Origin of the sequence: Ancylobacter defluvii (assembly GCF_018390605.1) — a bacterium.
Classification (GTDB): domain Bacteria; phylum Pseudomonadota; class Alphaproteobacteria; order Rhizobiales; family Xanthobacteraceae; genus Ancylobacter; species Ancylobacter defluvii.
The window spans coordinates 1-47,658 of record NZ_JAHBGD010000022.1 but is presented as its reverse complement, the minus strand read 5'-3'; the positions used below and the strand labels follow the sequence as shown (position 1 = coordinate 47,658).

Below are 47,658 nucleotides of genomic sequence, written 5' to 3'. Positions count from 1 at the left end.
GCATGAAGGACAGTAAGGTCATCGTCGCCATCAACAAGGACGAGGAGGCACCGATCTTCCAGGTTGCCGACTATGGGCTCGTCGGCGACCTGTTCCAGATCGTCCCGGAACTCACGGCGGAAATTGCCAAGGTAAAGTCAAACAGCTGAGGCAAAAGGCCGGGAGCGGGATATAGTGGGTATCCCGCCCCACATGGGCTGACGGCGGCAACGGGCTAGGGTGATGGGTTTCGAGATCAAGCGCATCGGCATCATCGGTGCCGGACAGATGGGTAACGGCATCGCGCATGTGTGCGCGCTCGCCGGCTATGAGGTCATCATCAACGATCTGGAAGCCGACCGCATCAAGTCGAGTCTCGCCACCATCAACGGCAACATGACCCGGCAGGTGTCGAAGGGCCTCTACTCCGACGCCGAGAAGCAGGCGGCGCTCGGCCGCATCGGCGGCTCCGACAATGTCGGCGACCTCGCCGATGCCGATCTCGTCATCGAGGCGGCGGTGGAGAAGGAGGAGATCAAGCGCAAGATCTTCGCCACGGTCTGCCCCTATCTGAAGCCGGAGGCGATCCTCGCCACCAACACCTCGTCGATCTCGATCACAAGGCTGGCCGCCACCACCGACCGGCCGGAGCGCTTCATCGGCATCCACTTCATGAACCCGGTGCCGATCATGCAGCTCGTCGAGCTGGTGCGCGGCATCGCCACCGAGGACGAGACCTTCGAGTTGTCGAAGGGCTTCGTCACCCGGCTGAACAAGACCTATGCGGTGTCGGAGGATTTCCCGGCCTTCATGGTCAACCGCATCCTGCTGCCGATGATCAACGAGGCGATCTACACCCTCTATGAGGGCGTGGGTTCGGTCGATGCCATCGATACCGCGATGCGGCTTGGCGCCAACCATCCGATGGGGCCGCTGCAGCTGGCCGATTTCATCGGCCTCGATACCTGCCTGTCGATCATGCAGGTGCTGCATGAGGGCCTCGCCGATTCGAAGTATCGGCCCTGCCCGTTGCTGGTGAAATATGTCGAGGCCGGCTGGCTCGGCCGCAAGACCCAGCGCGGCTTCTACGATTATCGCGGCGAGAAGCCGGTCCCGACGCGCTGAAGCCGTTGCCGCGCGGCGGCTGCGCCGAGGCGGCCGCGTCCTGCCGGCGGGGCCGCGCCGGCCTGCTTTCCGCAACCGGCCTGCATATGTTTTCAAGCCCGCCACATGCCGGATCGTCGGCCGGCTGACGATCCGCAGGCTGCCGCCGGCTGGCGTCCGGGGGAATTGCGTTCGGACGCGCGGAAGAAAAAGCATCCGCCGCGTCCGACGCCGGTTCTTTCACGAACACCGGCAGGCTTTCCGAGGCGCCCTTGAGCTTGGCGGTGCCGTCGCAGGACGCTGCCTTGTCGGCGCGGCCCTCGGCGATGAAAAACCCCTAGCGGGCATCGAAGGCGCTCCGTATCGCCGCCCTGCGCTCGTCATTCCGCGCGGCGGAGAGGGTCTTCCCGGCTCGGACGGCCGCTTGTCCGGCGCCTTGCCGATGGCGTCCCTGTCCAGCGACAGCGAATCGCACGCGCGGAGACCGCCGTCTGGTCGGCGAGGCTGGTCAGCTCGACGACGTGCGAGGCGGTGAACAGGCTGCCCTCGGTCTCGCGCCGGTCGTCCCATGCGTCGTCGAGGCGGTCACTATCGCCGGTGGGGCCGCCGCGGGTGCGTGGATTGGACTGGGCGAAGGCCGGGGTGGCGGCCGACAACAGGGAAAGGCCGGGCACGGCGGTCGGGAAAGTGGCGGCCAGGAAAGCGGTGCGTGCGGCCATCATGTCACCTCGATCCATAGACGCGCGAGGTCCAGGATCAGGCGATCACGCCGTTATTGCTGCTGCGCCGGGTCGCAGATCACCCCGCCGGTCGGCGAGAAGGGCCGGCGGCGGAGCATAGGCCAGAACCGACGGCGGCCTGTAAGCGTGCCGATCGCGGTCGGCGCTGCCGGCAAGGACGGCACCCGGCCCAACCCGGCTATGTCGGCGGCGATCATCGTGCCGGTATCATTATGTGCAGGTCTTGGCGTCGTCTGCACCGACAATGCGGCGGCCGGCGCCGCGCCCAAGACAAGGCCGGGACGTGTCCTCGTCATCTGAGAAATCCTTCCGAAGCTCCTTTCGCGCCTGATAGGTACCTCCAGACCGCTCAATGCTCCGTGCCGACGCGAGTGTGGCGCCTGCGCGGCCTCATGGCCCCGGCGTGCGGCGGACCGCCGCCGGCAGGCGGGCTTCCCGGTGGCGTGAGCGGAGTGGGGATAGGCGCTCCCGCCGGCCAGACCAGTCTGGCAGCGCCGCACCTGCTGTTCGGCGTCGCCCTGCCGGCCCCATGCGGCCTCCCAAGGCTGTAGCGGCGGGTGCCGGGCCCGGTCCGCCGTGGCGGCCGGGTCTGTTCCTGCCTGTCCGTCTTCCCGCCCGCCACCGCAGGGCAGCGGCGGGCGGTCCTAGGCGAGGGGCCATTTTCAGGCGGCCGCCAGCTCCACATGGACGCCGCGGCGCAGGGAGTTGCCGACCGTCGAGACGGCAAAAGCCTGGTTGATCAAATCCTCGATATCGACGTCCCTCGGCAGCGCACTCACCTGTGCGGTGAGTCGCGCCCCGGTCGCCATGAGCGGGTCGCCGATGAAATCCACCTCGACGCTCACCGACACCTCGGTGAGGATCACACCCATGGCATGGGCGGTGTAGTGCAGATCGTTGCAGAAACAGCCGCCAATGGCGAGTGCCAGCAGCTGTCCGCCATTGAAGCCGAGGCCCGCACCTCCGGCCACCCCCACCGCCCGGTCTACCGTCACCGTATGGCCGCCGGCCCAGCCGGTCGCTGCCTGGGTGCCCGGCATGCTCCTTAGGTCGACATGTGTTGTCGCCATGGTCGCCTCCCGGTTGGTCGCCTCCGGTCGACCATGCCTGGGGCCGCCGGAAAGCGCGCCATGCTCCTCCGGTCCGGTCGATCCCGCAAGTCCTTCCCCCAGCACCTCCGCGCCGGGCCGGTGCCGGGCTCAGCCGCCCCAGCGTCCGGGCGCGTAGAAGCTCTCGGCGCGGTCGCGCTCGTTGATGGTGAAGTGGTGGTCGGCGGGGGGGTGCGCCCGCTGCTCGCAATCGAGCCGCGGGCAGATGCGGCAGCCGACCCCGATCGGCACCGCCTGGCCGGGATCGGTGAGGTCGATGCCGTCGGAATAGACCAGGCTGCCGGCATGGGCGATATGGCAGCCGAGCCCGATCGACAGATGCCGGCGCGGCGCCTGGTAGCCGTGGCCGCCGCGGGCATAGGAACGGGCGATGCAGAAATAGCGCTGCCCCTCCGGCATCTGGCTGATCTGCACGTTGATCCGCTCCGGGTGGAGAAAGGCGGAATAGACATTCCAGCGCGGGCAGGCGCCGGAATGGCGGGAGATATGGATGCCGGAGAGCGAGAAGCGCTTGGATATGTTGCCGGCTATGTCGGTGCGGATCAGGTGCAGGGGCACCCCCATCTGGCCCGGCCGCTGCAGCGTGGTCATACGCTGGCACACCTGCTCGAAGCTGGCGCGAAACCGGCGCTGTATGCGCTCGATATCGTAGCGCATCTCGCGGCAGGCCTTGAGGAACGGCTCGTAGGGCATGATCAGTGCGCCGGCAAAATAGGAGGCCAGCGCGTTGCGCGCCACCACCGGCGCGTCGGCCGGCAGGTCGCTGTCCTCGATCAGCTTGTCGATCTGCGCCCCGGCGGCGAACAGGCCGATCTGGTGCGCCACCGCGAAGGCGGCCGAGGCCGGCTCCAGCACCTCGGCGGTGAGGATTTCGCGCCGTTCCGGGTCGTAGCGGCGGGCGATGCCGGCCGGCAGGTTGGCGGTGCGCCAGTTCAGCCCGAACACGTTGAACAGGTAGTTGCGCAGGCCGTAATCCAGCGAATCCGGTTCGGCATCGATGTCGGTGCGCACCCGCTCGGCCGCCGCCTCCAGCGTCGGGAAGTGGTTGGCATTGGTCTGGACGAAGTCGGAGACCGCGTCGGTGGCCGGATGCCCGCCCGAGCCCTGCGCGACCGCGGTCGCCGCGCCCGCCAGCGGCCCGGCCGGCTCGGCGGTGCCGCCGGCCCGTGCCCCGCGCAGCGCCCGGTAGCGGTCGTAGAGCCGCACCACCGCCCGGCCGATCGCCGGGTTGGAATTGGCGAGGTCGCGCACATCCTGGTTGGTCAGGGTGTTGTCGGCGAACACCTCGTCGCCGAACAGCTCCATCAGGTCGCCGAGCAGCCGGGTCTCGTCGTTCTCCACCAGTTCGCCCGGCTCGATGCCGAAGAAGCTGGCCAGCTTCAGCAGCAGCGGCACGGTGATGCGCCGGCGGTTGTGCTCGATGAGGTTGAGGTAGCTCGCCGAGATGCCGAGCGCGCTCGCCAGCTCGGCCTGCGAGACGCCGCGCTGGCGCCTCAGCCGCTGTATGCGCCCGCCAACCTGGGGATCGTCCGCCGCCATTCCGCTTTGCTCGCTTTACAATCCGCGCTGAAGAACTTTACAGGCATTTTCAGCTTAACACCATGATTTTCTTATATATCTTGCTTTGCGGTGTCGAGTGGTCAAATCTTTACATCAGCCAACACGGAGCGCGACCATGTCGACCCACCAGCACCGCCACCCCAAGCCGCACGCCGACCGCGACGAGTTCATCACCATCATCGGCCAGGATGCCGACGAAGTGAGCCGCGTCTATGCCAAGGACGGCCTCGCGGCCAAGGGCTTCTCCATCCTGCACCGCATGGGGCGTCACAGCTTCCGCCTGCCGGAAGGCTCGCCGCTCGCGGCGCATATCGGCGAAGAGGCGGGCATGCGGCCGATGGTGGCCGCCACCTATATGCGCCGCGCCGGCAGCTGAGGTGCGGGCGCGAAACGCCGGGCGGTCCGCTTAAACGGCGCCCCGGTGCACCAGCGGAACGGCCGATGTCCGTTCCGCCGCGCCGCCCGGCCTGCCCGCGCCCACACCTTCCGTCCCAACGCCTTCCGCATCGACATCTGTAAAGGCTTTACCGAGGATATCATGCTCGACACCGCCCGCCCGACCCCCGACCGGAATTCGCCCGGCCAGCCCTTCTCCGCGCCGCACTGGGCGCCGGATCGCTGGGCCGGCATCGCCCGCACCTTCACCCCGGCCGATGTGGAAAAGCTCGCCGGCTCGATCCGCGTCGAGCACACGCTGGCCCAGCACGGCGCCCGCCGGCTGTGGGAGCTGCTGAATGAGCGCGATTTCCTGCCCACCTTCGGCGCCTATACCGGCAACCAGGCGGTGCAGCAGGTGAAGGGCGGGCTTGAGGCGATCTATCTCTCCGGCTGGCAGGTCGCCGCCGACGGCAATTCGTCGGGCGACATGTACCCGGACCAGAGCCTCTACCCGGTGGACAGCGTGCCGGCGGTGGTCCGCCGCATCAACAAGGCGCTGATGCGCGCCGACCAGATCCAGACGCTGGAGCGTCACGAGGGTAAGTCGGACGCCAGGACCGATTACCTCGTGCCGATCATCGCCGATGCCGAGGCCGGCTTTGGCGGTCAGCTCAACGCCTATGAGCTGACCAAGGCGCTCATCGAGGCCGGCGCGGCGTCGGTGCATTTCGAGGACCAGCTGGCGTCGGAGAAGAAGTGCGGCCATCTCGGCGGCAAGGTGCTGGTGCCCACCCGCACCTTCATCCGCACCCTGAACGCCGCCCGCCTTGCCGCCGACGTGCTCGGCGTGCCCACCGTGATCATGGCCCGCACCGATGCTGAGGCGGCGCGGCTGATCACCTCGGACATCGACGAGACCGATGCGCCGTTCATCACCGGCGAGCGCACGGCGGAAGGCTTCTACCGGCTGAAGGGCGGCTTCGAGGCCGGCATCGCCCGCGCCGTCGCCTACGCTCCCTATGCCGATCTGCTCTGGTGCGAGACCTCGACCCCGAGCCTCGATGACGCCCGCCGCTTCGCCGAGGGGGTGCACAAGGTCCATCCCGGCAAGATGCTGGCCTATAATTGCTCGCCTTCGTTCAACTGGGCGAAGTACATGGACCGGGCGGCGATGAAGCGCTTCCAGGCCGAACTGGGTGCGATGGGCTACAAATACCAGTTCATCACCCTGGCCGGCTTCCACTCGGTGAGCTTCACCACCTTCGATCTCGCCCGCCGCTACAAGCAGGATGGCATGGCCGCCTATTCGGAGCTGCAGGAGGCGGAATTCGCCGCCGAGGCTGAGGGATTCACCGCCACGCGCCACCAGCGCGAGGTCGGCACCTCCTATTTCGACGCCATCGCCACTGCCTTGACCGCCGGCATGAGCGCCACCACGGCGATGCAGGACTCGACCGAGACGGCGCAGTTCTGAGGCGGTTCTCTTTGGGGGCGGCCGGTTGCGTCGGCCGTCTACTTGCCCTCTCCGGCTGCCCCGCCGGGGAGGGTTTTTCGCGTCGGCCGGGCAGGACCCGCGACCGGCCGGCTCCCTCGCCGCTCGCCATGCTTTCCCGGCCATGCTTCCGGCGGCCGTCCACCTCGCCAATCTCCCGGCACGGTCCTCCGTCCGGGATGACGTCGCTGCCCGTCGCGAGAAGCATCCCCACACCGTTACGCCCTCGGGTGTTCCGATGGCTCCCTCTCCCCGTGGGGGAGAGGGGTGGGGTGAGGGGGGTGGGAGCGAGCGAAAGGTCTTCTACGCGCAGCCGGCCAAGACTCGGCGGGCCGGCCATTATGCTCCTTGCCGCCCCACCACCAGCGCCGCCGCTGCTCTGGCTGGCCGGCCGTCGATGGCGGCGAGCCCGAGCGCGATCAGCGCGAAGCCGATGAGCTCGCGCGGCTCCAGCGCTTCGCCCAGCACCAGGGCCCCGAGCAGCACCGCGCTCACCGGCACCAGGAACGTCACCAGCGAGATGTTGGTGGCGCCGTTCCGCCCGAGAATGCGGAAGAAGATGATGTAGGCGATGCCGGTGGACAGCACGCCGAGCCCGATGAGCGCGCCGATGACATGCGGCGAGGGCAGCGGCAGCCGCCACGGCGCGTCGAGCATCAGCACCGCCGGCAGCAGCAGCAGGCTCGACATGGTGAGCTGCGTCGCCGCCACGCCCAGCGGCGGCAGGCCGCGAAAACGCCTGCCATAGACGGCGCTCAAGCCATAGGACATCGTGGCGCCGATGGCGGCGATCTGCGCCGGCAATTCATGGCCGCCGAGCCGCCCCAGCAGCGCCGGGCCCATCATCACCGCCACGCCGCCAAAGCCGAGCAGCACCCCGACCAGGCGGCCGGCGGTCAGCTTCTCGTCGCGGGTGAAGGCCTGCGCCACCAGCACGGTGAACAGCGGCGTCGCGGCGTTGAGGATGGCGGAGAGCCCGCTCGGTATGTGCTGCTGCGACCAGGCGATGAGCGAGAACGGAATGACGTTGTTGAGCAGCGCCATCACCGCCATGGCGCCGACCAGCGGCAGGCTGAGCGGCATCGAGATGCCGCGCAGCCGGGCGATCAGCCACACCACCGTGGCGCCGATGGCGACGCGGCTCAGCACCATGGTCAGCGGCGGGATCTCGGCGATGGCGATCTTGCCGAAGAAGAACGAGCCGCCCCAGATCATCGAGAGCAGCACCAGCAGGCCCCAGTCGAGCGCTCCCATCGGCACGACTCCGGGCGGCGGGGTTCCGGGGCGGGCGGTCGGGCGGGACATCGGGCTCTCCGGGCGCGCGAAGCGGCGCTGTCGGCACGGGCTGGCGGACGATCGCAGCCATCAGGGCGCCGGAAATATCAGCCGGCCGGTGGCGGCGCCACCCGTTTCCGGTGACGATCGTCACCCGGCGGATCCGGCCGGGGTCACCCGGCGTCTCAGCGCGGCGGCGCCTGCATGAATTTCGCCAGGAAATCCGCCAGCCAGCCCGGCCATTCGGCGCTGGGCGTGCCGGGTCGGCCCATGCCGAAGCCATGGCCGCCGCGCGCCAGCATGTGCAGCTCGGCCGGCACGCCGGCGCGCGCGCACGCCGCGGCCATCAGCGGCGCCTGCCGCGGGTCGCTGATCGGGTCGTCGGCGGCCTGCACCAGCAAGGTCGGCGGGTAGCTCGCCTCGACATAGGTCTCGGCCGACCATGCCGCCGCCAGCTGCGGCGAGGGATCCCGCCCGACCAGCAGGCGCTGCGCCGAAGTGGCGCGAAGCGCGGGACTGAGGCTCAGCACCGGATAGACCAGCGCCGCGACATCCGCCCGCGCCGGCGCGGTGTCCGCCGCGTCGACGGCCGCATAGTCGCCCATCGGTGCGGGGCCGGCGGCGAGCGCCAGCAGATGCGCTCCGGCCGAGAAGCCGAGCACGCCGACCCGGCGGATGTCCGGCAGCACCGCGCCGGCATTGAACAGCCTGAGCGCCCGCCGCGCATCCTGCAGCGGTGCCGCCGGCCCGGCACCCCAGCCCTCGCCGGGCAGCCGATAGTCGAGCACCGCCGCCGCATGGCCGTGCGCGGCCAGCCAGCGTGCCGCCGGCAGTGCCTCCTTGCCGTCCTCGATCCGACGGTAGCCGCCGCCGGAGGCGACCAGCACCGCCGTGTCGGTGGGGCGCTCGGGCAGGAACAGCGTCAGGCTTGGGCGCGCGATGTTGTCGAGCGCGCCGCGGCGGTTGCTCACGGGTGCCCCGCCCCGGCTGTCATCTTGCGGCCCGCCGCCGCCTGGCGGCGCCTCCGGCCATAGCGGCATCATCCGTGGCGCCGGCATCGCCCGCGCCGCCAATCCGCCGCCAGCACTGCCGCCCGCCAAAACCGCCAGCAGGCCGAGGAGGTCGCGCCGGTTCACCGCCGGGCGCCCGGCCGGTCAGGGGTTGGCATAGGCCGCCTTGGCCGCGTCGATCAGCGCCAGCGCCTGCGGGCTCGCCCATTCCGCCGGCCCGGCGATATGGCCGATCTCGCAGCCCTCGGCATCGATGAGCATGGTGGTCGGCAGGCCGAAGCCGCGCCCGACCGCCCGCAGGTCCTGGAAGGCTTTCGCCTTGGGGTCGGTATAGAGCGCGAGATGGCGGATCCCGGTCTCCTCGTAGAACCGCTTCGGCTTGTCGCCGTCGCGGGTGTCGATATTGATGGCGACCACCTCGAAGCCGGCGCCGCCGCGCTCGGCCTGCAACTTGTCGAGCGCCGGCATCTCGGTGCGGCAGGGCACGCACCAGGTCGCCCAGATGTTGACCAGCCGCAGCCCGTCGCCGCCGATAGTAGCCAGCCGTGCCTGGCTACCGTCGGGGGCGATCACCGCGAGGTCGGGAATGCGGGTCGGCTTCAGCGTCGGGGCGAAGGCGGCGAGCTCTCCCGTGGCGAGGTCGGTGAGCTTGCGCGCCGCCTCGCTGGCCCGGCTGCACTGACCGGCCTCGCCGGACGCCGGGCTGGCCTGATCGTACACCTCACCGGCCTGTGCGGCTGGCGGGTTGGCGGGTCCGGTGGCGAGCACCGGCGCGTCGGCGTTGCGCAGCCCCCCTCCGATCCCGTATACGCCTGCGAGCCCGGCGGCGGCGCCCAGAACAACGGCGAGCGCGGCATAAAGGGCAAGCCGTCCGCCCTTCCCGCGACCGGTTCCACGCCCCTTGGTCGAGGGGGCCGGATCGATGGGGTCGGATGGTTCGGTCATGGCCGTCCTCGCGGAGAAAAAGTCAGCATGAGCAACAAGATGTGGGGTGGCCGGTTCGAGACCGGACCGGACGCGATCATGGAGGAGATCAACGCCTCCATCGGGTTCGACCAGCGTCTATACGCGCAGGACATCGCCGGCTCCAAGGCGCATGCCGCCATGCTGGCCGCGCAGGGGATCATCACCGCCTCTGATGCCGAAAAGATCGCCGAGGGTCTAGACACGATCCTGTCAGAGATCGAGGCGGGCAGTTTCACCTTCCAGCGTTCGCTGGAAGACATTCATATGAATGTGGAATCCCGGCTGGCCACCCTGCTCGGCGCCCCCGCCGGCCGCCTGCACACCGCCCGCTCGCGCAACGATCAGGTGGCGACCGACTTCCGGCTCTATGTCCGCGACACCGTCGATACGCTTGATACGCAGATTGCCGATCTGCAACAAGCCCTTAGCGAGAAGGCGCTGGAGCATGCCGGCACGGTGATGCCCGGCTTCACCCATCTGCAGACTGCGCAGCCGGTGACCTTCGGCCATCATCTGCTCGCCTATGTCGAGATGCTCGGGCGCGACCGCGGCCGCCTCCGCGATGCCCGTGCGCGGCTCAATGAATGCCCGCTCGGCGCCGCGGCGCTGGCCGGCACGTCGTTTCCGATCGACCGTTTCGCCACCGCTTTGAGCCTCGGCTTCGACCGGCCGACTGCCAACTCGCTCGATTCGGTTTCCGACCGCGACTTCGTGCTGGAGACGCTGGCGGCGGCGTCGATCTGCGCCATGCATCTCACTCGTTTTGCTGAGGAAATCGTCATCTGGACCTCGCCGCTGGTGGGTCTCCTCAAGCTGTCCGACCGCTTCACCACCGGCTCCTCGATCATGCCGCAGAAGCGCAACCCGGATGCCGCCGAGCTGGTGCGGGCCAAGATCGGCCGCATCGCCGGGGCCTTCTCGGGCCTGCTGATGGTGATGAAGGGCCTGCCGCTCGCCTATGCCAAGGACATGCAGGAAGACAAGGAAGGCGCGTTCGACGCCCTCGGCACCCTGTCGCTTATGGTCGCCGCGACCGCCGGCATGGTGCGTGACATGGTGCCGGACGAGGCGAAGATGAAGGCGGCGGCCGGTTCAGGCTATTCCACCGCCACCGATCTCGCCGACTGGCTGGTGCGGGTGCTCGGCCTGCCGTTCCGCGAGGCGCACCACGTCACCGGCCGCATCGTCGCGCTGGCGAGCGGAAAAGGCGTGGCCTTGCATAAGCTTAGCCTTGAGGAAATGCAGTCGGCCGAGCCGCGCATCACCGCCGAGGTGTTCGGCGTGCTGTCGGTGTCGAAGTCGGTGGCAAGCCGCGTTTCCTATGGCGGCACCGCGCCGAAGAACGTCCGCGCCCAGGCCAAGCGCTGGCTGAAGCGGCTGGCTAAGGGGTGACGGTATTTTCCTCTCCCCGTCGGGGAGAGGTGGCCCGCCCTCGGTCTCGCCTTTGGCGCGCCCAAGGACAGGCTGAGCGGGTCGGTGAGAGGCGACGCGATTGCGGAGCCAAAGAAGACCCCTGACCCCAGCCCTCTCCCCGATGGGGAGAGGGAGCTGCGTCATTTCGATTTTCCTAGCAGCCGCAGCGCGTTGGCCGTCACCAGCACGGTCGCGCCGGTATCGGCGAGGATCGCCGGCCACAGGCCGGTGATGCCGACGATGGTGGTGACGAGGAAAAACGCCTTCAATCCCAAGGCAATGCCGATATTCTGGCGAATATTGGCCATGGTCCGCCGCGACAGCTCGATCATCGCGCCGACATCGGCGACGCGGCCATGCAGCACTGCGGCGTCGGCGGTCTCCAGCGCCACATCGGTGCCGCCGCCCATGGCGATGCCGACATCGGCGGTGGCCAGAGCCGGCGCGTCGTTGATGCCGTCGCCCACCTTGGCGACCGTCAGCCCCTGCGCCTTCAACTCGCCGACGATTCGCTGCTTGTCCGCCGGCATCAGCTGGGCACGCACCTCGATGCCAAGGTCGCGGCCGACCGCCTCGGCCGTGCGGGCATTGTCGCCGGTCAGCATCACCGTGCGAATGCCCTGATCCTTCAATGCCTTGAGTGCCGCTCCCGCATCGGCGCGCGGCTCGTCGCGCATGGCGAGGAAGCCGAGGGCGGCGCCGTCCACCACCAGCACCGCGACGGTTTTTCCTTCGGCGTTCAGCGCCTCGATGGCGGCGAGGCGTTCCGCCGTCAGGGTCGCCCGCTTGCTCGCCGCTGCCGGTGAGCCGAGGAACAGCGAACGGCCATCGACGGTGCCGGTCACGCCCTCGCCGCTGATGGCGCCGGCCTGCTGGGCGGTGGAGAGCGGGATCCCGCGCGCCTCGGCGGCGGCGAGGATCGCCACGGCCAGCGGATGCGTCGAGCCGGCCTCCAAGGCGCCGGCAAGGCGCAGCACCTCGCCTTCGCCATCGGAAAACGCAACCACATCCGTCACTTGCGGCTTGCCTTCGGTGAGGGTGCCGGTCTTGTCGAAAGCGACGGCATTCACCTCGCGCAGCTTCTCCAGCACCGCGCCGCCCTTGATGAGCAGGCCGCGCTTGGCGCCGGCGGCGAGAGCGGCGGCGATGGCGGCCGGGGTGGAGATCACCAGCGCGCAAGGGCAGCCGATCAGCAGGATGGCGAGGCCCTTATAGATCCACTCGTCCCATGCCGCGCCGAACAGCAGCGGCGGCACCAGGGCGACCAGCGCCGCCAGCACCACGACAAAGGGGGTGTACCAGCGCGAGAAGCGGTCGATGAAGCGCTCGGTCGGCGCCTTGCTCTCCTGCGCCTCCTCCACGAGGCGCACCACGCGGGCGATGGTGTTGTCGGCACTGGTGGCGGTAGCGCGCATGGTCAGCGCCGCCTCGCCGTTCACCGTGCCGGCATAGAGCTGATCGCCGGGCGCCTTGGCGACAGGAACGCTTTCGCCGGTTACCGGCGCCTCGTTCACCGTGCTCGCACCTTCCAGTATGGCGCCGTCGGCGGGAATGCGCTCGCCGGGCCGAACCAGGATGGTATCGCCGATGGCGATGCGCTCAGCCGGAATCTCGCGGGTGCTGCCGTTCTCGACCAGGCGGGCGACCTTCGGCACCAGCGCGGTGAGGGCGCGGATGGAATCGCGGGCGCGGCCGGCGGCAACGCCTTCCAGCAACTCGCCGACCAGAAACAGGAACACCACCATTGCCGCCTCTTCCGCGGCGCCGATGATGACCGCGCCGACGGCGGCGATGGTCATCAGCATCTCGATGGAGAACGGCGTGCCCGCCAAGGCCGCCATAACCGCGCGGCGCGCCACCGGGATCAGCCCGACCAGCATGGCGATGGAGAAGATCAGGCGATCATAGTCCGGCCAGAGATGGCCGGCGGCATAGGCGAGGACCAGGGCGGCGCCGCAGGCTAGCGTCAGCCGTGCCTTGGCGCTGCGCCACCAGGAGCCGGCCTCCATCATATGCACATGGCCATCGGCCGCCACCTTGGCGGTGGCGGGTGCCGTCGCGGGTTCGCCGGAATGGCGGTGCTCGTGGTGATGATCATGGTGAGCACCGTCATCGGGATCATGCCGGTGGCCGGCATGATCGTGCCCACCATGGGCGTGGTCGTGCCCGCAGCCGCAAGCATGGTCGTGATCGTCATCATGCGGCCGAGGCGCTGTCGCTGGCTCTACCGGACGGGCCAGCGGCGCGATGCCGTAGCCCAGCCCGCTCACCCGCTTCTCCACCAGAACCAGGTCGGCGCCGCTATGCTCGACGGTCAGAGTGCCGGCGGTGACGGAGACGGCCACTTCCGAGACACCCGGCACCCGGCGCACCGCGGTGTCGATCTTGGACGCGCAGGATGCACAGTCCATGCCCTCGATGCGATAACGTTGCTTGAGCGCCGACATGCACGCCTCCTTGCTCTTCACTGGAGGCAACCACGCCTCCTTGCTCTTCACTGGAGGCAACGCTACATCCTCTAGCGACTAGAGGATCAAGAGGCGATATCGGGGATTTTTGCGATGCCCAGTCTCAGCATCGGTGCCGCGGCGGCGGCAAGCGGGGTCAAGGTTCCGACCATTCGCTACTATGAGAGCATCGATCTTCTGCCCAGCCCGCCGCGCACCGGCAGCAACCGCCGCAGCTATGACGCCGCCGATGTGCGGCGCCTGGCTTTCATCCGCCATGCGCGCGAGCTCGGCTTCGAGGTTGAGGCGATCCGCGCGTTGCTGAAGCTGCAGGACGAGCCGGACCAATCCTGCGCCGCCGCCGACGCGATCGCCCGCGACCGGCTGGCCGAGGTGGAGCATCGCATCGCCAGCCTTGAGGCGCTGCGCGCCGAACTGATTCGCATGGTGGAGGGCTGCTCGCACGGCCATGTCGGCCGCTGCCGGGTAATCGAGATTCTCGCCGATCACGGCGAGTGCCGGCACCATCAGGGCGCCGAGCCGGTCGCACTGGCCGCTCGGACCGGCAGCTGAGAGAATCGGCCGCCGGCTGCTGTGCCGGGCTTCAGCCTTCGCCGTCGGGGATATGGCCGATAAAGGGCAGCTGCCGGTAGGCGTGGGCGACGTCCATGCCATAGCCGACCACGAAATAGTCGGGGCAGGGAAAGCCGACGAAATCGGCCTCGATCTGTACCGCCCGCTTGTGCGATTTCTCCAGCAGCACGCATACCATCACGCGCCGGGCGCCGCGCGCCGCCAGAAGGTCCTTGGCGAAGGCGAGGGTGCGGCCCGATTCGAGGATATCGTCGATCAGGAGCACGTCGCGTCCCTTCACCTCGCTGTCGATGTCGCGCAGCACGGTTACGTAGCCGGCCGAGACCTGCGAATCGCGGTAGCTCGACAGGGTGATGAATTCCACCTCCGGCGCCAGGCCGGCATCATGCATGGCGCGGATCAGGTCGGCGGCAAAGACGAAGCTGCCCTTCAGCACCGCGATCACCACCAGCTTCTCCGGCTTGGCGGCGACGATCTCGTCGGCGAGCGCGCGATTGCGGGCGGCAATGGTCTCGGCGTCGAACAACACCTCGATCTTCGGCGAGGTCGCCCGCGCCCCGGTATCCGCTTCGCTCATGATGCCTCCTGATCGTCGAATTCGCTTGCGGGGTGCAGGATGGACCGGGTGATCCTCCCGCGTCCAGACGGAGATGCCGGTGGCGGGTTCCCGACAAGAATGCACACTCTATGTTAGGACAAGGCCGGCATGGTCGCCGCTGGCGGCACTTGTTCAGGTCCGAGGGATTCGCAGATTGGTTCGCTTCGAAAATGTCGGGCTGCGCTACGGCATGGGGCCCGAGGTGCTGAGGGACGTCACTTTCGGCATTCCTCCGCATTCCTTCCAGTTCCTGACCGGCCCGTCCGGTGCCGGCAAGACCACGCTGCTGCGGCTGATGTTCCTGTCGCTGCGCCCGACGCGCGGCCTCATCAACGTCTTCGGCCGCGATGTCGCCGCACTCGGGCCGGATGACGTGGCGGCGCTGCGCCAGCGCATCGGCATCGTGTTCCAGGATTTTCGCTTGCTCGACCATCTCACCACCTATGAGAACGTCGCGCTGCCGCTGCGCGTGCAGGAGCGCGAGGAGGCGAGCTATCGCGCCGAGGTGACCGAGCTGCTCGGCTGGGTCGGGCTCGGCGAGCGCATGCATGTGCTGCCGCCGGTGCTGTCGGGCGGCGAGAAGCAGCGTGCCGCCATCGCCCGCGCGCTGATCAGCCGGCCGGAGATCCTGCTTGCCGACGAGCCGACCGGCAATGTCGACCCGCGACTGGCGCGCCGGCTGTTGCGCCTCTTCGTCGAGTTGCACAAGACCGGCACCTCGGTGCTAATCGCCACCCATGACATCGCGCTGATGGACCAGTTCGACGCCCGCCGGCTGGTGATCAACCAGGGACGGCTGACCGTCTATGACTGAGGTGCATCAAATTTCCGCCCCCGATTCCGCGGCCCAGAACGGATTGTGGGCGCGGATCCGGGCATTGCTGCCTGGCGGGCGCACCGGCGAGGCCGGGGTCGGCCGGCATTCGCGCACCCCGCACGCCATCGTGCCGTCGGCGACCGTCACCGGCGGGGCGCTGGTCGCCGTCGTGGCGATCATGACCTTTCTTGCCGGCATCACCATCGGCTCGGTGGCGGCGGTTCGGTCGGTGGCATCGGAATGGACCTCCGACATCGCCCGCGAGACCACCATCCAGGTAAAACCCGGCGGAGGCCTCGATGTCGAGGCCGCGCTTGCCAAGGCGGTCAACGTCGCCAAGGCGACCTCGGGGGTTGCGGAAGCTCGCGCGCTCGATGCCAAGGAGACCGCCCGGCTGTTGGAGCCGTGGCTCGGTACGGGTCTCGATGTCTCCAGCCTGCCGGTGCCACGGCTGGTGGCGGTGACGCTGGCGCCGGATGCCGGCCCGGAGACCGCAGAGACGTTGCGCGCCGCGCTGGCGGAACAAGTGCCTTCGGCGAGCTTCGACGATCACCGGCAATGGACACAGCGCCTGTCCACCACCGCCCGCGTGGTGGTGGCGATCGGCCTCGCGGTGCTCGGCCTCGTCGCCGCCGCGACCGTGCTGTGCGTGGTGTTCGCCACCCGTGCGGCGGTGGACGCGGCGCGGCCCATCGTCGAGGTGCTGCACTTCGTCGGCGCCCGCGACGGCTTCATCGCCGCGGAGTTCCAGCATCATTTTCTTGCCGTAGGCCTCAAGGGTGGGGCACTTGGCGGTGGCATAGCGATAGCGGTGTTCTTCCTGGCCTCGACGCTTCCGCACTGGATAGGTACTGGCACGCCGGCCGATACGTTGGTCGGGGTGATGACGCTCGATCTCCGGGGCTATGGCGGCATCCTCGGGGCGTCGGTTCTGGTGGCGCTGGTCACTGCGGTGACCTCGCGCATCACCGTCTACCGGACTCTACGCGGCATCAGCTAGGTGGCTCATCCGTGACGAAGAGCGAATCAGCGTCGCTTCACCAGGAGACCGCGGCTCGCCCGAGCCGGCTTCGGCGGTTTATGACGCTCGCCACCTGCCTGCTGACATGCGCGCTGGTGCTGTTTCTCGTGGGCTTTCTGGTCTTCCTGTTCTGCATTCTCGGGCCCGCCGACCGTACCGGCCGCACAGCCGACGGCATCGTGGTTCTGACCGGCGGTGCCGATCGGGTGGCGGAGGCCGCCAATCTGCTGGCTGAGCAGCGCGGGCGGCGCCTGCTGATCACCGGGGTTCATCCCGAGACCACGCTTGTCGAGATCGGCCGCACGGTGCCGGTGGCGCAGACGGTGCTCGATTGCTGCGCCGAGCTCGGCCGTTCGGCACTCAACACCCGCGGTAATGCCATCGAGGCGGCGCAATGGGCACATCGGCTCGGCTTCCGCTCGCTCATCGTCGTCACATCGGGCTGGCATATGCCGCGCGCGCTGGTGGAGATGGAACGCGCCATGCCGGATGTCGAGCTGCTGCCCTACCCGGTCGTTGGCGTCGCGCGTCCCGGATTCTGGGGCACGCTGGCTTCCGGCAGGATGCTGATGCTGGAATATGTGAAGTATCTTGCCGCCTATGCCGGCATCCGGCCATCGCCGGCGACCACCGATGAACTGACGGCGGTCTTTCCGCCTTACTCGCCGAAATCGACCACCTGATCGTTCAGCGGCAATGCGTCTGTTTGCGGTCCGACCAGACGGCTGGCGTCGATCTTCAGCGCCCAGCCGCTCTCGAGGGCGTCATCTTCCTCGGGCGGTAGCACGCCCATGCCGGTGAAGCGGCGGAACACATAGGGCAGGCCGTCAGCATCGAGCGGCGAGGGGCCGTCCATCACGTGGAAATGCAGGTGTGGCGCCGAGGAATTGCCGGTGTTGCCCAGCAGGCCGATCACGTCGCCGGCCTTCACCTCGTCGCCGAGCTTCAGCGGTGCTCCGTTGCGTTGCAGGCTGCCACGCTGGAGATGGGCGTAGAAGACGAAGTTGCCGCCGCCAATGTCGACGACCATCATGTTGCCGCCGATATTCGCGGTGGTGATGCCCTTGGCGGGCTGGCCCGGCACCTGCTCGTCCGTCTCGTCATAGAGATTGACCACCGTGCCGCCGGCAACCGCGTGGATCGGCGTGCCATAGAATGGGTAGCTGGCGAGCGTGCCCTCGGGGCCGGTAAATAGCCGGCCGTCGTCGTCGAGCTTCACGAAATCGATGGCGAAACGCTCCGGTACGCGCAACAGGCCGTTCACCGCCATCACCGCCCCGCGATGCGAGGTGATGCTGTCGCAGCAGCCGTTCACCGCCACCCAGCCCTTGCCCCGCAGCGGCGCCTCGATCACTACCGCCGCCCTGCCGACGGCGACGGGCGCGGTGGTGAAGTCATAGCGTGCCGGAAACGGCGTATCGACCGGCATAGGTATAGGCTTGCCGTCCTTGTCGGCGCCCTGGCGGGTGGCGCCGACGCGGGTGGCGATCTGCCCGGGAAGAGGCGCCCCGTCCGGCAGCGCGACATCCATGAACAGCGTCGCCGTGGTTCCCGGGGCCAAGGTGGGGCCTTCGCCGCCGAAGCGTTGCAACATTGCCGCTAGCCGCTTGCCCTCCAATGTGGCGAGGGTCGCTCCTTCGGGCGTCACCGCTTCGACCTTGTCCACGGTGACGAAAAGCCGGCTCGAATTGGTGACGATCAATTCATAGGCGAGATGGGTGCGCCCGTCGCTGCCGCGCACCGGATGCGGCGGGGTGAGCGGTGCCACGGTGATCGAGCTCAACGTCTCGCCCTCCCGCAGCGACTGGGCGGCGGCCGGCGTCAGCTGGAGAGCGAGTGCGAGCAGAATGGCGGCAGCGGCGCGGGACATGGGATACCTCCAACCGAAGGCGCAGAGCCTCGCTCAGTATCCGGCGAACGGCAAGCAAGGCTCGGCCGCTAAGCCTCGGTCAGCTCGACGAAACGCGCCGCCCGCACGCCCGCCCGCGCCAGATCGTCGCCGCATTCGGACGAGGCGAGATAGGCGAGTTCGCGCTCGCGCGGCGTCGTAAGCGGATCGAGCGCGACAAGCTCGGCATCGACCCGGCCGGGATGGCAGTGCACCAGCACCCGGCCGCTATCGGCGGCGTCGGCGATGCTGCCCCGGAACACCTGCGCATAGGGCACCCGGTCGGAGAAATCGTAGAAGCCGCGGAAACTGTCATTAGTGGCGATGCCGCGCTGCGCTGCCTGTGCCCGCAGGCCGGTATTGAAGGCACCGACCATGACGGCCTTGGGAAATCCGATGCGTCGCCGCGCGGCGCGATGCAGCGTTTCACTGCAGGAGCGCAGCCAGGGCGAGCCGTCATAGCGGTTCGCCAGCTCCTCCATCACCACCCGCCGGATTCCCGGCAGGATATGGCAATGCTGGTGGCCGTCGAGATAATCCGGCGGAGCGCCCCAGACATCCTCGAAGGCGTCGAGCTGCGCCCTTAGTTCGGCGCGCACGGCTTCCAGCGGCAGGCTGCGGGTCAGCGCGGCGCGGGTCAGCGTGGCGATCGACGGCAGCCGTTCATTTGCGGCAAGACCTTGCGCGCTCGTAAGCGGCCGCTGGCCGGTCAGCGTAAGGTGCAATCCGACGTCGGCGGAGTGTTGCCGGACGAGGCGGGAGAGCTCGCCGCTATCCCGCCGCCATCCCGGCAGGCCGGTCATCGCGCTGGTGGCGGATAGGCGCCGCAAGGTAATCAATTCGATGATGCCTGCCGAAACGCCACTGCTTAAACCGAAGTCATCGGCACAGATTACTACGGGTGAACGTGTCGATTCCGCCACTTATTGGAGCCCTAAAAATATCGCAATTGATTTATACTTAACTATGGAATAAGCAGCAAATAAGACCGCTGCCGACTATTTGACGTCTGAGCCGGAAAGTTCCGCAGATGATTCATAGTACGCCCAAAAGCACGCTGCAGAATCGTGTGCCCCGGCTGATTTCGTTCGTCATCCCTGTGTATAACGAAGCCGCCAATCTCGAGGAGCTGCATCGGCGGCTCTGCCGGGCGCTCGACGCCTATCCGGGGTTGGTGCGCGAATTCGTCTTCGTCGACGATGGCAGCCGGGACGACAGCTTTGCGCGGGTCGCGGCGATCGGCATGAACGATGCCGGCGTGCGCGGGCTGCGCTTCGCTCGCAATTTCGGCAAGGAGGCGGCGATGGCCGCCGGCCTGCGCGCCGCCACCGGCGATGTCGTCGTGTTGATGGATTCCGATCTGCAGCATCCGCCGGAAGTGGTGCCGAAGCTGATCGAGGCATGGAGCCGCGGCGCGCAGATGGTTACTGCCGTGCGCCGCTCGCGCCGCACCGATCCGCTGGCGCGGCGGCTGTTCAGCAAGGGGTTTTACCAGTTCTTCCGGTTGATGTGCGAAGTGGACATCCCCGAGGGTGCTGGCGACTTCCGGTTGTTCGACCGTCGGGTGGTCAACGCCATCAACGCCCTGCCGGAGCGCAACCGCTTCATGAAGGGCATCACCAGCTGGGTCGGCTTCCAGCAGGCGGAGGTCGATTTCGAGGTCGCCGAGCGCACGGCCGGCGTGAGCTCCTTCAACTTCATCCGGCTGTTGCGCTATGCGGTGGATGGTCTGTCGTCCTTTTCCATGGTGCCGCTGCGCGTCTGGTCGTTGATCGGCGTCGGCCTTGCCGCGCTGTCCGCGCTCTATGGCATTTATCTGATCGGCGAGGCGCTGTTCTTGGGCGTCAAGACGCCGGGCTTTGCCAGCATCATGGTTTCGACGCTGTTTTTCTCCGGCGTGCAGCTGATCAGCCTCGGGGTGATGGGCGAATATATCGGTCGCATCTTCACGGAAGTGAAACAGCGCCCGCTTTATATCGTCGCCGACGAAGTCGGCTATGTCCCGGCTGCCTCGTTTTCCGCTCCCCTCGTTCCGCAGGTTGAGACGCAGCCGTGACAATCGCCGCCTCCCGGCCGACGCCGGCTACCCTCGCCGGCCGCCTCGGCGCGCTTGTCGTCCATGCGTGGCAGTCGCAGACGCTGACGCGCCTGTGCAGCATCGTCTTGTTCGCCGGCCTCACCGCCTGGGTGCTGGTGGTGTTCCGCGACTACGGCATCAGCAATGACGAGCCGGTGCAGCACACCTATGGCCAGCTGCTCTGGCAGTGGTACGGCAGCGGCTTCAAGGACGATCGCGCCTTCCATTACATCAACCTCTATCTCTATGGCGGGCTGTTCGACCTGATCGCCGCCGGGCTGGAGCCTTATATCAGCCTGCCGGTTTATGACCTGCGCCACCTGATCTCGGCCTGCTTCGGCCTTGCCGGACTGGTGGCGGTATGGCGCTGGACCCGGCTCCTTGCCGGCGAGAAGACCGCGATCCTCGCCGTGGCGATGCTGGCCGTCACCGGTATGTATGGCGGGGCGATGTTCACCCACACCAAGGACGTGCCCTTCGCGGCCACCATGGCGTGGAGCCTCTATTTCATTACCTGCGTCGCGGCCGCCCTGCCGGGCCTGCCAAGCTGGCGGATGGTGGCGGGTCTCGGCTTCGCCGTCGGCTGCGCGCTCGGGCTACGGGTCGGCGGCGTGTTCGCGGTGTTCTATCTCGGCCTGACGATCGCCGTTGCCGGGGCGATCCATCGCGACCTGCGACTGATCCTGCGCCTGGTGATGCGGTTGATTCCGGCCGGGCTGATCGCGGCTGCGGTGACGGCGCTTGCCTGGCCGTGGTCGATGCTGCCGCCGACCAATCTCTTCGAGGCGATGGGCGCCTTCAGCCATTTCAGCTTCGACCTGAGCACGCTGATCAACGGCCAGAACCTGCCGATCGGCGAGGTGCCGGGTACCTATATGAGCGAGTATCTGCTCATCAAGCTGCCGGATATCGCAGTCGCCGGCCTCGTCGCGGCGATACCGTTCGGCATCTTGGCCCTGTTGCGGGCCGACGCCGCCCGGCGGCGCCGGCAACTGGTCTTCCTGCCGCTGGTTCTGGCGCTGGCGGTCCCGGTCACCTTTACGTTGGCCGAGCATCCTCCGCTCTATAACGGCATCCGCCATTTCCTGTTCGTGATTCCGCCGGCGACGATCGCCGCCGCGCTCGGCATCGCGGCGCTGTGGCAGGCGGCCCTACGCCTTTCGCCGGTGCTGGCGCTGGCCACCGCCGCCACCGCCGGGTCGCTGTTCGCTTTCAATGCCGTGACCTTCGTGGCGCTGCATCCCTATGAATATGTCGGCTACAACCAATTGGTCGGCGGCCTCAAAGGTGCCGATGGCCGCTTCGAGGGCGATTACTGGTCGGCAACCATGCGAGAGGCGGCGACCGCCTTGCGCACCGGCATCGAGGCGCATCCGCCAGCCAAGCCGTACAAGGTGGCGATCTGCGCCGAGGATGGCCAGATTCAACCATTTCTCGGCCCGGATCTCGAACTGACCGAGAGCTGGGACGACGCCGATTTCCTGCTGACCGCCCGGAATGTCGGCTGCGACAATCTGGTGCCCGGCCTGACCTATCGCACCATCAGCCGGCTCGGGGTGCCGCTCGCCATGGTGGTGGATCTGCGCGCCCGCCACATGCCGATCGTCGAGCCGCTGCCCTGGGATGACGATGCCGATCCCCAGACGCCGGCCGTGTCCTTCAACGGTCCCGGCTCGGCGACCGTGGCTCGCAAGGCGCCGTGACATGGACCTCGCGGCTTCCCCTTTGATCGCCAGGCTGCGCCACTTCCTGCTGTTCGCATCGCTCGGAGCGCTGGGAACGCTGGCGCAATACGCCGTGCTGGTGATGCTGGCGAGCGGAGCGGGGATCGATCCGGTCGCGGCCTCGACCGCCGGCTTTCTCACCGGCGGAGTGGTCAACTACCTGCTCAGCCGCAGCATCGCTTTCCGCAGCGACCGGCCGCATCGGGAAGCGGCGCCGCGCTTCTTCCTGGTGGCCGGCTGCGGCCTCGTGCTCAATGCGTTGATGATGGCCGGCTTCACCCGCGGGCTCAGCCTGCCCTATCTGCCGGCCCAACTCGTTGCCACCGGTTTGCTGGTGCTCTGGCACTACGCCGGCAACCTGCTCTGGACTTTCCGGCCGGCGCGCTCCTGAACGTCGAAGTAGGGAGCGCAATGCCGGGGCTCCCCTTGTCCGTCAGTGGCAGCAGGAATTGCCCACAGAGGGGCCGGCCGTGTCGCCCTCGGGCTCGTCGCGATTGTCGCGCGAATGCGGGTTCTTCTCCGCCGGCAGGTCCATGGCGATATTGCCGGCGAAGAAGCCGTTGGGCTTCAGTGTGAAGCCGACATATTCCACCGGCATGATCGGGAAGTCCTCCGGCTTGCACATATGGGTATGGCCGAAGGAGTGCCACAGCACGAGGTCGGCATTCTCGATGTCGCGATTCTGCTGCACATAGGCCGGCAGGCCCTGTCCGCCGGCATTCACCTTGGGATAATCTCCCGAGGCGTACTTCTCCGCCGGGTCGAATGGCGTCACCCAGACGTGCTTCTTGGCGAAGCCGCCGCGCCTGGCGACGAAGGCATCGTCCTGCGCCAGCATGACCGGGGTCGGCGTCACCACCAGCTTGTAGCCCGGCGGCTTGCCGACGCTGTTCACGGTGTTCGGATTGGTCACCTTCCAGTAGCGGCCGGTGGCGCCATTGGCGAGCGCCGCGGCGTCGAGTTCGCGCTTCAGTACCTTGGTCGTGGTGTCGAAGACGTTGCCATAGGGGTTGTCGTCGCCCCAGGGGCGCGGCACGAACTCATGCTCGGTGACGGTGTTGCCGCCGCCGTCGACGTCCATGTGCAGCCGGGCGTTGAAGAAGTGCTGATGGGTTGGACCACCCAGACCCTCGTCGATCATGCCGCCCCAGGGATAGGCTTCGCCGGGCGTGACGGCAGCGGTCTGGATGATGCCGGTGAGCTTGGCTTCCAGCTGAATGGTGCCATCCTGGTAGAGATACCAGTAGAAGCCGTAATCGTAATTGCCCACCGTGGCGAAGAACGAGATCACGAGCCGCCGCGACCGGCGTACCTCATAAATGCCGTTGCGAAACTCGTAGTGCTTCCAGAGGATGCCATAGTCCTCCTCGTGCATGCAGATCGCGTTCTTCATCAGCATGGGCTGGCCGAGGTCGTCTGCTGCCGGCACGTCGAAATAATGAATGTGGCCGAGGCAGTCGCAGCCGAGTTCCAGGCAGTTGGCAAGGCGACCAAGGCCGTATTCGCCGGCATCGAACGCACTTTTCCAGTAATGGTTGGCGGTCGGGTCTGCATAGGGAACTACCATTTCGGTGACGCTGGCGCGGAAGATCACCGGCCGTAGCCGGCCTTGGTCCTGGATGCCGAGTTCATGCAGCACCAGCCCTTCGCGTGGGGTGAAGCCGAGGCGGAAGCTCCAGTTCTGCCACTCGACCTTCCAGCCGTCGACGGTGAAGCTCGGCCCTTCCGGCTGCACGATGTGCAGCGGCTTCAATCCCTTGCGGGTCTCGGGGAAGGCTTCGCGGCCGTAATTGTGCGGCTTCTTCGGGACCGGAACGATCCTTTCCTCGTCGATGAGGTGGACGATGCGGTTGGCGATGAGGTCGAACACCGCCACCACCCCTTCGATCGGGTGGGCATAGCCATTGTCGCGCGCATCGCCGCGCCAATAGGCGACGCAGCGCACGATCCGCTTGCCGCGCTCGAAGTCGCGGCCGAAATAGCCGGAGGAGAACGGGTCGATCTGGACCAGCGGGAGGTCTTCCTCCGTGATGCCGCGCCTGGCGACGGCCACGCGCCAGGCGCGGTCGGCCTTGACGATCTCCTCGGCGCGGATGAACTCCTCGAGCATGATCGGCGGCTGGCCATAGGGCGGCTCGTCGGTGGGCAGTCTGACGAAGGAGGCGACGGCTCCGGCGGAGAGGTCGATGATGGCCTCGAAGCTCTCGCCCGAGCCGATGTCGAGCATCAGCACGAAGGCGCGGCGCGGCAGTGTGGCGCCGGCGCGGAAGGCGGCCAGCTCGGCCTTTGCCGGTTCCTCCAGCCGCACCATCGGGAAACGGACGGTCTCGCCAAGGGGTTTGTCGTCCTTGAGAATGGCCACCGCCCTTGCGATCTCGTCGAGGCTCAGCGGATCGAGCGGATAGGCGAGGGCGGCGGCGATCTCGGCGTCCATGGCGAAGCTCTCTCGACTGCGAGGCGACGAGGCGATTCGTCGCCTCGCTACGGGAAGATCGGCGGGCGTGCCGGTCAGGCGCGGGGCCAGCTGGCAGATCAGGCCCGGCATGAATTCGGCACCATGGCGTGAGTGCCATGGATGCCCGACGCCCGCAAATCATGGCAGCGTCGCACCGGCATTTGATGAACAATTGTTGAAACTCGCTCAATGAAGCGTTGATTTAAATTGGGTCCTGCGTCGATTGCCGTGACATCCCGACGGCCTATGGTTCGGTCCGAACATCGAATCTCGAAGGATGCTGGACCATGACCTACACCCCCGCCGCCGATCGCTATGCCGGCGCGATGCCTTATCGCCGCTGCGGGGCGAGCGGCATCGACCTGCCGCTCGTCTCCCTCGGCCTCTGGCAGAATTTCGGCGGTACCGACGTGTTCGAGACCGGCCGGGCGATCCTGCGCCGGGCCTTCGACCGCGGCGTGACCCATTTCGATCTCGCCAATAATTACGGCCCGCCGCCCGGTTCGGCCGAGCAGATGTTCGGTCGTGTCCTCGCCGCCGATTTCCGCGCCCATCGCGACGAGCTGATCATCTCAACCAAGGCGGGATGGGACATGTGGCCGGGCCCCTATGGCGGGGTCGGCGGCAGCCGGAAATACCTGGTCGCCAGTCTCGACCAGTCGCTGCGGCGCATGGGGCTGGATTATGTCGACATCTTCTATTCCCACCGGGTCGATCCCACCACGCCGCTGGAGGAGACCATGGGCGCGCTCGCCCAGCTCCACCGCCAGGGCAAGGCGCTCTATATCGGCATCTCCTCCTATTCGCCGGCGCTGACGCGCAAGGCGGCGGCGCTGCTGGCGGAGGAGCGGGTGCCGCTGTTCATCCACCAGCCCAATTACTCGATGCTGAGCCGGTGGATCGAGGACGAGCTGCTCGACACCCTGGCCGACCTCGGCAGTGGCTGCATCGCCTTCTCGCCGCTGGCGCAGGGCCTGCTGACCTCGAAATATTTGTCCGGCGTGCCGGAGGGTGCCCGCGCGGTGAAGCAGGTCTCGTTCAAGGCATCGATGCTGAGCGAGGACAACCTGTCGCGCATCCGGGCGCTGAACGACATTGCCCGGGCCCGCGGCCAGACGCTGGCGCAGATGGCGATCGCCTGGGTGCTGCGCGATCCGCGGGTGACGTCGGCGCTGATCGGCGCGCGTACCGTCGAGCAGCTGGACAATTCGCTGGATGCGGTGGCGCAGCTCGGCTTTGCCGATGAGGAACTGGCCGCCATCGACCGCTATGCGAAGGACGGCGGCACCGACCTGTGGCGGGTTTCCTCGACGCTCTGATGGAGAAGGGCGAAGCCCTCAGGAAGCCGCTTCCTTGACCGCGAGCAAGGGCGGCGTCCGGTCGGTCCATCGCGTCGCCTGATGATATTGGTGGCCGATCGCCAGCACTCTGGCATCGGCCCCCGTCGGGCCGATGATCTGCATGCCCGTCGGCAGCCCCTGCGGACCGAAGCCGCAGGGGACGGCGAGGGAGGGCAGCCCGATCAGGCTGACCGGCACCACAATCTCCATCCAGCGGTGATAGGTGTCCATGCCGTGGCCGTTGATCGTCTGCGGCCAGCGCCACTCTGCCGGGAAAGGCCATACCTGCGCCGAGGGCATGACCAGCACGTCATATTGCGTGAACAGCGCCGCGGCGCGGGCGTACCAGCGTGAGCGGGTGAGGCTGGCGGCATAGACCTGCGCGGCGGTGATGTTCTGCCCGGATTCGATTTCCCAGACGGTTTCCGGCTTCAGCTGGGCGCGCTTGGCGGCATCGGCCCACAGCGCGCCCTTCGAGCCGTTGTTGAGGAAGCCGCGCAGATGGGTCCAGGCCGTCCAGAGCTCCCCGGCCGGGAAGGGCGGGGGCAGCACATCGACGCGGGCGCCGAGCGCCTCGAACACGGCGAGCCCATCCAGGCACAGGTCGAGAATGCCCGGCTCGCAACGATAGGCGCCGTTCCAGTCGCCGAGCCAGCCGACCCGAAGCCCGGACATGTCGATATCGAGCCGTGCGGCATAGGACGTTGCCGGCCGGCTAAAGGGCACGTCCGGGTTCTCGCCGGCCAGCGTTTCCAACAGCCGGGCGAGATCCTCGACGGTCCGCGCCATCGGCCCGTCGGTCGCCAGGGTTGCCATGAAGGTGTCGCCCTCGGCATCGCCGGGGACGAGGCCCCAGCTTGGCCGGAAGCCGTAGACATTGCAGAAGGCGGCGGGGTTGCGCAGGCTGCCCATCATGTCGGAGCCGTCCGCCAGCGGCACCATGCGCGCCGCCAGTGCCGCCGCCGCGCCCCCCGACGAGCCCCCGGCCGAGCGGGTAGGGTCATAGGGATTGCGCGTGACGCCGAACACCGGATTGAAGCTGTGGCTGCCATGGCCCCATTCCGGGGTGTTGGTCTTGCCGGTCAGGATGGCGCCGGCGGCCCGCAGCCGTGCGGCGAGCAGGTCGTCCTGCTGCGGTACGAAGTCGCGATGCAGCGGCGAGCCGAAAGTGGTGCGAATGCCGCGGACGCAGACGAGATCCTTTACCGCCAGCGGCAAACCGTGCAGCCAGCCGGTCGGGGCTGTCTCGTCCAGCGCCACCGCTTCCGCCATCAGCGCGTCCGGGTCGCGGGGGGAGACGATGGCGTTGACCACCGCATTGGCCGCCGGCAGGCGCGCCAGATAGGCCGCCATCACCTCGGACGGCTTCACCTGCCTGGTCGCGATCAGCTGCGATAGCGCGGTCGCGGTCAGATCCATCAGCGACATCGATTCCCCCGCCTCTCCGACGGCCGCCGCTTCACCGGAAAGCCGCATGCCGTTGCGCGTCTACAAACCGGTTGTCGTCGAGCAAATCAAGCGTGCCGCAACTGGAGCGACCGTCCCGATCCGGCGTCCGCTCACTGTCGATTCGACACGATGAACTCCTTGGCCCAGTCGCCCTTCACGAAGCGCGGCCCCATCTCGTCGTTGACTTCCGGCGTGCGGGTATCGACCTGCCCGGTCCAGCCGCCGCCCAGCGCCTTGTTGAGCAGAATATAGTCGGTTGTGATGGCGACCTGGCTCTGGAGATAGGAATCCTCGGCGGAATAGAGCGAGCGCTCGGCATCCAGCACGTCGAGGAAGCTGGTGGAGCCCGACTGATAGAGCGTGCGGGCCAGCGTCGTCGCCTTGCGATAGGAACTGGCGGAGGAGGCGAGGCTGCGGCTCCTCCGGCGCTCGAAGTGCAGCGCCACGCTGGCATTCTCCACGTCCTGCAGCGCCGTCAGAACGGCGGCGCGATAGGCGAGGAAGGATTCGTCGCGATAGGCCTGGGCGTAGTCCACCGCCGCTTTCAGCTGGCCGGCATTGAAGATCGGCACGCTCAGGCTCGGACCGAAGCTCCAGCTTATGCTCGAGCTTTTCGCGAGGTCCCCGAGCTTGGTGCTGGAGGTCGAGACGTCGCCGACCAGGCTGATATCCGGATAGCGTGCGGCTTCCGCCTGGCCGATCTGGGCGGTGGACTGCGCCAGCTGGCGTTCCGCGAGCCGGACGTCCGGCCGCGAGAGCAGCACATTGGCGGGTACCCCGCGCGGGACCGGCTGGCGGGGCGAGGGGATCGGCGCGCTGCGCTTCATCAGGTCGTTGAGCGTCGAAGGCGGCTGGCCGAGCAGGATCGAGAGCTGGTTCACCGTCTGCTGATAGGAGGATTCGAGGTTGGGAATGTCCGCCTCGGTGCTTGCCGCCAGCCCTTCCGCGTTGGACACGTCGACCGCCGAGGCCGATCCGGCCTCCAGCTTGGTGCGGGTCAGCGAGGCGGTCTCGCGCTGGGAGGCCGCGGTGCGGCGCGCGAGCGCGATCCGCGCCTGATAGCCGCGTGCCTCGACATAATAGGTCGTGACATCGCCGACGAGCGTGAGCAACGTGTTGCGCAGGGTTTCCTCGGAAGCATCGAGACCATAGGTCGCCGCCTCGGCGGCCCGCCGGTTCTCGCCGAAGAGATCGAGCTCCCAACTGGCATCCAGCCCCAGCTGGAAGGAATCGAACGGCCCGGCCACGGTGATGTCGCCGCTGCCCGCCGAGACGTTGCTGCCATTGTCGGAGCGGGTGTAGGCGCCGTTTCCGGTCACCACCGGCGCCAGCGCGGCAAGTGCCTGACGGCGCGTCGCCCGCGCCTGCCGCACCCGCGCCTTGGCGGTGGCGACGTCGAGATTGCCGGCGACCGCCGCCTCGACGAGGCCGTTGAGGGTCTTGTCGTTCAGGCGTTCCCACCAGCGGGCGAGATCCGGAGGACGATTATCCGGCTCGCTGCCATTGGCGATGAGGGAGGTTTTCGTCGCTCCCCAGCTGCCGGGGAGCTGGAGCTTGGGTGCCTGGTAGTCGGGTCCGACCGCGCAGCCGCCGAGCAGGCCGGCAAGCAGCCCGGCGCCGACGAGCCGGGCAACGGGGCCACCAAGGATGCCACGGTTTGGACGAGGCGGGATCATCATGGAATTACCTGAGCCAGCAGCATGTCTGAGAAAAGAGGGTTCAGCCGGGATGCACATTGGTCGCGTCGGGCTCCGAAGGAGAGAGGCCGGGTGCCGGCGCCTGGCTTTTGCCGCGGAAGATGCGGCGGACCGCGATGAACAGCAGCGGAACGAAGAAAATGCCGAGCACGGTTGCCGCGATCATGCCGCCCATCACGCCGATGCCGATGGCGTTCTGCGCCCCCGAGCCGGCGCCGCTGGCGATGGCGAGCGGTGTCACGCCCAGGATGAAGGCGAAGGAGGTCATCAGGATCGGCCGCAGCCGCTGGCGGGCGGCATCGAGCGTGGCCTCGACCAGCCCCATGCCGTGCGCCTGCCGCTCGATGGCGAACTCCACGATGAGGATCGCATTCTTCGCCGCGAGGCCGATGGTGGTGAGCAGGCCAACCTTGAAATAGACGTCGTTGGACTGGCCGAACAAATGCGCGCCGGCAAGGGCGCCGAAGATGCCGATCGGCACGGAAAGCATGACCGCGAACGGGATCGACCAGCTTTCATAGAGCGCGGCGAGGCACAGGAACACCACCAGCCCGGAGATCAGGTAGAGCGCTGTGGCCTGGTTGGCCGACAGCCGCTCCTGGTTGGACAGGCCGGTCCATTCATGGCCGTAGCCGGCGGGAAGCCCGGCGACGATGTCGTCGATCGCCGCCATGGCGTCGCCCGAGCTCACGCCCTGTGCCGCCTGTCCCTGGATTTCCACCGCCGATGAGCCGTTGAACCTTTCAAGCCGCGGCGAGCCGAACAGCCATCGGGACGAGGCGAAGGAGGAGAAGGGCACCATCACGCCGTCGCCGTTGCGGACATGCCATTTGGCGAGGTCCTCCGGCTGCATGCGGAAGTCTGCTGCCGATTGGAGATAGACCTTCTTCACCCGGCCGCGGTCGATGAAATCGTTGACATAGTCGCTGCCCCAGGCGGTGGAGAGGGTGTCGTTGATGTCGGCGAGCGACACGCCGAGAGCGCTTGCCTTCTCCTGGTCGATGTCGACGACGAATTGCGGCTCGTCCTCCTGCCCGTTGGGGCGGGTGTTGGCGAGGCGCGGATCCGCCGCCGCCTTGGCGAGCAGCGCGTTGCGGGTGGCGATAAGCGTCTCGTGGCCGGCGCCGTTGATGTCCTGCAGGTAGAAGCTGAAGCCGTTGGAGTTGCCCATGCCCTGGATGGCGGGCGGCGCCAGCGCGAACACCATGGCGTCGCGGAATTTGGCGAATGCCCCCATGGCGCGGCCGGCGACGGCGCTTGCCGACAATTGTGCCGAGCTGCGCTCGTCGAAGGGGCGCATGCGCAGGAAGGCGAGGCCGACATTCTGTCCCTGGCCGCCAAAACCGAAGCCGTTGACGGTGAACACGCCCTCGACCGCCTCCTTCTCGTCTTCGAGATAATGCCGCGCCACCTCGTCCAGCACTTTCTGGGTACGGTCGGCGGTGGCGCCGACGGGAAGCTGGACGCTGGTGATGAGAATGCCCTGGTCTTCCTGCGGCAGGAAGGAGGAGGGCAGCCGCGCGAACATCCAGCCGGTGGCGACGGTGATGGCGAGGAAGACCACCAGGAAGCGCGCCGAGCGGGCGACGATGCCGGCGGTGCCGTTGCGATAGGCGTTGGCGCCCCGGTCGAAGCCGCGGTTGAACCAGCCGGCGAAGCCCTTCTGCTTGGCGTGGGGTTTCGGCGCGCGCAGGATGGTGGCGCACAGGGCGGGGGTGAGGATCAACGCAACCGCCACCGACAGCACCATTGCGGTGACGATGGTGACGGAGAACTGCCGGTAGATGATGCCGACCGAGCCGCCGAAGAAGGCCATCGGCACGAACACCGCCGACAGCACGGTGGCGATGCCGACCAGCGCGCCGGTGATCTCGGCCATGGACTTGCGGGTGGCCTCCCGCGGCGAGAGACCTTCCTCCTCCATCACCCGCTCGACGTTTTCGACGACGACGATGGCATCGTCGACCAGCAGGCCGATCGCCAGCACCATGGCGAACATGGTCAGCGTGTTGATCGAGTAGCCCAGCATCGCCAGCACGCCGAAGGTGCCGAGCAGCACCACCGGAACGGCCAGCGTCGGAATGATGGTGGCGCGGATGTTCTGGAGGAAGACCAGCATCACCACGAAGACCAGCACGATGGCCTCGATGAGCGTGCGCACCACCTCCTCGATGGACAGCACCACGAAGGGGGTGGTGTCGTAGGGATAGACGACCTCCAGCCCTTCCGGGAAGGTGCCGGAGAGGCGCTCGATGGTCGCCTTCACCGCCTCCGCCGTCGAGATGGCGTTCGCCCCGGTGGCGAGGTTGACCGCCAGCCCGGCGGCGGGCTTGCCGTTGAACTTCGACGAGGTGGTGTAGCTCTCGGCGCCGAGCTCGACCGTGGCGACGTCGTTGAGCCGCACTAGCGAGCCGTCCGTCCCGCTCTTGAGGATGATGTTGCGGAACTGCTCGGCGGTCTGCAGGCGGCTGCGCGCGGTGACGGTGGCGTTGAGCTGCTGGCCCCTGCTCTGCGGCAAGCCGCCGAGCTGGCCGGCGGAAACCTGGGTGTTCTGCGCCTCGAGCGCGGAGGACACGTCGCTCGGCATCAGCTGGTACATGGCGAGCTTGTCCGGATCGAGCCAGATCCGCATCGCGTAGCCGGAGCCGAACAGCTGGGTCGAGCCGACGCCGGCTACCCGCTTCAGCGTGTCGTTGAGTGTCGAGTCGACATAGTCGGCGAGGTCGACGGAGGACATCTGTCCGTTGGTCGAGACGAAGCCGATCACCATCAGGAAGCCGTCGGAGGCCTTGTCGACCTCGATGCCGCTGGTCTGGACGATGGTCGGCAGCTGCGAGGTGACCAGCTGCAGCTTGTTCTGCACCTGCATCTGCGCCACGTCGGGATCGGCGGCACTGGTAAAGGTGAGGGTGATCGACGCCTGGCCGGTCGAGGTCGAGGTTGCCGACATGTAGTCGAGATTGTCGATACCGGTCATGCCCTGCTCGATGATCTTGGTCACCGAGTTCTCGACCGTCTGGGCGTCCGCGCCGGGATAGCTGGCGGTGATGCGCACCGTGGTCGGGGCGATCTGCGGGTATTGCGCGATTGGCAGGCTGTTCAGGGCCAGCAGGCCACCCAGCATGACCAATATGGCGATGACCCAGGCGAAGACCGGGCGGTCGATGAAAAAGCGGGACATGGGTGCCGGGCCTCAGTTGGGTGTCGTCGTCGACGCACCCGCCGAACCGGGGGTGGCGCGATCCGCCGCGGCGGAGCTGGCGGCGGAAGCGGGCGGGGAGCTCTCCTGGCCGCGTTCGCGCACCTCGCCGGTGGTTTCGTCGACGATCACGTCGACGGCGGTCGCCGGCTGCCCGACCTTGGCGAACTGGCTGCCCTCGACGACCACCCGGTCGCCATCCTTGACACCGGCTTCCACCAGCCAGTTGCTGCCGACGCTGCGCCCGACCGAGAGCACCCGCTGCTCGACCTTGCCATCGGCATTCACCACCAGCGCCACCGGCTCGCCCTTGGTGTTGCGCGTCACGCCGCGCTGCGGCACCAGGAAGCTGTTCGGGGCGACGCCCTCCTCGACCTGGGCGCGCACATACATGCCGGGCAGCAGCAACCGATCCGGATTGGGGAACTGCGCCCGTACGCCGAAGGTGCCGGTGGTCTCGTCGACATAGGCGGAAGCGAACTCCAGCCGGCCGGGATGCGGATAGAGGGTGCCATTGTCGAGCTTCAACCGCACCTGCACGTTGTCGCCGCTGATCTTGATGCGGCCATCCTTGATCGACTGGCGCAGGTTGAGCAGATTTGTGCTCGACTGGGTGACGTCGACATTGATCGGATCGAGCGTGCGGATGGTTGTCAGCGCGGTGTCCTGGCTTGCGGTCACCAGCGCTCCCGGGGTCAGCGACGACTTGTCGATGCGCCCGCCGATCGGTGCGGTGATCCGCGTGTGGTCGAGGTTGATCTTCGCCGTGTCGACGCTGGCCTTTGCCGAGGCGACATCCGCCTTGGCCTGGGCGAGCGAGGCGGTGGCGTCGTCATAGTCCTGCTTGCTCACGGCGTTCTGCTTGATGAGGCCCTGATAGCGCTCGACCTTGGCTTCGGCGCTCGGCACCGCGGCCTCCGCCTTCTGCAGGGCGGCGAGCGCACTGTCATACGCGGCCTGATAGCTGGCGGGATCGATCTGGTAGAGCGCGTCGCCGGCCTTCACCTCGCTGCCCTCCTGGAAGAGCCGCTCCTTGATGATGCCGCCGACCTGCGGGCGCACTTCCGCAATGAGCGATGCCGTGGTGCGCCCCGGCAGCTCGGCGGTGATGGCGACCGACTGCGGATGCACCGTCACCACGCCGAGCTGGGGCCGGTTCTGGGCGCCGGCACCCGGCGGCGCCGAGGCGTTTTGTCCGTCGCAACCGGTCAGCAACACAAGAAGGAGACCGGATACCGGCAGGAGCGCCGATCGTGCCGCGTTGATCACGGGAACATTCCTATTTAAGATACTTTACAGTATCCATATTATCGATCCCTCGCTCCTGTCAATCGCCTGCCTCAGACGGCGATGGCTGTCGCGGCAGCAAATTGTATTATGATACCTATCACGCCCTTACGGCCTCCCGCGGCTGGCTTGAGGGTCGCGAGCCGGTCGATGTCGCATGCGTGTCCGATTGCGCATCAGGGATTCGGCAGCGTTGTGAACGCGTGCTGGCGCCGCCGCTGGATGATCTCCCCTGGCGTCCTGCCAAAGACTATTGGACGGCCGGCGACTTTCGACCCATAGAACGGAAAACGATTGGGAGGAGCGTCGCCAATGGAACGTCCCGCAGAGGGGCCGCTCACCGGAATCCGCGTCGTCGAGCTCGGCAACCTGATCGCCGCGCCGTTCGCCGCGCGGCTGATGGCGGAATTCGGCGCCGAGGTCATCAAGGTCGAGGCGCCCGGCGAGGGCGACCCGCTGCGCAAATGGCGCAAGCTGCACGAGGGCACCTCGCTGTGGTGGTACCTGCAATCGCGCAACAAGAAGTCGGTCGCCGTCAATATGCGCCTGCCCGAGGGCCAGGAGGTGGTACGGCGGCTGGTGCGCGATGCCGATGTGCTGATCGAGAATTTCCGCCCCGGTACGCTGGAGCGCTGGGGGCTGGGTTGGGAGGCGCTGAAGGCGATCAATCCCAATCTGGTGATGGTGCGCATCTCCGGCTTCGGGCAGGACGGGCCCTATCGCGAGCGCCCCGGCTTCGGCGCGGTGGGCGAGGCGATGGGCGGCATGCGCTTCACCACCGGCGAGCCGGACCGGCCGCCGGCGCGCACCGGCATCTCGATCGGCGATTCGCTCGCCGCCCTGCATGCCGTGATGGGCGCGCTGATGGCGCTGCTCGCCATCAAGTCGGGGCGCGGGGCCGGGCAGGTGGTCGACGTCTCGCTGTATGAGAGCGTCTTCAACATGATGGAGAGCCTGGTCCCGGAATACGACCTGTTCGATTTCGTGCGCGCCCGCTCGGGCGGCTCGCTGCCGGGCATCGCGCCGTCCAACTCCTATCCCACCGCCGAGGGCAGCTATGTCATCGTCGCCGGCAATGGCGACGGCATCTTCAAGCGGCTGATGACGGCGATCGGTCGCGAGGACCTCGCCAATGATCCGCGCCTCGCCTCCAATGACGGACGGGTGGCGCATGTGGAGGAAATCGACGGCACCATCGCGGCCTGGACGAGCCGCCACTCGCTCGACGAGGTGACGGCCGCGCTCGATGCCGCCGAGGTGCCGAACGGGCGCATCTATTCGGTGGCCGACATCGTCGCCGACCCGCAGTTCCTTTCCCGCGACATGATCCTGCCCTCGACGCTGCCGGATGGGACGCAGGTGAAGATGCCCGGCATCGTGCCGAAGCTGTCGGATACGCCGGGCGGGGTGAGCTGGCTGGGTCCGAAGCTCGGCGAGCACACCGCGCCGGTGCTGGCCTCGCTGGGCTATTCGGCCGAGGAGATCGAGGCGCTGGTCGCCGGCGGCGCGGTGGCCAGGGGAGATGCCGCATCGGGAGACGCGGCATGAGTGGGGCGGAGGTTCCCGCGCGCGTCCACATCCAGGAAGTGGTGACGCGCGACGGCCTGCAGATCGAGCCGCGCTTCCTGCCCACCGAGCAGAAGATCGCGCTGATCGATGCGCTGTCCGACACCGGGGTCGCCAAGATCGAGGTGACCTCCTTCGTTTCGCCGAAAGCGGTGCCGAACCTTGCCGATGCCGCGGAGGTGGCGCGGGGGATCAGGCGCCGGCCGGATGTCGTCTATGTCGCGCTGGTGCCGAACCTGCGCGGCGCGCAGGAGGCGATCGCCGCCGGGATGGACGAGCTCAACCTCGTCATGTCGGTGAGCGAGACCCACAACCTCGCCAATATGCGCATGACGCCGGCGCAGTCGCTCGACGGTTTCCGCGCCATCACCGCCGCGGCGGCGGGATCGCCGGCGCGCCTGAACGGCTCCATCGCCACCGCCTTCGGCTGCCCGTTTGAAGGGGCGCAGCCGGAGGACAAGGTGCTGGCGCTGGCGGAACGCTATCTCGAGGCCGGGCTGCATTCGGTCACGCTGGCCGACACCACCGGCATGGCCAATCCCCGCCAGGTGGCGCGCCTGGTCGCCGCGTTCCGCGCCCGGTTCGGCACGGTGCCGCTGACGCTGCATTTCCATAATACGCGCGGCATGGGCCTCGCCAATGCGCTCGCGGCGCTGGATGCCGGCGCGGATCGCTTAGACGCCTCGCTGGGCGGTATCGGCGGCTGCCCTTTCGCGCCGGGGGCAACCGGCAACATCTCCACCGAGGACCTGGTGCACATGCTGGAGGAGATGGGCGTGCCGACCGGCGTCGATCTCGGACGCCTCATAAGTCTTGCTCAGGGGCTGCCGGCGCGGCTCGGCCATGACATACCCGGGCAGGTGGCGAAGGCCGGGCGGAGCGGCGACCTGCATCCCGCACCGCCGGGCCTGTGCCGCACCGTGCCATAACAACACCAAAGCCATGGGAGGACAGGACATGGAAACCGCGCTGCAGCGGACCCCTGCCGAGGGGCTGGCGCCGACAGCGGCCGTCGCCCCGCTGGCGGTGGCGCTCGACGATATCAGCATCAGCTTCGGCATTGCCGGCGGCCCGATCTACAAGGCGGTGGCGCCGACCTCGCTGCATGTGCGCGAGGGCGAGTTCGTCGCCATTGTCGGCCCCACCGGCTGCGGCAAGTCGACCCTGCTCAACGCCACCGCCGGCCTGCTGCGGCCGGCGGGCGGGCGGGTGAGCATCTTCGGCGCGGCGCTGGACGGCCTCAACGCCAAGGCCGGCTATCTCTTCCAGCAGGACGCGCTGATGCCCTGGAAGACCGCGCTCGACAATGTGGCGATCGCGCTGGAAATCGGGGGAACCCGGCGCGCCGACGCTCTGGCGCAGGCGCAGGACTGGCTGCGGAAGGTCGGGCTCGCCCGCTTCGCCGACCGCTACCCGCACCAACTCTCCGGCGGGCAGCGCAAGCGCGTCGGTCTGGCCCAGGTGCTGGTGCGCGGCCCGAAGATCCTGTTGATGGACGAGCCCTTCGGCCCGCTCGACGCCCAGACCCGGCAGATCATGGGCACATTGCTGTTGAAGCTCTGGGCGCAGGACCGCAAGGCGGTGCTGTTCGTCACCCACGACCTCGAGGAGGCTATCGCGCTGTCCGATCGCGTTGTCATCATGTCGGCCGGCCCGGAGGCGCGGATCATCGGTGACTTTCCGATCGACCTCGCCCGCCCGCGCGACACCGCCGACATCCGGCTGGACCCGCGCTTCCACCAGCTGCACCGCGACATCTGGAACCAGCTCAAGGCCGAGGTCGCCAAGACCTATGGCGAGGAGATGACCTCGTGAAGATTCACCCCGCCAAGCTGCTGTTGCTGCAGATCCTCGTCGCCGTGGCCGTGCTCGCCCTCTGGCAGATCGGCGCCACCGTGCCGATCGGCGGCGACTATTTGCTGCCCGAGTTCTTTTTCTCCAAGCCGGGCGACGTCATCGCGCGGGTGGTGCAGCTGTTCGTTTCCGGCACGATCTGGAAGCATCTCTGGATCACGCTGACCGAGACCGTGCTGGCCTTCATCATCGGCTCGGTCGGCGGCGTCGTCATCGGCTTCTGGTTCGCCCGCAAGCCGATGGTCGCGGCGGTGTTCGATCCCTATGTGAAGATGGTCAATGCGCTGCCGCGCGTGGTGCTGGCGCCGATCTTCATGCTGTGGCTCGGGCTGGGCATCTGGTCCAAGGTGGCGCTGGGCGTCACGCTGGTGTTCTTCATCGTGTTCTTCAACGTCTATCAGGGCGTGAAGGAAGTCAGCCCGGTGGTGCTGGCAAATGCCCGCATGATGGGCATGAACGAGCGGCAGCTGTTCCGCAACGTGTACTGGCCCTCGGCGATGTCGTGGATGTTCTCCTCGCTGCACACCGCTGTCGGCTTTGCGCTGGTCGGCGCGGTGGTCGGCGAATATCTCGGCTCGGCCGCCGGGCTCGGCTATCTCATCCATCAGGCCGAAGGGGTGTTCGACGTGACCGGCGTGTTCGCCGGCATGTTCATCCTCGCGGCCTTCGTGCTCGTCATCGACTGGGGCGTGACCCGGGTCGAGCGACGCCTGCTCGTCTGGCGGCCGCAATCCGCCAGCGAACAGAACTGAGACGTCATTCGATAAGAAACGGGAGGAAACCAAATGAAGATGCGTACCCTGCTCGTCGCGGCGAGTCTTTTGTTTCCCGCGCTTGGCGCAGCGCAGGCGGGCGAGATCGAGAAGCCGAACCTCACTCTCGGCGTCGGTGGCAAGCCGTTGCTCTATTATCTGCCGCTGACGCTGGCCGAGCAGCTCGGCTACTTCAAGGATGAGGGGCTCACGGTCGAGATCAACGATTTCGGCGGCGGCGCCAAGTCGCTGCAGGCGCTGATCGGCGGCTCGGTGGATGCCGTCACCGGCGCCTATGAGCACACCATCCGCATGCAGCAGAAGAAGCAGGACATCCGCGCGGTGATCGACCTCGGCCGCTATCCCGGCATCGTCGTCGCCGTGACCAAGGACAAGGCCGACAGCATCAAGTCGCCGGCCGACTTCAAGGGCAAGAAGATCGGCGTGACGGCGCCGGGCTCCTCGACCTACATCCTGGTGCAGTATCTGATGGCGAAGGACAAGCTGACGCCGGAGGACGCCTCGTTCATCGGAGTGGGCGGCGGCGCCTCGGCGGTCGCGGCGGTGCAGAAGGGCGAGATCGACGTGATCTCCCACCTCGATCCGGTGATCTCCAAGCTGGAGGACATGGGCGCGATCAAGGTGCTGGTGGATACCCGCACCACGGAGGGCACCCAGCAGGTGTTCGGCGGCATGAACCCCGCCGCGGTGCTCTATTTCAAGGAAAGCTTCATCAAGGCCAATCCGAACACGGTGCAGGCGCTGACCAACGCTTTCTACAAGACGCTGAAATGGCTGGAGAAGGCGACGCCTGAACAGGTGGCGGCGACGGTGCCGCAGGAATACTGGCTGGGCGACAAGGCGCTCTACATCAAGGCGTTCAACGCCTCGCGCGAATCCTTTTCGACCGACGGCAATATCGATGAAGCGAGCATGAAGAGCGCTCTCAACCTGATCACCACGACCGATCCCAGCCTCGACGCGGCGGCCATTGATCTTTCCAAGACCTTTGACGGCTCGTTCCTCGCCAAGGCCAAAGGCCAGTAGGGCTTCGGCCGACGGCCGTGCCGGTCCACGGATCGGCACGGCCGGGTGGTATGGTCCAATTCAAGGCCTTCCGCATGGCGCATGCGGAAGGCCTTGAATCGTAGCCGCCGCGCGGAAGTAGCCAGCCGGCGGCCGGAGCGGTGGAAGCTGCGGTCGAGTGGCAGCATTCGCCCTGCATCGCGCGGACGATGTCGGCAATCTCTGCGCGCATCCGCCGGCGCGATTCGCGGCGCCATGGCTTCGGGACGGCGGCGCCTCGCGCGCCGCGCCGCATGCGGGCCCAGCGCCTACGCGAAGCGGGTCGCTGCGGTTCCCGCCCACATGCCGGTCGCCAGCGCACATGAGGCGTTCGGGCCCGCCCCCGCGGGACGCCGTCCTGTTCAAGGGGCGAGCCGCAATCTCCATCATGCCCCGAGCGAGCGGACGACCGAAGACCCGATCCTGCAGCAGGCCATCGAGATCCGCCGGTTCGCGGTCGCGATCTTTGGCGTAGGCTATTCCGGCGGGGAGGAGCCGATGGGCGCGGGCACCTTCCCCGGCCGATGCAGCAGGGTGAGCGACAAAAAGGCGCCGACCCAGGAGCCGACGGCCGCGAAGATCACATAAACCCAGTTCTCGGTGTAGCTGATCACCGCGAAGGACGAGAGCATGTACCAGACGCTCGACCAATTGGCAGCAGAGAGCCGCTTGCGCGCTACCACGGCCGATGTGAAAGCCACGTAGCAGGCGTCTGTCGCAGCCGTGGCGACGAAGACGGCGAGCGCGACAAACGGGTCAAGGGCGAAGAAGGCAGCCAGGAGATGTTGCATGGGCGACCCCAAGGGGGAAGTGATCGGACGATCCACCTCCTCATCATGAAGCAGGCATGGACCTGAGCAATGCGGGGTTCTGCCGAACACGGGTCAGCATTTGGTCACCGGCTCGACGTTAGGTACGCCGCCGGGAGTCACTACGGATGCGCTGCTTCCCGCGGGCGTCCCCGACTTAATTTCAATCAATCAGCCAAATGAATTGGCGGATCGCGAGCGACCACGAAGAGAACTATGTGTTCGCTTTAGCCCTATGACGCATGCTGAGCGCTCCCGAAGGGGTTCGGGCAGGTTCTCCCCATTCGTCACCGGGCTTGCTCCCTGCTCCGAAAGGATTGCCGTTTCGGCCGTGAGTTAAGGGTGAATTCCGATCACCCTGAGGGTCCAGTCACGTCAGCGCATCAATCCGATGCGAACCGCAGCGTGCCAAATGGGCTCGATGAGCAGGTTGGAGAGCACGACCCGAACGAGATGGAAGCCGAGTACAAGAGCCACCGGAGCATCCAAAGCGCGTGCTGTGAGGGACATTTCTGGCATTCCGCCGGGCGCCATGCCGAGGATCACGGCGGCGAGCGGCAGCCCCGAGAGCCATGCCACCCCCGTCGCGAGGACCGCGAGCGCTGCGGCGAGTGCCATGGTCGAGACGACCGATGCCACCAGCAGGTGCCACGACCGCATCAAGAAAGAGCGGGTGAGCTTGCTGCCGAGCGCGGCGCCGAGCACCACCTGGGCGGCGTCGATCATCGCCACCGGCACGCCGGATGGCAGGGCGTCGAATGAGCACAGCGCTACCGCCATGAAGCACGGCATGATCATCCACGGATTGGTCAGACGCAGCCAGCGGCCGATCTGCGCGCAGACGAAACCTGCCGCCAGCAGGCCCGCAAGGGCGAGATAATGCACCAGTGGCACGTCTGAATTCATCGGAAATTCGCCATGCTGGGAGATGTTCGCCAGCGCGAGCAATGGCGGAATCGTCAGCACGACCACCACGAGGCGTATCGACTGCGTGAAGGTGACGGTCGCGACATCCGCGCCGATGCGCTCGGCCTGGATCGCCATCACGATCACCCCGCCGGGAACCGCGCAGTAATATCCGGTCTTGAGATCAGTACCTGCCAGCTTGGCGAAGAGCTGGCTAAACACCACGCCGACGCAGATAGTTAGCACGCCCGCGAGCATGACGATCGGCATGGCCGACGCGACGGCGGTCAGAATCGCTGGCGTGAAGCTCTGTCCGAGCCCGAGCCCAAGCACCATCAGCGCCAGCGGTCGCGTACCGGGCCAGACGAGTCCGGGCGTGAACCAGACCTGCACCGCGGATGCGATCATGGCGCCGATCATCCAAGGCAGCGGCAGATGGATGCAACTGGCGAGGAACCCGCCCAGTGTGCCTATGGCGAGCGTGAGCGCGCCGCGGGCCGCCGTGGCAAGAATCATGCTTCCACGGGTGTTGCCGGAGGGATCGGCGACATCTTCGCCCACGGAATCGGTCACGCAAATCTCCTGCGTGCGAACGCGTCCAGCGCCTGCACGACTTGCTCATTCAGCGTCGAGAGAAGGACGAGGCTTGCCTGCCGCCTCAGCTCACTTCGGCCAGGGTGAGGTCGAGCAATGCCTTCACGCGGCTGACTAGATCGTTAATCTCGGCCTCGGTGATGATCAGCGCCGGCGAAAATGCCAGACGGTTGCCGACATGCCGCAGAATGAGGTCCTGCTTCAGCGCGTTGGCTTCCAGCTTGGCAGGCAGGCCGACGCTTGCGGGGAACATTGCGCGCGTCTTCTTGTCGGCCACCACCTCGACGCCGGCGATCAGGCCGCAGCCCGCCACGTCGCCGACCAGCGGGTGATCCTTCAGTGCACCAAGCCCACCGAGGAAGATCGGCTCCATCGCCTTCACATGACCGATCATGTCGATCTCGTCATAGATCTTGAGGGTCTCGATCGCGACGGCTGCCGCCACGGGATGGCCGGCATAGGTAAAGCCGTGCACGAACCGTCCGTTGCGGTCGCTCTGGATCTTCATGCCTTCGAAGATGCGGTCATTGATCAGCACGGCGGAGATCGGTTGCATGGCCGCCGACAGCGCCTTGGCGCAGGTGATAATATCGGGCGTCAGCGAGAAGGTCTGCGAGCCCCACATATTGCCAGTGCGGCCGAAGCCGCAGATCACCTCGTCCGCGACGAACAGGATGTCGTATTTGCGCAGGATCGCCTGCACCTTCTCGAAGTAGCCCTTCGGCGGCAGGACCGCGCCGGAGCCGCCGACGACCGGATCGGCCCAGAAGGCGGCAATCGTCTCCGGCCCCTCCTCGAGGATCAACTGTTCGAGGCTGTCCGCCAGGCGCTGCGAGAACTGCTCCTCGCTCTCGCCATCGACGTGATGGCGGTAGTAATAGGGCATGTCGGTGTAGAGGAAGCCCGGGAACGGCAGGCCAAATCCGGCGTGGAATTCCGGCTTGCCGGTCAGGCACACATCGATGGTGGTCGAGCCATGATAGGATCCCTTGCGGGAGATGATCTTGCGCTTTTCCGGCTTGTCGACGGCGTTCCAGTAGTACCACACCAGCTTGACGGCGGTGTCGTTCGCCTCCGATCCCGAGCATTGCAGCAGCACCTTCGACATCGGACAGGGCGTGAGGGCCAGTAGCCTCTCGGAAAGCTCGATGGCAGCACTGTGAGATGCCCCACGGAAGATCTGGTAGTAGCCCAGATTCTTCATCGCATCATAGGCAACCTGGGCCAGACGCTCGACGCCGAACCCCAGCGAAGCGCACCACAGACCCGCGGCCGCGTCGAAATATTCGCGTCCGTCCTCATCATAGACGAACAGCCCTTTCCCGCGGGTGAAAATTTCCGGCCCTTTTTCAAGGTGGGCGCGCACATTCGTATGCGGATGAAGGACCGCGGCAATGTCACGGGCGAAGGGACTGTTGGCCTCAAAGTGCTTCATCGTGGTTCCCGAATTCAAAGGCGCCTAAACCAGCATTTCCAGTCTTTCCATCATTCTATTAGATAGAACGATAAATCGTTGAATAGAATGTCCGCTTCGGCTAACGTCGTCAAGCCGAAGCGGCACGAGTTGGGCCTGAAAGGAGCTGGCGCTATGGAAATCTGGGAAAATTACATCGACGGCGCCTATGTGCCCCCGCGCTCCGGCGCCTATCTCGATTGCGACAATCCCTTCTCCGGAGAGATCTGGGGCCGGGTCCCGCGCTCCGCGGATGAGGATGTAGCGATTGCCGTCGCGGCCGCTTCGCGAGCCTTCCGTGAGGGTCCGTGGAGCGTGATGACCGCGCCGGCGCGCGCGGCGCTGATGCGTCGCCTCGGCGATCTCATCGCGGCGCATGTCGACGAATTGGCCGCCATCGAAGTGCGCGACAACGGCAAGACCTATCGCGAGATGAAGGCGCAGGTCGGCCGTATTCCCGAGTGGTATTATTTCTACGCTGGCCTTGCCGACAAGATTGCCGGCGAGGTGCTGCCCACCGACCGGCCGGACCATCTCAGTTATACTCGGCGTGAGCCGCTGGGCGTCATCGGCATGATCACTCCGTGGAATTCGCCGCTCAACCTGCTGGCCTGGAAGCTGGCCCCGGCGCTGGCGACCGGCAATACGGCGGTTATCAAGCCTTCCGAATTCACCTCGGCCTCGGCGCTGCGCTTTGCAGGGCTTGTGGGCGAGGCGGGGTTTCCCGCGGGGGTCGTCAACGTCGTCACCGGCCTGGGTGGGGAGGCCGGCAAGGCGTTGGTGAACCATCCCGACGTCGTGAAGCTCGCATTTACCGGCGGTGTGGATGGCGGCCTTGCCGTCTACGCCTCGGCCGCCGGGCAGCTCAAGCCGGTCATCTTGGAGCTTGGCGGCAAGTCGCCGAACATCGTGTTTGAGGATGCCAATCTCGACAATGCCGCGCAAGGCGCCGTCGCGGCCATCTTCGCGTCGGGCGGCCAGAGCTGCATCGCCGGCTCCCGCCTGCTGGTCCAGCGCTCGATCTATGACACCTTCGTGCCGCGCGTCGTCGAACTGACCGGCAGGATCCGGCTCGGCGACCCGATGGACCCGGCCACCCATATCGGCCCCGTGGCCAACAAGCCCCAGTTCGATCGCATTCTTCAGCGCATCGCATTGGGCAAGAGCGAGGGCGCACATGTCGCCTGTGGCGGCGTCCCCGCCACGCGCCCCGGACTTGGCAAGGGACTGTTCGTCGAGCCGACCATCTTCACCGAGGTCGACAACAATATGCGCATCGCTCAGGAAGAAGTGTTCGGCCCGGTACTGTGCGTCATACCCTTCGAGGATGAGGCCGACGCCCTTCGCATCGCCAACGATGTTCGCTTCGGCCTCGGGTCGGCGCTGTGGACCCAGGACGTCAACCGGGTGCATCGCGTCGCCGCGAAGCTTCAGGCAGGAACGGTGTGGGTGAACACCTATCGCGCAAGCTCGAACATCACGCCCTTTGGCGGCTACAAGATGTCGGGTCTCGGCCGCGAGGGCGGGGCCGACATGATTCACGAATATCTCCAGACCAAGAGCGTGCTTCTGAATTTGAGCGGGAAGTACACTTCACCCTTCGATCTATAGGGTTAGGAAAGCTTCATGTGTCCGGTCATCGTCAACCAACTCGGGCCCGAGATCGGCAAACGCCTTGCCGCCCACCCGTCGCGGCCGGTGGTCGTCGATGACGAGACACCGGCCGCGCCCTGGGAGGTCGATCCGAGAGCCGACATCCTGCTGACGCGTGCCTTTCCGGCATGGCGTGCCGCCCCGATGGAGACACCCGCCGGCTGGCCCGGTAATTTGCGATGGGTTCAGACCATGTCGGCGGGCATGGACGCCTATCCGAAGTGGATGTGGTCCGGCACCGTCGTCAGTTCGGGGCGCGGCGTCGCAGCCGTGCCCATCGCCGAATATGTCATGGCGGCCATGCTGGCGCGGGAGAAGCGGATCGAATCCATCTCAGCCCATGCGCCGGAGGACTGGAAGGAGATCAAGCTGGGCAGGCTCGAGGGAGCGACCCTCGGCCTGATCGGCTACGGCGCCATTGGCCGGGCCATCGCGCGTCGCGCGGCCGCCTTCGACATGCGCATTCTGGCAGTGCGCCGCGGCCCCTGGACCGAGCAGGAGGCATCCGTCGAGCCCTGCACACTTCAGGACATGATCGGCCAGGCCGATCATGTCGTCGTCGCCCTGCCCTCGACTGCGGAGACGCACCACATTATCAATGCGAGCGTGCTCGCACTGGCGAAACCAGGGCTGCACCTCATCAATGTGGGGCGCGGCGATCTTGTCGACCAGCAGGCGTTGCTCGCAGCGCTCAACGCGGGCCGCGTGGGCTTCGCGACCTTGGATGTGACCGATCCCGAGCCGCTTCCGGCCGGTCATCCGCTCTACAATCATCCCCGCGCACGCATCACACCGCATATATCCTGGTCGGACCCGGCCTTTCTCGAGCGCCTCGGGAGCAAGATCACGATCAATCTGGACCGCTACCAGGCTAGGCTACCCTTGTTTGACGTGATCGAACCGGGTCGCGACTACTGATAGTCGATCATAGAAGGATCCGCCCAAGGCACCGGTCAGATCACTCGCGGCCTGTATGACCAGCGGCTTCATGTCGTCGATGGCCTGAGGAGTAAAACGCGTGCGTGGCCCGGATAGGGTGACGGCGCCCACGAGGCCCTGCGCTGCCCCGAACACCGGCGCGGCAATCCCCGCAATATCAGGGCCACGCTCGCCAAGCGAGACGATCGGCAGCCGGCCGAGCTGCCCCTCCGAGGCCGGGCGCGTCCCGTCCACGTCGGAGAACTCCGACAGCACATGTCCCGGTGCGCCCTTGTCGAGGCCCACGGCCTCGCCTTCCGGCACGTGCTCGCGCAAGACCTGCGAGGAATCCTCGCGAAACAGGCAGATCCGAATATTTCCCTCGCGCCGGAAAAACGACCCGCTCTCTCCGGTGCGAAGCACCAGCGCGCGCAGTACCGGGCGAACGATCGGTTCGAGCCGAAGGCTACGCTGATAGAGGTGCCCCAGCCGAAAGGTTTGTGGGCCGACCATATAGTTTTTGTCGGCGGTCGCGACGATCAGGCCAGCATTCTGCAGTGAGATGAGCAGACGCAAGGCCGTGCTCTTCACATATCCGCTGCGCTGGCTGATCTCGCCCAGGGAGAGTTTCGGAGTTTCTGTGGTGAAGAGGGACAGGATGTGAAGAGCCTTGTCGACGGCTTCGACACCTTTGGTCTTAAGCGTGACCTCACTCAAATTGCTTCCTCCTACTGCTTATCGTTGCAGCGCATGGCGCTTTGATCAGTCTCGTTCCGCTAAAAACTCGCCCATCGGAAGGCCCCTCTGCGCAAATATCGTGCAAGGGCAATCTGCGGGCAGGATGACACTTGACACTTCGTCAAACGATTTTCATTCTGTACAGCAATACACCGTTCTATTCAATGGAATTTTATGATCCTAGATGACGCCGGAAGCCGTGCAGCATTGTGGCTCCCCCATCACGGCGTCGCCAGTACTGAGGTTCTTGTCCCCATCCGTTCACCCAAGGACACACCGTAATGTCCCATATGAAATATCCAACCTCCTCCGCGATGGAGACCGTGCTGGCGGCTCAGGCCTTCAACCGCCGCACTTTTCTGAAGGGTGCCGTCGGCGGCGGCATCGCTGCGGTGGCTAGCCCCTATATAGTCGGCAATGCGTTTGCGACCTCTGGCGAACTCAGCGTGCTCACGTGGAGCGACGAGTTGCCCGATCCGGTCCTGCCGGAATTCACCAAAAAAACCGGCATCAAGATCAAGACCACCCCGTTCTCGCAGAACGAGGAGCAGATCAATAAGCTGCAGGCCACCGACGGCGAAGGCTTCGACCTGTGTATGCCCTCTTTCAGCCGCGCCCCCGAGTTCCGCGAGCTGGAGATTCTGGCGCCGCTCGACACCTCCAAGCTTCACCTGGACGCCCTTCTCCCGACGATGCTCGCCGGCTCGACCAGCCTCTGGACCTGGGACGACAAGCTTTACCACGTGCCGCATTGCTGGGGCACCGAAGCCATTTCCTGGCGCACCGACAAGACCTCGCTCGAGTACAAGGATCTGAGCTACGGGACCCTCTGGTCGCCGGAGTACAAAGGCAAGATGCAGGGCCGTCCGCACTCGCTGCTGCTCGGCATCGGGCTATGGTGGGATGCGACGGGCAAGCTGCCCTCGAACCGCATGCGAGACAGCTATAAGGACGAGGCCTCGGCCCGTCGGATCTATGACGAGATCACCAAATACGCGATCGAGAACAAGGCGCAGATCAAGCAGTTCTGGAACGGCGCCGACAACACCAAATCTGGATTCATGGACAATGGCTGCGTCATCGGCCAGACTTGGGACGGCCCGCCGCTGGCATTGAAGAAGCTGGGGCGGCCGATCAACTTTATGGCGCCGCAGGAAGGTGCCATCACCTGGATCGACGGCTGGTCGCTGACCAAAGGCGCCAAGAATCTCGACCAGGCCTATGCCTTCATCAATTTCCTGCACACGCCAGAAGTCTCCGCCATGATCTCGAATGGCTCCGGTTACAACCCGGTGGTGAAGGGCGCGGACGCCTATCTTTCCGAGGCGACCAAGCAGAACTTCGCGGATGCCTATCCGGGCGATGCATTGGACAAGCTCTGGCTGCGCCCGCCGGATACCTCCTGGTACACCCAGATCCGCAACGAATACGCCGAACGATTCAAGGCGGCGTGACCTCCACGCTTCGCACGGTGCGAGCCGTCCTCTGAAAGGCGCGCCGCGGTGCATGAAGGTGGGGCGTCATCTGAACGGTGCCCCACCAATCTCTCGCCAACCCATTATTTGCGTGTAGGAAAATTGCATGGCCGCCGCCGTTGAGCTTGAAGGCGTGAATGTGACGTTCGGTGATTTCGTCGCCGTGAAGGACGCCAACCTCACCATCGAGCCGGGCGAGTTCTTCTCCTTCCTCGGCCCGTCCGGATGCGGCAAGACCACGCTGCTGCGCGCCATT

Annotated in this window: 41 protein-coding genes; 22 read left to right on the top strand and 19 right to left on the bottom strand. The window is 66.7% G+C overall.

Going from position 1 to position 47,658, the window contains the following annotated elements:
* Window positions 1–222: 222 nt before the first annotated feature.
* Window positions 223–1,104: a 3-hydroxybutyryl-CoA dehydrogenase gene (locus KHC24_RS16260; protein WP_213364371.1), complete on the top strand. Its 882-nt coding sequence runs from the start codon at window positions 223–225 to the stop codon at window positions 1,102–1,104.
* Window positions 1,105–1,463: 359 nt separating this feature from the next.
* Here the strand turns inward: KHC24_RS16260 and KHC24_RS16255 are convergent, their stop codons facing one another.
* Window positions 1,464–1,805 carry a hypothetical protein gene (locus tag KHC24_RS16255; protein ID WP_213364370.1) on the bottom strand — a complete coding sequence of 114 codons (342 nt, stop codon included), beginning with the start codon at window positions 1,803–1,805 and terminating at the stop codon, window positions 1,464–1,466.
* 144 nt (window positions 1,806–1,949) lie between these two features.
* On the opposite strand from KHC24_RS16255, the gene KHC24_RS16250 reads away from it, so the two are divergent.
* Window positions 1,950–2,123, top strand: coding sequence for a hypothetical protein (locus tag KHC24_RS16250; RefSeq protein WP_213364369.1), 174 nt, complete (start codon window positions 1,950–1,952; stop codon window positions 2,121–2,123).
* Between the two features lie 362 nt (window positions 2,124–2,485).
* Here the strand turns inward: KHC24_RS16250 and KHC24_RS16245 are convergent, their stop codons facing one another.
* Both KHC24_RS16245 and KHC24_RS16240 read right to left on the bottom strand, forming a co-directional pair.
* Window positions 2,486–2,893 carry an OsmC family protein gene (locus KHC24_RS16245; RefSeq protein WP_213364368.1) on the bottom strand — a complete coding sequence of 136 codons (408 nt, stop codon included), beginning with the start codon at window positions 2,891–2,893 and terminating at the stop codon, window positions 2,486–2,488.
* 129 nt (window positions 2,894–3,022) lie between these two features.
* On the bottom strand, window positions 3,023–4,471 hold the full coding sequence (locus KHC24_RS16240; RefSeq protein WP_213364367.1) for a helix-turn-helix domain-containing protein: 1,449 nt from the start codon (window positions 4,469–4,471) through the stop codon (window positions 3,023–3,025).
* A 136-nt stretch (window positions 4,472–4,607) separates the two neighbouring features.
* On the opposite strand from KHC24_RS16240, the gene KHC24_RS16235 reads away from it, so the two are divergent.
* Window positions 4,608–4,868 (top strand): hypothetical protein, encoded by a 261-nt coding sequence (locus KHC24_RS16235; RefSeq protein WP_213364366.1) that lies wholly within the window; start codon window positions 4,608–4,610, stop codon window positions 4,866–4,868.
* 162 nt (window positions 4,869–5,030) lie between these two features.
* Entirely contained in the window at window positions 5,031–6,344 is a 1,314-nt protein-coding gene (gene aceA, locus KHC24_RS16230) for an isocitrate lyase (protein ID WP_213364365.1), read from the top strand.
* Window positions 6,345–6,701: 357 nt separating this feature from the next.
* Here the strand turns inward: aceA and KHC24_RS16225 are convergent, their stop codons facing one another.
* The 3 genes from KHC24_RS16225 to tlpA form a co-directional block, all read right to left on the bottom strand.
* Window positions 6,702–7,667, bottom strand: coding sequence for a DMT family transporter (locus KHC24_RS16225; protein ID WP_373878568.1), 966 nt, complete (start codon window positions 7,665–7,667; stop codon window positions 6,702–6,704).
* 155 nt (window positions 7,668–7,822) lie between these two features.
* Window positions 7,823–8,608, bottom strand: a complete 786-nt coding sequence (locus KHC24_RS16220) for an alpha/beta hydrolase (RefSeq protein WP_271180558.1) — start codon at window positions 8,606–8,608, stop codon at window positions 7,823–7,825.
* Between the two features lie 183 nt (window positions 8,609–8,791).
* Window positions 8,792–9,592, bottom strand: coding sequence for a thiol:disulfide interchange protein TlpA (gene tlpA, locus KHC24_RS16215; protein ID WP_213364364.1), 801 nt, complete (start codon window positions 9,590–9,592; stop codon window positions 8,792–8,794).
* Window positions 9,593–9,619: 27 nt separating this feature from the next.
* Between tlpA and argH the strand changes: the two genes are divergently transcribed.
* Entirely contained in the window at window positions 9,620–11,005 is a 1,386-nt protein-coding gene (gene argH / locus KHC24_RS16210; RefSeq protein ID WP_213364363.1) for an argininosuccinate lyase, read from the top strand.
* 161 nt (window positions 11,006–11,166) lie between these two features.
* Here argH and KHC24_RS16205 read toward each other — a convergent pair whose 3' ends face one another.
* Window positions 11,167–13,473 (bottom strand): heavy metal translocating P-type ATPase, encoded by a 2,307-nt coding sequence (locus KHC24_RS16205; protein WP_213364362.1) that lies wholly within the window; start codon window positions 13,471–13,473, stop codon window positions 11,167–11,169.
* A gap of 114 nt (window positions 13,474–13,587) precedes the next feature.
* Here KHC24_RS16205 and KHC24_RS16200 point away from each other — a divergent pair, with 114 nt between their 5' ends.
* Window positions 13,588–14,046, top strand: a complete 459-nt coding sequence (locus KHC24_RS16200; RefSeq protein WP_213364361.1) for a MerR family transcriptional regulator — start codon at window positions 13,588–13,590, stop codon at window positions 14,044–14,046.
* Window positions 14,047–14,077: 31 nt separating this feature from the next.
* On the opposite strand, the gene hpt is transcribed toward KHC24_RS16200, so the two are convergent.
* A complete protein-coding gene (gene hpt, locus KHC24_RS16195; protein ID WP_213364360.1) occupies window positions 14,078–14,644 on the bottom strand; it encodes a hypoxanthine phosphoribosyltransferase in 567 nt (188 codons plus the stop codon).
* 175 nt (window positions 14,645–14,819) lie between these two features.
* On the opposite strand from hpt, the gene ftsE reads away from it, so the two are divergent.
* From ftsE to KHC24_RS16180, 3 genes are all read left to right on the top strand, one after another.
* Window positions 14,820–15,479: a cell division ATP-binding protein FtsE gene (gene ftsE, locus KHC24_RS16190; RefSeq protein WP_213364359.1), complete on the top strand. Its 660-nt coding sequence runs from the start codon at window positions 14,820–14,822 to the stop codon at window positions 15,477–15,479.
* A 64-nt stretch (window positions 15,480–15,543) separates the two neighbouring features.
* Window positions 15,544–16,482: a cell division protein FtsX gene (locus KHC24_RS16185; RefSeq protein WP_246547047.1), complete on the top strand. Its 939-nt coding sequence runs from the start codon at window positions 15,544–15,546 to the stop codon at window positions 16,480–16,482.
* 80 nt (window positions 16,483–16,562) lie between these two features.
* Window positions 16,563–17,186, top strand: a complete 624-nt coding sequence (locus KHC24_RS16180) for a YdcF family protein (protein WP_213364358.1) — start codon at window positions 16,563–16,565, stop codon at window positions 17,184–17,186.
* Here KHC24_RS16180 and KHC24_RS16175 read toward each other — a convergent pair.
* On the bottom strand, window positions 17,162–18,373 hold the full coding sequence (locus tag KHC24_RS16175; RefSeq protein WP_213364357.1) for a M23 family metallopeptidase: 1,212 nt from the start codon (window positions 18,371–18,373) through the stop codon (window positions 17,162–17,164). The genes KHC24_RS16180 and KHC24_RS16175 overlap by 25 nt on opposite strands.
* A 68-nt stretch (window positions 18,374–18,441) precedes the next feature.
* Entirely contained in the window at window positions 18,442–19,314 is an 873-nt protein-coding gene (locus KHC24_RS16170; RefSeq protein ID WP_213364356.1) for a ChbG/HpnK family deacetylase, read from the bottom strand.
* A 107-nt stretch (window positions 19,315–19,421) separates the two neighbouring features.
* On the opposite strand from KHC24_RS16170, the gene KHC24_RS16165 reads away from it, so the two are divergent.
* From KHC24_RS16165 to KHC24_RS16155, 3 genes are read left to right on the top strand one after another with little or no spacing between them, the layout of a single operon-like run.
* Window positions 19,422–20,447, top strand: a complete 1,026-nt coding sequence (locus KHC24_RS16165; RefSeq protein ID WP_213364355.1) for a glycosyltransferase family 2 protein — start codon at window positions 19,422–19,424, stop codon at window positions 20,445–20,447.
* On the top strand, window positions 20,444–22,171 hold the full coding sequence (locus KHC24_RS16160) for an ArnT family glycosyltransferase (RefSeq protein ID WP_246547044.1): 1,728 nt from the start codon (window positions 20,444–20,446) through the stop codon (window positions 22,169–22,171). Before KHC24_RS16165 ends, KHC24_RS16160 begins: the two co-directional genes overlap by 4 nt.
* A gap of 1 nt (window position 22,172) precedes the next feature.
* Entirely contained in the window at window positions 22,173–22,583 is a 411-nt protein-coding gene (locus KHC24_RS16155) for a GtrA family protein (protein ID WP_213364354.1), read from the top strand.
* Window positions 22,584–22,625: 42 nt separating this feature from the next.
* Here KHC24_RS16155 and KHC24_RS16150 read toward each other — a convergent pair whose 3' ends face one another.
* Window positions 22,626–24,626 (bottom strand): primary-amine oxidase, encoded by a 2,001-nt coding sequence (locus KHC24_RS16150; RefSeq protein ID WP_213364375.1) that lies wholly within the window; start codon window positions 24,624–24,626, stop codon window positions 22,626–22,628.
* A 308-nt stretch (window positions 24,627–24,934) separates the two neighbouring features.
* Between KHC24_RS16150 and mgrA the strand changes: the two genes are divergently transcribed.
* Window positions 24,935–25,966 carry an L-glyceraldehyde 3-phosphate reductase gene (gene mgrA, locus KHC24_RS16145; protein ID WP_213364353.1) on the top strand — a complete coding sequence of 344 codons (1,032 nt, stop codon included), beginning with the start codon at window positions 24,935–24,937 and terminating at the stop codon, window positions 25,964–25,966.
* An 18-nt stretch (window positions 25,967–25,984) separates the two neighbouring features.
* Here mgrA and KHC24_RS16140 read toward each other — a convergent pair whose 3' ends face one another.
* The 4 genes from KHC24_RS16140 to KHC24_RS16125 form a co-directional block, all read right to left on the bottom strand.
* A complete protein-coding gene (locus KHC24_RS16140) occupies window positions 25,985–27,415 on the bottom strand; it encodes an amidase (RefSeq protein WP_213364352.1) in 1,431 nt (476 codons plus the stop codon).
* Between the two features lie 131 nt (window positions 27,416–27,546).
* Window positions 27,547–29,115: an efflux transporter outer membrane subunit gene (locus KHC24_RS16135; RefSeq protein ID WP_246547040.1), complete on the bottom strand. Its 1,569-nt coding sequence runs from the start codon at window positions 29,113–29,115 to the stop codon at window positions 27,547–27,549.
* A gap of 40 nt (window positions 29,116–29,155) precedes the next feature.
* Window positions 29,156–32,314 (bottom strand): efflux RND transporter permease subunit, encoded by a 3,159-nt coding sequence (locus KHC24_RS16130; RefSeq protein ID WP_213364351.1) that lies wholly within the window; start codon window positions 32,312–32,314, stop codon window positions 29,156–29,158.
* Between the two features lie 12 nt (window positions 32,315–32,326).
* Window positions 32,327–33,601 (bottom strand): efflux RND transporter periplasmic adaptor subunit, encoded by a 1,275-nt coding sequence (locus KHC24_RS16125; protein WP_213364350.1) that lies wholly within the window; start codon window positions 33,599–33,601, stop codon window positions 32,327–32,329.
* Between the two features lie 330 nt (window positions 33,602–33,931).
* Between KHC24_RS16125 and KHC24_RS16120 the strand changes: the two genes are divergently transcribed.
* Genes KHC24_RS16120 through KHC24_RS16100 form a run of 5 tightly spaced genes read left to right on the top strand, consistent with a single transcriptional unit; the run spans window position 33,932 to window position 38,838 of the window.
* Complete coding sequence (locus tag KHC24_RS16120) at window positions 33,932–35,167, top strand: CaiB/BaiF CoA transferase family protein (protein ID WP_213364349.1); 1,236 nt, start codon at window positions 33,932–33,934, stop codon at window positions 35,165–35,167.
* Window positions 35,164–36,114: a hydroxymethylglutaryl-CoA lyase gene (locus KHC24_RS16115; RefSeq protein ID WP_213364348.1), complete on the top strand. Its 951-nt coding sequence runs from the start codon at window positions 35,164–35,166 to the stop codon at window positions 36,112–36,114. Before KHC24_RS16120 ends, KHC24_RS16115 begins: the two co-directional genes overlap by 4 nt.
* Window positions 36,115–36,142: 28 nt before the next feature.
* Window positions 36,143–37,000, top strand: coding sequence for an ABC transporter ATP-binding protein (locus KHC24_RS16110; RefSeq protein WP_213364347.1), 858 nt, complete (start codon window positions 36,143–36,145; stop codon window positions 36,998–37,000).
* 2 nt (window positions 37,001–37,002) lie between these two features.
* Window positions 37,003–37,791 carry an ABC transporter permease gene (locus KHC24_RS16105; protein WP_213364373.1) on the top strand — a complete coding sequence of 263 codons (789 nt, stop codon included), beginning with the start codon at window positions 37,003–37,005 and terminating at the stop codon, window positions 37,789–37,791.
* A 33-nt stretch (window positions 37,792–37,824) separates the two neighbouring features.
* Window positions 37,825–38,838 (top strand): ABC transporter substrate-binding protein, encoded by a 1,014-nt coding sequence (locus tag KHC24_RS16100; protein ID WP_213364346.1) that lies wholly within the window; start codon window positions 37,825–37,827, stop codon window positions 38,836–38,838.
* A 494-nt stretch (window positions 38,839–39,332) separates the two neighbouring features.
* On the opposite strand, the gene KHC24_RS16095 is transcribed toward KHC24_RS16100, so the two are convergent.
* The 3 genes from KHC24_RS16095 to KHC24_RS16085 all read right to left on the bottom strand — a co-directional run bounded on the left by KHC24_RS16095 (window position 39,333) and on the right by KHC24_RS16085 (window position 42,600).
* Window positions 39,333–39,647, bottom strand: a complete 315-nt coding sequence (locus KHC24_RS16095; protein ID WP_213364345.1) for a hypothetical protein — start codon at window positions 39,645–39,647, stop codon at window positions 39,333–39,335.
* A 393-nt stretch (window positions 39,648–40,040) separates the two neighbouring features.
* Window positions 40,041–41,144: an AbrB family transcriptional regulator gene (locus tag KHC24_RS16090; protein WP_213364344.1), complete on the bottom strand. Its 1,104-nt coding sequence runs from the start codon at window positions 41,142–41,144 to the stop codon at window positions 40,041–40,043.
* 85 nt (window positions 41,145–41,229) lie between these two features.
* Window positions 41,230–42,600 carry an aminotransferase gene (locus tag KHC24_RS16085; RefSeq protein ID WP_213364343.1) on the bottom strand — a complete coding sequence of 457 codons (1,371 nt, stop codon included), beginning with the start codon at window positions 42,598–42,600 and terminating at the stop codon, window positions 41,230–41,232.
* Window positions 42,601–42,753: 153 nt separating this feature from the next.
* Between KHC24_RS16085 and KHC24_RS16080 the strand changes: the two genes are divergently transcribed.
* Window positions 42,754–44,229 (top strand): aldehyde dehydrogenase, encoded by a 1,476-nt coding sequence (locus tag KHC24_RS16080; protein WP_213364342.1) that lies wholly within the window; start codon window positions 42,754–42,756, stop codon window positions 44,227–44,229.
* Window positions 44,230–44,244: 15 nt separating this feature from the next.
* Complete coding sequence (locus tag KHC24_RS16075; RefSeq protein ID WP_213364341.1) at window positions 44,245–45,189, top strand: NAD(P)-dependent oxidoreductase; 945 nt, start codon at window positions 44,245–44,247, stop codon at window positions 45,187–45,189.
* Here KHC24_RS16075 and KHC24_RS16070 read toward each other — a convergent pair.
* Window positions 45,148–45,906: an IclR family transcriptional regulator gene (locus KHC24_RS16070; RefSeq protein WP_213364340.1), complete on the bottom strand. Its 759-nt coding sequence runs from the start codon at window positions 45,904–45,906 to the stop codon at window positions 45,148–45,150. The genes KHC24_RS16075 and KHC24_RS16070 overlap by 42 nt on opposite strands.
* Before the next feature lie 335 nt (window positions 45,907–46,241).
* Between KHC24_RS16070 and KHC24_RS16065 the strand changes: the two genes are divergently transcribed.
* Window positions 46,242–47,381 carry an extracellular solute-binding protein gene (locus KHC24_RS16065; protein ID WP_246547038.1) on the top strand — a complete coding sequence of 380 codons (1,140 nt, stop codon included), beginning with the start codon at window positions 46,242–46,244 and terminating at the stop codon, window positions 47,379–47,381.
* Between the two features lie 127 nt (window positions 47,382–47,508).
* The coding region (locus KHC24_RS16060) for an ATP-binding cassette domain-containing protein (RefSeq protein WP_213364372.1) at window positions 47,509–47,658 on the top strand (150 nt) is incomplete at its 3' end.

Bases quoted from the DNA above. Each gene is read 5' to 3' on its own strand.
- KHC24_RS16100 (WP_213364346.1), top strand. From the start codon at position 37,825: ATGAAGATGCGTACCCTGCTCGTCGCGGCGAGTCTTTTGTTTCCCGCG.
- KHC24_RS16080 (WP_213364342.1), top strand. From the start codon at position 42,754: ATGGAAATCTGGGAAAATTACATCGACGGCGCCTATGTGCCCCCGCGC.
- mgrA (WP_213364353.1), top strand. From the start codon at position 24,935: ATGACCTACACCCCCGCCGCCGATCGCTATGCCGGCGCGATGCCTTAT.
- KHC24_RS16155 (WP_213364354.1), top strand. From the start codon at position 22,173: ATGGACCTCGCGGCTTCCCCTTTGATCGCCAGGCTGCGCCACTTCCTG.
- KHC24_RS16110 (WP_213364347.1), top strand. From the start codon at position 36,143: ATGGAAACCGCGCTGCAGCGGACCCCTGCCGAGGGGCTGGCGCCGACA.
- KHC24_RS16260 (WP_213364371.1), top strand. From the start codon at position 223: ATGGGTTTCGAGATCAAGCGCATCGGCATCATCGGTGCCGGACAGATG.
- KHC24_RS16135 (WP_246547040.1), bottom strand. From the start codon at position 29,115: ATGATGATCCCGCCTCGTCCAAACCGTGGCATCCTTGGTGGCCCCGTT.
- KHC24_RS16175 (WP_213364357.1), bottom strand. From the start codon at position 18,373: ATGTCCCGCGCCGCTGCCGCCATTCTGCTCGCACTCGCTCTCCAGCTG.
- KHC24_RS16120 (WP_213364349.1), top strand. From the start codon at position 33,932: ATGGAACGTCCCGCAGAGGGGCCGCTCACCGGAATCCGCGTCGTCGAG.
- KHC24_RS16130 (WP_213364351.1), bottom strand. From the start codon at position 32,314: ATGTCCCGCTTTTTCATCGACCGCCCGGTCTTCGCCTGGGTCATCGCC.
- KHC24_RS16150 (WP_213364375.1), bottom strand. From the start codon at position 24,626: ATGGACGCCGAGATCGCCGCCGCCCTCGCCTATCCGCTCGATCCGCTG.
- KHC24_RS16205 (WP_213364362.1), bottom strand. From the start codon at position 13,473: ATGTCGGCGCTCAAGCAACGTTATCGCATCGAGGGCATGGACTGTGCA.
- KHC24_RS16255 (WP_213364370.1), bottom strand. From the start codon at position 1,805: ATGATGGCCGCACGCACCGCTTTCCTGGCCGCCACTTTCCCGACCGCC.
- KHC24_RS16180 (WP_213364358.1), top strand. From the start codon at position 16,563: ATGACGCTCGCCACCTGCCTGCTGACATGCGCGCTGGTGCTGTTTCTC.
- aceA (WP_213364365.1), top strand. From the start codon at position 5,031: ATGCTCGACACCGCCCGCCCGACCCCCGACCGGAATTCGCCCGGCCAG.
- KHC24_RS16140 (WP_213364352.1), bottom strand. From the start codon at position 27,415: ATGTCGCTGATGGATCTGACCGCGACCGCGCTATCGCAGCTGATCGCG.
- KHC24_RS16075 (WP_213364341.1), top strand. From the start codon at position 44,245: ATGTGTCCGGTCATCGTCAACCAACTCGGGCCCGAGATCGGCAAACGC.
- KHC24_RS16245 (WP_213364368.1), bottom strand. From the start codon at position 2,893: ATGGCGACAACACATGTCGACCTAAGGAGCATGCCGGGCACCCAGGCA.
- tlpA (WP_213364364.1), bottom strand. From the start codon at position 9,592: ATGACCGAACCATCCGACCCCATCGATCCGGCCCCCTCGACCAAGGGG.
- KHC24_RS16115 (WP_213364348.1), top strand. From the start codon at position 35,164: ATGAGTGGGGCGGAGGTTCCCGCGCGCGTCCACATCCAGGAAGTGGTG.
- KHC24_RS16085 (WP_213364343.1), bottom strand. From the start codon at position 42,600: ATGAAGCACTTTGAGGCCAACAGTCCCTTCGCCCGTGACATTGCCGCG.
- KHC24_RS16165 (WP_213364355.1), top strand. From the start codon at position 19,422: ATGATTCATAGTACGCCCAAAAGCACGCTGCAGAATCGTGTGCCCCGG.
- KHC24_RS16225 (WP_373878568.1), bottom strand. From the start codon at position 7,667: ATGTCCCGCCCGACCGCCCGCCCCGGAACCCCGCCGCCCGGAGTCGTG.
- KHC24_RS16235 (WP_213364366.1), top strand. From the start codon at position 4,608: ATGTCGACCCACCAGCACCGCCACCCCAAGCCGCACGCCGACCGCGAC.
- KHC24_RS16095 (WP_213364345.1), bottom strand. From the start codon at position 39,647: ATGCAACATCTCCTGGCTGCCTTCTTCGCCCTTGACCCGTTTGTCGCG.
- KHC24_RS16200 (WP_213364361.1), top strand. From the start codon at position 13,588: ATGCCCAGTCTCAGCATCGGTGCCGCGGCGGCGGCAAGCGGGGTCAAG.
- argH (WP_213364363.1), top strand. From the start codon at position 9,620: ATGAGCAACAAGATGTGGGGTGGCCGGTTCGAGACCGGACCGGACGCG.
- KHC24_RS16240 (WP_213364367.1), bottom strand. From the start codon at position 4,471: ATGGCGGCGGACGATCCCCAGGTTGGCGGGCGCATACAGCGGCTGAGG.
- KHC24_RS16065 (WP_246547038.1), top strand. From the start codon at position 46,242: ATGGAGACCGTGCTGGCGGCTCAGGCCTTCAACCGCCGCACTTTTCTG.
- hpt (WP_213364360.1), bottom strand. From the start codon at position 14,644: ATGAGCGAAGCGGATACCGGGGCGCGGGCGACCTCGCCGAAGATCGAG.